The organism is Thermus tenuipuniceus (assembly GCF_002964845.1).
In the GTDB taxonomy this organism is placed as follows: domain Bacteria; phylum Deinococcota; class Deinococci; order Deinococcales; family Thermaceae; genus Thermus; species Thermus tenuipuniceus.
Genome location: NZ_PRDA01000010.1, coordinates 1 through 55,022, shown reverse-complemented (window position 1 = coordinate 55,022; position 55,022 = coordinate 1). Strand labels below are relative to the sequence as shown.

The 55,022-nt window shown below is 65.4% G+C and carries 51 protein-coding genes, 3 tRNA genes and 1 pseudogene (1 of these 55 running past the window's edge); 30 read left to right on the top strand and 25 right to left on the bottom strand.

Annotation, left to right across the window (positions count from 1 at the left end):
* The 7 genes in view from C2847_RS07460 to C2847_RS07430 are tightly spaced (at most 29 nt apart) and all read left to right on the top strand, a layout consistent with a single transcriptional unit that may run on beyond the window.
* A protein-coding gene (locus C2847_RS07460) for a nitrous oxide reductase accessory protein NosL (RefSeq protein ID WP_105317805.1) crosses the window boundary here: on the top strand, positions 1–301 show its end. Its footprint begins 389 nt before the window's first position; 301 of the gene's 690 nt are visible here — the last part of the coding sequence; its start codon lies off the left edge, out of view; the stop codon is at positions 299–301.
* Positions 302–311: 10 nt separating this feature from the next.
* Positions 312–827, top strand: a complete 516-nt coding sequence (locus tag C2847_RS07455) for a nitrous oxide reductase accessory protein NosL (protein WP_105317804.1) — start codon at positions 312–314, stop codon at positions 825–827.
* On the top strand, positions 824–1,573 hold the full coding sequence (locus C2847_RS07450) for a hypothetical protein (RefSeq protein ID WP_105317803.1): 750 nt from the start codon (positions 824–826) through the stop codon (positions 1,571–1,573). The genes C2847_RS07455 and C2847_RS07450 overlap by 4 nt, the downstream gene beginning before the upstream one ends.
* Positions 1,574–1,581: 8 nt before the next feature.
* Positions 1,582–2,031: a hypothetical protein gene (locus tag C2847_RS07445; protein ID WP_105317802.1), complete on the top strand. Its 450-nt coding sequence runs from the start codon at positions 1,582–1,584 to the stop codon at positions 2,029–2,031.
* On the top strand, positions 2,006–2,602 hold the full coding sequence (locus C2847_RS07440) for a MazG family protein (RefSeq protein ID WP_105317801.1): 597 nt from the start codon (positions 2,006–2,008) through the stop codon (positions 2,600–2,602). The genes C2847_RS07445 and C2847_RS07440 overlap by 26 nt, the downstream gene beginning before the upstream one ends.
* Positions 2,603–2,631: 29 nt before the next feature.
* On the top strand, positions 2,632–3,102 hold the full coding sequence (locus C2847_RS07435) for an NUDIX hydrolase (RefSeq protein WP_105317800.1): 471 nt from the start codon (positions 2,632–2,634) through the stop codon (positions 3,100–3,102).
* Positions 3,065–3,568, top strand: coding sequence for a type 1 glutamine amidotransferase domain-containing protein (locus C2847_RS07430; RefSeq protein ID WP_105317799.1), 504 nt, complete (start codon positions 3,065–3,067; stop codon positions 3,566–3,568). Before C2847_RS07435 ends, C2847_RS07430 begins: the two co-directional genes overlap by 38 nt.
* Here C2847_RS07430 and argB read toward each other — a convergent pair.
* Together argB and C2847_RS07420 are read right to left on the bottom strand one after the other, a co-directional pair.
* On the bottom strand, positions 3,558–4,304 hold the full coding sequence (gene argB, locus C2847_RS07425; RefSeq protein WP_105317798.1) for an acetylglutamate kinase: 747 nt from the start codon (positions 4,302–4,304) through the stop codon (positions 3,558–3,560). The two genes, C2847_RS07430 and argB, sit on opposite strands and share 11 nt — an antisense overlap.
* Positions 4,297–4,788, bottom strand: coding sequence for a hypothetical protein (locus tag C2847_RS07420; RefSeq protein WP_105317797.1), 492 nt, complete (start codon positions 4,786–4,788; stop codon positions 4,297–4,299). The genes argB and C2847_RS07420 overlap by 8 nt, the downstream gene beginning before the upstream one ends.
* 17 nt (positions 4,789–4,805) lie before the next feature.
* Here C2847_RS07420 and dnaX point away from each other — a divergent pair, with 17 nt between their 5' ends.
* The 5 genes from dnaX (at position 4,806) to C2847_RS07395 (ending at position 10,317) form a co-directional block, all read left to right on the top strand.
* Positions 4,806–6,671, top strand: a complete 1,866-nt coding sequence (dnaX, locus tag C2847_RS07415; RefSeq protein WP_105317796.1) for a DNA polymerase III subunit gamma/tau — start codon at positions 4,806–4,808, stop codon at positions 6,669–6,671.
* A 7-nt stretch (positions 6,672–6,678) separates the two neighbouring features.
* Positions 6,679–6,960, top strand: coding sequence for a metal-sensitive transcriptional regulator (locus C2847_RS07410; RefSeq protein ID WP_105317795.1), 282 nt, complete (start codon positions 6,679–6,681; stop codon positions 6,958–6,960).
* A gap of 49 nt (positions 6,961–7,009) precedes the next feature.
* Positions 7,010–7,471 carry an HD domain-containing protein gene (locus C2847_RS07405; protein ID WP_105317794.1) on the top strand — a complete coding sequence of 154 codons (462 nt, stop codon included), beginning with the start codon at positions 7,010–7,012 and terminating at the stop codon, positions 7,469–7,471.
* Between the two features lie 76 nt (positions 7,472–7,547).
* On the top strand, positions 7,548–9,401 hold the full coding sequence (locus C2847_RS07400) for a 2-oxoacid:acceptor oxidoreductase subunit alpha (protein ID WP_105317793.1): 1,854 nt from the start codon (positions 7,548–7,550) through the stop codon (positions 9,399–9,401).
* Between the two features lies 1 nt (position 9,402).
* A complete protein-coding gene (locus C2847_RS07395; RefSeq protein WP_105317792.1) occupies positions 9,403–10,317 on the top strand; it encodes a 2-oxoacid:ferredoxin oxidoreductase subunit beta in 915 nt (304 codons plus the stop codon).
* Here the strand turns inward: C2847_RS07395 and C2847_RS07390 are convergent.
* On the bottom strand, positions 10,314–10,874 hold the full coding sequence (locus C2847_RS07390; protein WP_105317791.1) for a 5-formyltetrahydrofolate cyclo-ligase: 561 nt from the start codon (positions 10,872–10,874) through the stop codon (positions 10,314–10,316). The genes C2847_RS07395 and C2847_RS07390 overlap by 4 nt on opposite strands.
* Positions 10,875–10,998: 124 nt before the next feature.
* Here C2847_RS07390 and dnaE point away from each other — a divergent pair, with 124 nt between their 5' ends.
* The gene (gene dnaE / locus C2847_RS07385; protein WP_105317790.1) at positions 10,999–14,664 is read left to right on the top strand and encodes a DNA polymerase III subunit alpha; all 3,666 of its coding nucleotides are present in this window, start codon (positions 10,999–11,001) and stop codon (positions 14,662–14,664) included.
* Positions 14,665–14,743: 79 nt separating this feature from the next.
* Here the strand turns inward: dnaE and groL are convergent, their stop codons facing one another.
* The 7 genes and pseudogenes from groL to C2847_RS07350 all read right to left on the bottom strand — a co-directional run bounded on the left by groL (position 14,744) and on the right by C2847_RS07350 (position 23,311).
* Positions 14,744–16,375 (bottom strand): chaperonin GroEL, encoded by a 1,632-nt coding sequence (gene groL, locus C2847_RS07380; protein WP_105317789.1) that lies wholly within the window; start codon positions 16,373–16,375, stop codon positions 14,744–14,746.
* A gap of 12 nt (positions 16,376–16,387) precedes the next feature.
* Positions 16,388–16,693 carry a co-chaperone GroES gene (gene groES, locus C2847_RS07375; protein ID WP_105317788.1) on the bottom strand — a complete coding sequence of 102 codons (306 nt, stop codon included), beginning with the start codon at positions 16,691–16,693 and terminating at the stop codon, positions 16,388–16,390.
* Positions 16,694–16,790: 97 nt separating this feature from the next.
* Positions 16,791–17,888 (bottom strand): DUF58 domain-containing protein, encoded by a 1,098-nt coding sequence (locus tag C2847_RS07370; protein WP_208619941.1) that lies wholly within the window; start codon positions 17,886–17,888, stop codon positions 16,791–16,793.
* Between the two features lie 2 nt (positions 17,889–17,890).
* Entirely contained in the window at positions 17,891–18,805 is a 915-nt protein-coding gene (locus C2847_RS07365) for an AAA family ATPase (protein WP_105317787.1), read from the bottom strand.
* Positions 18,757–20,019 carry a DUF4129 domain-containing protein gene (locus C2847_RS07360; protein WP_105317830.1) on the bottom strand — a complete coding sequence of 421 codons (1,263 nt, stop codon included), beginning with the start codon at positions 20,017–20,019 and terminating at the stop codon, positions 18,757–18,759. Before C2847_RS07360 ends, C2847_RS07365 begins: the two co-directional genes overlap by 49 nt.
* A 244-nt stretch (positions 20,020–20,263) precedes the next feature.
* Positions 20,264–21,037 (bottom strand): TrmH family RNA methyltransferase, encoded by a 774-nt coding sequence (locus C2847_RS07355; protein ID WP_105317786.1) that lies wholly within the window; start codon positions 21,035–21,037, stop codon positions 20,264–20,266.
* Positions 21,015–23,311: pseudogene (locus C2847_RS07350) on the bottom strand (GNAT family N-acetyltransferase). The gene C2847_RS07355 and the pseudogene C2847_RS07350 overlap by 23 nt, the downstream one beginning before the upstream one ends.
* Positions 23,312–23,343: 32 nt before the next feature.
* Here C2847_RS07350 and pgi point away from each other — a divergent pair.
* The 9 genes from pgi (at position 23,344) to C2847_RS07305 (ending at position 32,703) form a co-directional block, all read left to right on the top strand.
* A complete protein-coding gene (gene pgi / locus C2847_RS07345; protein ID WP_105317785.1) occupies positions 23,344–24,609 on the top strand; it encodes a glucose-6-phosphate isomerase in 1,266 nt (421 codons plus the stop codon).
* Positions 24,610–24,661: 52 nt separating this feature from the next.
* Positions 24,662–26,251, top strand: coding sequence for a phosphoenolpyruvate carboxykinase (ATP) (pckA, locus tag C2847_RS07340; RefSeq protein WP_105317784.1), 1,590 nt, complete (start codon positions 24,662–24,664; stop codon positions 26,249–26,251).
* Between the two features lie 168 nt (positions 26,252–26,419).
* The gene (locus C2847_RS07335) at positions 26,420–28,243 is read left to right on the top strand and encodes a heme o synthase (protein WP_105317783.1); all 1,824 of its coding nucleotides are present in this window, start codon (positions 26,420–26,422) and stop codon (positions 28,241–28,243) included.
* 12 nt (positions 28,244–28,255) lie between these two features.
* Positions 28,256–29,269 (top strand): cytochrome c oxidase subunit II, encoded by a 1,014-nt coding sequence (gene coxB / locus C2847_RS07330; RefSeq protein WP_105317782.1) that lies wholly within the window; start codon positions 28,256–28,258, stop codon positions 29,267–29,269.
* A 13-nt stretch (positions 29,270–29,282) separates the two neighbouring features.
* Positions 29,283–31,658 carry a cytochrome c oxidase subunit I gene (gene ctaD / locus C2847_RS07325; protein ID WP_105317781.1) on the top strand — a complete coding sequence of 792 codons (2,376 nt, stop codon included), beginning with the start codon at positions 29,283–29,285 and terminating at the stop codon, positions 31,656–31,658.
* Between the two features lie 59 nt (positions 31,659–31,717).
* Complete coding sequence (locus C2847_RS07320; RefSeq protein ID WP_208619940.1) at positions 31,718–32,419, top strand: hypothetical protein; 702 nt, start codon at positions 31,718–31,720, stop codon at positions 32,417–32,419.
* A gap of 51 nt (positions 32,420–32,470) precedes the next feature.
* Positions 32,471–32,546, top strand: a tRNA-Lys gene (locus C2847_RS07315).
* Positions 32,547–32,550: 4 nt separating this feature from the next.
* A tRNA-Glu gene (locus C2847_RS07310) sits at positions 32,551–32,625 on the top strand.
* Position 32,626: 1 nt separating this feature from the next.
* Positions 32,627–32,703 (top strand) — tRNA-Val (locus C2847_RS07305).
* Between the two features lie 72 nt (positions 32,704–32,775).
* On the opposite strand, the gene C2847_RS07300 is transcribed toward C2847_RS07305, so the two are convergent.
* From C2847_RS07300 to C2847_RS07250, 10 genes are all read right to left on the bottom strand, one after another.
* On the bottom strand, positions 32,776–33,537 hold the full coding sequence (locus C2847_RS07300) for a DciA family protein (RefSeq protein ID WP_105317828.1): 762 nt from the start codon (positions 33,535–33,537) through the stop codon (positions 32,776–32,778).
* A gap of 19 nt (positions 33,538–33,556) precedes the next feature.
* Positions 33,557–34,579 (bottom strand): DNA replication/repair protein RecF, encoded by a 1,023-nt coding sequence (recF, locus tag C2847_RS07295; protein WP_105317780.1) that lies wholly within the window; start codon positions 34,577–34,579, stop codon positions 33,557–33,559.
* Positions 34,580–35,752: an MFS transporter gene (locus C2847_RS07290; protein ID WP_105317779.1), complete on the bottom strand. Its 1,173-nt coding sequence runs from the start codon at positions 35,750–35,752 to the stop codon at positions 34,580–34,582.
* Positions 35,753–35,762: 10 nt separating this feature from the next.
* Positions 35,763–36,578: a phosphate ABC transporter ATP-binding protein PstB gene (pstB, locus tag C2847_RS07285; protein ID WP_105317778.1), complete on the bottom strand. Its 816-nt coding sequence runs from the start codon at positions 36,576–36,578 to the stop codon at positions 35,763–35,765.
* The gene (gene pstA, locus C2847_RS07280; RefSeq protein ID WP_105317777.1) at positions 36,572–37,783 is read right to left on the bottom strand and encodes a phosphate ABC transporter permease PstA; all 1,212 of its coding nucleotides are present in this window, start codon (positions 37,781–37,783) and stop codon (positions 36,572–36,574) included. Before pstA ends, pstB begins: the two co-directional genes overlap by 7 nt.
* A complete protein-coding gene (gene pstC / locus C2847_RS07275) occupies positions 37,776–38,678 on the bottom strand; it encodes a phosphate ABC transporter permease subunit PstC (RefSeq protein WP_105317776.1) in 903 nt (300 codons plus the stop codon). Before pstC ends, pstA begins: the two co-directional genes overlap by 8 nt.
* Before the next feature lie 57 nt (positions 38,679–38,735).
* Positions 38,736–39,701: a PstS family phosphate ABC transporter substrate-binding protein gene (locus C2847_RS07270; RefSeq protein WP_105317775.1), complete on the bottom strand. Its 966-nt coding sequence runs from the start codon at positions 39,699–39,701 to the stop codon at positions 38,736–38,738.
* A 36-nt stretch (positions 39,702–39,737) separates the two neighbouring features.
* The gene (gene mnmA / locus C2847_RS07265; RefSeq protein WP_105317774.1) at positions 39,738–40,862 is read right to left on the bottom strand and encodes a tRNA 2-thiouridine(34) synthase MnmA; all 1,125 of its coding nucleotides are present in this window, start codon (positions 40,860–40,862) and stop codon (positions 39,738–39,740) included.
* Complete coding sequence (locus tag C2847_RS07260) at positions 40,838–41,014, bottom strand: HepT-like ribonuclease domain-containing protein (protein ID WP_105317773.1); 177 nt, start codon at positions 41,012–41,014, stop codon at positions 40,838–40,840. Before C2847_RS07260 ends, mnmA begins: the two co-directional genes overlap by 25 nt.
* 118 nt (positions 41,015–41,132) lie before the next feature.
* Positions 41,133–42,017 (bottom strand): DUF1385 domain-containing protein, encoded by an 885-nt coding sequence (locus C2847_RS07250; RefSeq protein ID WP_164835670.1) that lies wholly within the window; start codon positions 42,015–42,017, stop codon positions 41,133–41,135.
* A 39-nt stretch (positions 42,018–42,056) separates the two neighbouring features.
* On the opposite strand from C2847_RS07250, the gene C2847_RS07245 reads away from it, so the two are divergent.
* The gene (locus C2847_RS07245) at positions 42,057–43,454 is read left to right on the top strand and encodes a leucyl aminopeptidase (protein WP_105317772.1); all 1,398 of its coding nucleotides are present in this window, start codon (positions 42,057–42,059) and stop codon (positions 43,452–43,454) included.
* 44 nt (positions 43,455–43,498) lie between these two features.
* Here the strand turns inward: C2847_RS07245 and C2847_RS07240 are convergent, their stop codons facing one another.
* Entirely contained in the window at positions 43,499–43,942 is a 444-nt protein-coding gene (locus C2847_RS07240; RefSeq protein ID WP_015716054.1) for a Fur family transcriptional regulator, read from the bottom strand.
* Between the two features lie 210 nt (positions 43,943–44,152).
* Between C2847_RS07240 and C2847_RS07235 the strand changes: the two genes are divergently transcribed.
* Complete coding sequence (locus tag C2847_RS07235; protein WP_208619939.1) at positions 44,153–44,416, top strand: septum formation initiator family protein; 264 nt, start codon at positions 44,153–44,155, stop codon at positions 44,414–44,416.
* Positions 44,413–44,670: a hypothetical protein gene (locus C2847_RS07230; RefSeq protein WP_105317770.1), complete on the top strand. Its 258-nt coding sequence runs from the start codon at positions 44,413–44,415 to the stop codon at positions 44,668–44,670. Before C2847_RS07235 ends, C2847_RS07230 begins: the two co-directional genes overlap by 4 nt.
* On the opposite strand, the gene C2847_RS07225 is transcribed toward C2847_RS07230, so the two are convergent.
* Complete coding sequence (locus tag C2847_RS07225) at positions 44,667–45,548, bottom strand: LysR family transcriptional regulator (RefSeq protein WP_105317769.1); 882 nt, start codon at positions 45,546–45,548, stop codon at positions 44,667–44,669. The two genes, C2847_RS07230 and C2847_RS07225, sit on opposite strands and share 4 nt — an antisense overlap.
* Before the next feature lie 171 nt (positions 45,549–45,719).
* Here C2847_RS07225 and aceE point away from each other — a divergent pair, with 171 nt between their 5' ends.
* Genes aceE through C2847_RS07200 form a run of 5 tightly spaced genes read left to right on the top strand, consistent with a single transcriptional unit; the run spans position 45,720 to position 52,342 of the window.
* Positions 45,720–48,386: a pyruvate dehydrogenase (acetyl-transferring), homodimeric type gene (gene aceE, locus C2847_RS07220; RefSeq protein WP_105317826.1), complete on the top strand. Its 2,667-nt coding sequence runs from the start codon at positions 45,720–45,722 to the stop codon at positions 48,384–48,386.
* 21 nt (positions 48,387–48,407) lie between these two features.
* Positions 48,408–49,694 carry a 2-oxo acid dehydrogenase subunit E2 gene (locus C2847_RS07215; protein WP_105317768.1) on the top strand — a complete coding sequence of 429 codons (1,287 nt, stop codon included), beginning with the start codon at positions 48,408–48,410 and terminating at the stop codon, positions 49,692–49,694.
* A 40-nt stretch (positions 49,695–49,734) separates the two neighbouring features.
* The gene (gene hemC / locus C2847_RS07210; RefSeq protein ID WP_105317767.1) at positions 49,735–50,640 is read left to right on the top strand and encodes a hydroxymethylbilane synthase; all 906 of its coding nucleotides are present in this window, start codon (positions 49,735–49,737) and stop codon (positions 50,638–50,640) included.
* Positions 50,641–50,682: 42 nt separating this feature from the next.
* A complete protein-coding gene (perR, locus tag C2847_RS07205; RefSeq protein WP_105317766.1) occupies positions 50,683–51,078 on the top strand; it encodes a manganese-dependent transcriptional regulator PerR in 396 nt (131 codons plus the stop codon).
* Positions 51,079–51,100: 22 nt separating this feature from the next.
* The gene (locus C2847_RS07200) at positions 51,101–52,342 is read left to right on the top strand and encodes a bifunctional folylpolyglutamate synthase/dihydrofolate synthase (protein WP_105317765.1); all 1,242 of its coding nucleotides are present in this window, start codon (positions 51,101–51,103) and stop codon (positions 52,340–52,342) included.
* A 90-nt stretch (positions 52,343–52,432) separates the two neighbouring features.
* Here C2847_RS07200 and C2847_RS07195 read toward each other — a convergent pair whose 3' ends face one another.
* The 3 genes from C2847_RS07195 to C2847_RS07185 form a co-directional block, all read right to left on the bottom strand.
* Positions 52,433–53,563 carry an aminotransferase class I/II-fold pyridoxal phosphate-dependent enzyme gene (locus C2847_RS07195; protein ID WP_105317764.1) on the bottom strand — a complete coding sequence of 377 codons (1,131 nt, stop codon included), beginning with the start codon at positions 53,561–53,563 and terminating at the stop codon, positions 52,433–52,435.
* Complete coding sequence (locus C2847_RS07190) at positions 53,556–54,050, bottom strand: MogA/MoaB family molybdenum cofactor biosynthesis protein (RefSeq protein ID WP_105317763.1); 495 nt, start codon at positions 54,048–54,050, stop codon at positions 53,556–53,558. The genes C2847_RS07195 and C2847_RS07190 overlap by 8 nt, the downstream gene beginning before the upstream one ends.
* A gap of 11 nt (positions 54,051–54,061) precedes the next feature.
* On the bottom strand, positions 54,062–55,022 hold a 961-nt coding region (locus C2847_RS07185), incomplete at its 5' end, for a M28 family peptidase (RefSeq protein ID WP_105317825.1).

The following is a 55,022-nucleotide window of genomic DNA, read 5'->3' as shown; positions in this document are numbered from 1 at the left end:
CGACCGGGGGGCCTACGACCCTGGGAGGCCCCAGGAGAGCGTGCGCCTCATCCCCGCCCGCCAGGCTACCTACTACTGGGGGGAGAGGATGATGGTGGTGATGAACGCCAAGCTCTTGGCCTTTTCCAGCCCGAAGGCGGCCCAAGAGTTTGCCGAGAGGAACAAGGCCCAGCACGGCCGCCAGAACTTCTATAGCTTCCAGACCCTTTGGGATCTGGCCCCCTTGCCGGAGATGAACCTGGTGGCCCTGCTGGCCCAGCACGCGGGGCTCTTGGGGGGCGGGGACCACGGGGGCCATTAGACTTTCCCCTATGGACCGTAGACGCTTCCTAGCGGGGTTGGCGTCCGGGGTGTTCCTTGCCCGGGCCCTGGCCGCCCCCCGCCCGTTGCGGGTGGGGGTGGAGGCCTGCCCCTACTGCTTCATGACCATCCTGGACGCCCGCCACGCGGCCCAGGCGGTGAACCCGCAGGGCAAGGCCTTCTTCTACGACGACCCCGCCTGCCTCCTGGACCAGTTGAACGGCTGGGGTGGGCCAAGCCTCGTCGCCAAGGAGGTTTACCTGGCGGACTACGCCGAAAGCTCCCGCACCGCGCCCAAGTGGGTGGCGGCGGAAAAGGCCCTCCTCTATCACAACCCCCGGATCCGCACCCCCATGGGCTCGGGGCTTTTGGCCTTCGGGAGCCAGGAGGCCTTGGAACGCCACCTCAAGGAGCGGCCCGAGCGGGCGGGGGGACGGGTGCTCACCTGGGCGGAGGCCCTGAAGGAGGGGAAGAAGCGTACCTGGGTGCCCACTGACTTTTTCCCTCCCCCTCCCAAGGCCCCATGAGCCCCTTCTTTTTCAAGGAGATATCCCGGAACCCCTGGTCCTTTGGCCTTTTCCTTCTCCCTTCCCTTTTGGCCCTCGGCTTCCTAGGCCGGGGGGAAGGGGTGGGCTTGGTGGGGCTCTACTCGGGGCTGCTCCTCCTCCTTCCCCCCTTGGTCCTGGCCCTGGCCCTTCCCCTTTTGGCCTCGAGGGAGGAGTGGGCCTTCCTCCTTGGGCTTCCCGTGAGGGCCTTCTCGGGTTTTGGCCAAGGGGTCTTGGGGGTTTTTCTGGGGTTAGGATTCCCCCTTATGCCTGGCCTTCTTTTGGGGGCAGGGCTCTTGGGCCTTTCCGGAAAGGCCCTCTTATGGCTTTTGCTTTCCGGCCTTGGCCTCCTGGCCTTCTGGGTGGGCCTTGCCGCCCTGCTTTCCGCCTTGACCCTGGAGGAAAAGCGGGCCCTGGGCCTGGGATTTGGCCTTTTCGGCCTCTTGAACATCCTTTATGGACCCCTGGTGGTGGCCCTGGCGGTGCGCCTTAAGGACTATCCCCTGGAGGGCCTCCTCACCCTGGCCCTGCTTCTCAACCCCCAGGAGATCCACCGGGTGGGGCTCCTGGCCAGCTTGAAGGCCCCGGTGCTCACCGGGCCCATAGGGTACCTGGTGGCGGAGCGGCTTGGGGAGGTGGGGCCTTGGCTGGGCCTCCTTTACCTGGCCTTCTCGGGGTTTGCCCTGGCCCTGCTGGGCGCCCTGGTCTTTGCCCGCAGGGACCGGTAGCATAGGGCATGCGCCTCCGTCTGGCGGCCTTTTTGCTCATCCTTCCCTTTTTCCTCCAGCTTCTGGGCTTCGGGAAGACCCCCCTGGGCGGGGGGCTATGCGGGGAGCTTTTTCTGGTGCAAAACCCCGCCCTGGCCTTCCAGACCCCGGGGTTCTGGTACGCCCTTCTCTTCATGGGCCTGTTGGCCTTCGAGCTGGGCTACGGCCTCTCCTTGCTCCTCCTGCCCCTTCTGGAGGTGCCCATAGGCCCGGGCTGGCGGCGCCTGGGGCGGTACCTGGTGGGGGTGATGGGGGGGCTTTTCCTCCTCACCCGCACCACGGGTCTACCCGCCCCGGGGCCCGGGGGGTGGGTGCTGGAGCAGGCTCCGGTAGACCCCCTTTCCCTGCTCTTGGTGGGCCTTTCCCTGGCGGGAGGCTTCCTCCTGAGGGAGAATGGGGGGCATGGAGCGGCTTCTTGAGGTGATGCGCTGCCTCAGGGGCCCTGGGGGCTGCCCCTGGGACCGGGCCCAGACCCATGAAAGCCTCATCCCGTACCTTTTGGAGGAGGCCAGCGAGGCGGCGGATGCCCTTTTGAAGGGGGATTCCCAGGAGATGGCGGAGGAGCTTGGGGATGTGCTTTTGCAGGTGGCCTTTCACAGCGTCATCGCCGAGGAGGAGGGGCGGTTCTCCTACGAGGACGTGGAAAGAAGCATCGTGGAAAAGCTCATCCGCCGCCACCCCCATGTGTTTGGGGAGGGCACGGCCAAGACCCCGGAGGAGGTGAAGGCCCGCTGGGAGGAACTGAAGGCGGAGGAGGGGAAGGAGGAGGAGCCCTGTGGGCTACCCAAGCACCTTCCCACCCTGCTTCGGGCCTATGAACTCCAGCGAAAGGGCGTGGATCCGGGAAGCGAGGAGGGCCTGAGGGCGGCCCTGGAGAAAGGGGACCTCGAGGAGGCGCTTTGGAACCTGGTGGGGCTTTTCGCGAAGAGGGGCCTGGACCCCGAGACCGCCTTAAGAAGGCGCTCCCTCAGGGCCTGCCGGGAGAGCTAGCCCTCCCGGAGGGCTTCCGCCTGGCGGCGGTGGCCGTGCCCCTTCTTGGGGAAAGCCTCCTCTTTACCCTAAGGAGCCCCCACCTGCCCACCCACGCGGGCCAGGTGAGCTTTCCCGGGGGGGCGGTGGAGCCGGGGGAGACGCCGGTGGAGGCGGCGCTGCGGGAGGCGGCGGAGGAGGTGGGCCTTTTGGGGGTGGAGCCCTTGGGCTTCCTTTCCCCCGCCCTTTCCCCCCAGGGTTTCCTGGTCCAGCCGGTGGTGGTCTTCCGGGAGGATCTTCCTCTCCTAAGGCCCAATCCCCTCGAGGTGGCCGAGGTTTTCTTGGCTCCGGTAAGGGAGCTTCTCCAAATCACCCCCTGGAGCGAGGTGCGCCATGGCCGCACCGTCTGGCACTTTCCCTGGCGAGGGGTGGACATCTGGGGGGTGACGGGGAATATCCTTAAGGAGTTCCTGGAGGTGTGGCGTGAAGCGAGTGGGGATTCTTCTGGCGGACCTTTTTGACGAGCGGGAGTTCCTGTACCCGTACTACCGGGTGCAGGAGGCCGGGTATACTCCGATGGTCATCGGTCCTGAGGCCCGGGAGTACAGGGCCAAGTCGGGTTTTTCCTGGAAGTCGGAGGTAAGCGCCCGGGAGGCGCCGGAGCTGGCGGGCCTCCTCATCCCCGGAGGCTTCGCCCCCGATTACCTGAGAAGAAGCCCTGAGGTGCTGGCCCTGGTGCGCCGGGTGGCGGAAGGGGGAAGGCCCCTCGGGGCCATCTGCCATGCGGGCTGGGTTCTCATCAGCGCCGGGCTGGTGCGGGGCAGGCGGGTCACGGGGTTTTCCTCCATCCGGGACGACCTGGAGAACGCCGGGGGGCTTTACCAGGAAACGGGGGTGGTGGTGGATGGCAACCTGGTCACCGCCCAGGGGCCCAAGGACCTGCCCGGGTTCGTCCTAGCCTTTTTGGAGCTTCTGGCTAAAGGGTGAACCGGGTTCCCCTCTCCCCCTGCAAAACCCCGGCCACCACCCCCCTTTCCCCTCGAGCGATGGCAGCCCAGGGGGCGCCTGTCCTAAGGGCGCTTAAAGCAGCTTCCACCTTGGGGATCATGCCCCCCTGGAGGATCCCCTGGGCCTTCAGGTCGTCCACTTCCTTCGGCGTGAGGTGGGGGAAGCGGGTGGTGGGGTCCTTGGGATCCCTTAAGACACCGGGCACATCCGTGAGGAAGAGGGCGGGCCACCCCAAGGCCCCGGCCACCGCCCCGGCGGCGGTGTCGGCGTTCACGTTCAAGGGGCCTTCCTCGTCCAGGGCGATAGGGGCGAGGAGGGGCGTGTAGCCCTTTTCCAGGAGGTCCAGGAGCAAGCCCACTTCCACCCCCACCACCTCCCCCACCCGGCCCAGGTGGGGGAGGGCCTTCCCCCTTAGGCAGAGGGCATCCCGCCCGGAAAGGGAAAGGGCCCTTTTCCCCTTTCGGGAAAGTCCCTCCGCCAGGCGCTTTCCCGTGAGGCACAGGCTCATCTCCACCACCTCCATGTGTTCGGGAGGCGTTACCCGCAGGCCTCCCTCAAAGCGGCTTTCCCAGCCCAGGCGGGTAAGCCAGGCCCCGATCTCCGGCCCACCCCCGTGCACCAGGACCAGGGGGCCAGGGTAGCTGGCGAGTTCGTCCAGCAGGGCTTCGGCACCCCTTAGGCTTCCCCCCACCTTCACCAGCAAGGGTTCACTCAAGGTAGATCACCTCCTCGGGCAGGTCCCCCTCCTCCTCGGCCTCCAGGAGGTCCAAAAAGCCCAAGGCGGCGTGGTCGGGGTGGAGGCCGAAATGGGCCGCCAGGGCCTGGACTGCGTTTACGGGGGGCATGCGGCTGGCCTTCTCGAGCAGGGGTCTCAGCTCCGAAGGGGCCATGAGCCTTTCCCCTAGCTCCGCTCCCTGGGCCAGCTCCGCCTGGACCTTTCCCCCCTCGGCCAGAAGGAAGAGAAGCTCTTCCTCGGCCAGGACCAGGAAGGCCAGGACCCTTCCCAGTTGGGAAAGCTCCTCCAGGAAGGCCCGGATGGCCTGGGGGTCCTCCTGGGCCTCGAGGGCCTCATGGTACAGGCTCACCCAGGGGGGGTCTGGGACCAGGTAGACCCCAGCCCCCAGGGTTCTTTCCCGGGTCCAGGCCACCACCCTTGCCAACGGGGCCTCTACGTGGAGGGAGAGAAAGCTCCGCACCAAGCCCTATACTAGCCCTTGTGAGCGCCCTTTACCGCCGGGTCCGCCCCCTCACCTTTGAGGAGCTGGTGGGCCAGGAGCACGTGAAGGAGCCCCTCATGCGGGCTGTCCGGGAAGGACGCCTCGCCCAGGCCTACCTCTTTTCCGGCCCCCGGGGGGTGGGGAAGACCACCACCGCCCGGCTCCTGGCCATGGCCGTGGGGTGCCAGGGGGTGGAGCGCCCTTGCGGGGTTTGCGCCCACTGCCAGGCGGTGCAGAAGGGGGCCCACCCCGATGTGGTGGAGATCGACGCCGCCAGCAACAACTCGGTGGAGGACGTGCGGGAACTTAGGGAGAGGATCCTCCTCGCCCCCCTTTCCGCCCCCAGGAAGGTCTTCATCCTGGATGAGGCCCATATGCTCTCCAAAAGCGCCTTCAATGCCCTCCTCAAGACCTTGGAGGAGCCCCCGCCCCACGTGCTCTTCATCTTCGCCACCACCGAGCCCGAGAGGATGCCCCCCACCATCCTTTCCCGCACCCAACACTACCGCTTCCGCCGCCTCACGGAGGAGGAGATCGCCTTTAAGCTCCAGCGCATCCTCAGGGAGATGGGGAGGGAAGCGGAGGAAGACGCCCTTCTCCTGGTGGCAAGGCTTTCGGACGGGGCGCTTAGGGATGCGGAAAGCCTCCTGGACCGCCTGCTTCTCCTGGAAGGTCCCTTGACCCGAAAGCAGGTGGAGGAGGCCTTGGGCCTTCCGCCAAGGGAGGCCCTTTCCCGCTTGGCCCGGGGCTTGGCCCGGGGAGACCTCAAGGGGGTGCTTTCGGAGGCCAGGGGGCTTTACGCCAAGGGCTTCGCCCCAAGGAGCCTGGTGGGAGGGCTCATGGAGGTGCTCCGGGAGGCCCTCTACGCCGCCCACGGCCTGCCGGGGGAGGGCCTCGAGGCTCCTCCCGAAGCCTTACTGGGAGCCCTCACCGCCTTGGACGAGGCCATGGAGCGCCTTGCCAAGCGCTCAGACCTTCTGGCCCTGGAGGCAGCCTTGTTGCAGGCGGCCAGGGTTTTCCCGGCGGCCTCCTCGTTCCAGCCGGGCAACGGGGAGGTTCAGCCCGCGGCCAGCCCCTCCTTCGGGGAAGGGGTGCGGGCCGGGACGGCTTTGCCTGGAAAGCCAGCCCATTTGCGTAGGCAAGGGGCTTCCCAGGAAGACCTGCCCGAGTTCCATCCCACCAAGCCCTTGGTGCCGCCAGGTGTTAGGGAAGCAGACCTTTCGGGGGAGATGCCAAGGGACCTGGCCGGGAGGTGGCGGGCGTTCCTCGAGGCCCTGAAGCCCACCCTGAGGGCTTTCCTCAGGGAGGCCCGGCCGGACCTGGAAGGAGGGCGCTTGGTGCTGCGCTTCCCCGAGAGCAAGGCCTTCCACCACAAGCGGGCTGAGGAGCAAAGGGCCACCCTTCTCCCCCTGGTGCGGGCCCACTTCGGGGTGGAGGAGGTGGCCTTTCTCCTGGAAAAAAAAAGCCTAGACCCTAGACCCCCTTCCCGGAACCTTCCTTTGCCCGGGGAAAAACGTGGGCGTTCGGAAGAGCCCAGGGCCTCCGAGCCCGCTTCCCCGGCCCTGCCCGAAGGGGGTGTCCAGGAGGCCAGGGGTTTTCCTGGAGGAGAGGAGGAGCCGTGGGATGCCTTGCCCGAGCCAGCCGAAAGGCCACCTTCCGCAGAGGCTCCCTGGCGAGGGGGGGTGGACCCCGCCGGTCAAGACACCCCGGCGGAGGAACCCCTTAGGCCCCCTGAGGATCCCAACCGGCGCCTAGCGGAGATCACCCGGCTCTTGGGGGCGCGGCTTCTCTGGGTGCGCAGGCCCAGGCTTCCTGAGGCCGAGGAACCGGTGAGCGAAGACGACATAGGGGGTACTGGTATATAATGCCCTCATGACCAAGACCACCGAGCTGGGGCAAGAGACCGTGGGGAACATCCTCAAGCGGCTACGGCGTATCGAAGGCCAGGTGAGAGGGTTGCAGAAGATGGTGGCGGAGGGGCGCCCCTGCGATGAGGTCCTCACCCAGATGACCGCCACCAAAAAGGCCATGGAGGCGGCGGCCAGCTTGATCCTGGAGGAGTTCCTCAACATCTGCGCCGCCGAGGTTTCCGAGGGCAAGGTGGACCCTAAAAAGCCCGAGGAGATCGCCACCATGCTGAAGAAGTTCATCTAGCTCCTTGCTGGGCCGCAGGAGCCAGGGCTTAGGACGAGGGTTCGGGAGGGTGCCAAAGAGGCTTAGGCGCCTCTTCCAGGCCTTCTTTCCTCGAGGGGAGGAGCCGGACGATGCCTTCGCCCTGGCCTTTTTGCGGGGGGAGGAGCGCACCCTTTACCTTTCCATGGATCCCAGGGACCGGGCCCATGCGGTGCGGGTGGCCCGCCGGCTCCTGAAGCACTACCCTGACGTCCCTGCCTTCGTCATCCGGGCTGCCCTTCTTCACGATGCGGGAAAGGCCCTGAGGCCCTACCGTCCCTTGGAACGCATCCTTACCGGGCTTTACGCCCTCCCCGTACCCCCTTATCCCTTGCGCAAGGGGATCTTTGGGGCCTTCCAGGTGCGCCGCCACCACCCCCTGTATGCGGCGGAGCGCATTCAGGACCCGGAGGTGCGGACCTTAGTACTGGAGCACCATCGCCCCCAGAGCCTTTGGGGCAAAAGGCTTCATCAGGCGGACCAGGAGGAATAAACCCCCCTTTTGGGCAAATGCCCCTAGCCAAGCCGGACCCTTAAGGAGTAGGGTATCAAAGAGCGAAGGAGGGCTTATGGAAGACTTCACCTGGCGTGTGGGCGGCCCCCAAGGGGGCGGGATAGAGACGGCGGCCACCCTTTTCGCCCGGGCGGTGGCCAAGGGGGGTTGGTGGGTGGCCACCAAGCGGGAGTACCATTCCAACATCATGGGGCGGCATTCCTACTTGGATGTGCGCCTCGCGCGAAAACCCGTGGCGGCCTTCCGAGAAAAGGTGGACATGCTGGTGGCCCTGGACGGGGAGACCCTGGCCCGGCACCTGGACGAGGTTCGGTCTGGGGGGGTGATCCTTTACGATCCCCGGGTTTTGGAGCTCACGGTGCACAAGCTGCCCATGCTGGACCACCGGGTGGCGGAGGTTCTTTCGGAGCGCTTCGGCAAGCTGGACCCCAGCCTGAAGGATCTCCTTGCCGCCTACGTGGAGTCGGGGGTTCAGCCCCTGCCCTACCCCTTTGAGGAAGTGGCGGACCGGATCGGGGCGGAGCTGGGTGTCCCTTCCCTTCAAGCCCGGCGCACCCTGAACACCATCGCCGTGGCGGCGAGCCTCCACTTCCTGGGCTTCCCCCTGGAGCCCTTACTGGAGGCCCTGGCCCTGCAGTTTAGGGGTAAGGTATTGGAGCTAAACCAGAAGGTGGCCGAGGCGGTATACCGGGAGGAGGTGCCTAGGCTTTCCTTCCAGCTTCACCTAAACGGGTACGAGCCGGGCCGGGTCTACCTCACCGGGGCCCAGGCGGCGGCCTTGGGCAAGCTGGCTGGCGGGCTTCGCTTCCAGACCTACTACCCCATAAGCCCGGCCACGGACGAGTCCACCTACCTCGAGGCTCACACGGCTTTTACTGGGGCCGACGTGGCCGTGGTCCAGACGGAAGACGAGATCGCCGCGGTGACCATGGCGGTGGGGGCGGCCCTCACCGGGGCTAAATCGGCCACCGCCACCAGCGGCCCCGGCTTCAGCCTCATGGCCGAGGGTATGGGCTTTGCCGGCATGATCGAGGCGCCCTTGGTGGTGACCCTCTACCAGCGGGGCGGGCCCAGTACTGGCCTGCCCACCCGCACGGAGCAGGGGGACCTCCAGTTTGCCCTCAGGGGCGGGCATGGGGAGTACCCCCGGCTGGTGCTGGCCTCCGGGGACATCGAAGACGCCTTCCTGGACGCCCAGAAGGCCCTGGCCTGGGCCTGGCGCTACCAGACGGTGGTGGTGCACCTCCTGGACAAGTTCCTGGCCTCCATGGCCCAAAGCCTTCCCAAGGAGGCCCTTAGGGTGCTCCAGCTAGACGGGGAAAAGCGCCTTCTGCCCAAGCGGGAGGGGCTTGCCCCTTACGAGCGCTACGCTCCCTCGGAGGACGGCATCTCCCCCTTCATCCCCATCGGTACCCCTGGGGGCTTTTACTGGATGACCTCTGACGAGCACGACCTCGAGGGGCACATCACCGAGGATGTCGTTCTCCGGGAGTACCAGATGGAAAAGCGCATGCAGAAGCTCAAGACCGCCCAGGAGGAGATCCCCCTGGAGGACCAGTACACCCTCTTCCGGGACGGAGAGGTCCTGGTCCTGGGCTGGGGCACGGTGAAGGGCACCCTTCTCGAGGCCCTGGACCACCTCCCTGGGGTGGGGTATTTGCACCTCAGGCTTCTTTGGCCCTTCCCCAAGATCGCCGACCTCCTGGAGGGGAAGCGGATCGTCACCGTGGAACACAACTACTCGGGGCAGCTTGCCGACTTGGTGCAGCAGGAGACGCTAAAACGGGTTCACCACCGCGTGGTCAAGTATAGCGGCCGCCCCATCACCTTGGACGAGGCGGTGGAGGTGCTGCGGGCGGTGCTGGCAAAAGAGGCGCCGGAGCGCCTGGTGCTCAGGAAAGGAGTTTAGGATGCTGGAGCTCAAGCTCGCCGATTACAAAGCGGAGAAACAACCCGACTGGTGCCCGGGCTGTGGGGACTACGGGATCCTCTCGGCTTTGCAGATGGCCCTCTTTGAGTTGCGGAAAGACCCCAGCCAAACCGCAGTCTTCTCCGGGATCGGCTGCTCGGCCAAGACCCCCCACTACCTCAACGTCTACGGGGTCCACACCCTCCACGGCCGCGTTCTCCCCGTGGCCCAGGGGGCCAAGCTGGCCAACCCTCACCTCACGGTGGTGGCGGTGGGCGGGGACGGAGACGGCCTGGGTATTGGGGCGGGGCACTTCGTGGCCGCAGGGCGCAGGAACGTGGACATGCTCTACATCCTCTACGACAACGAGGTCTACGGCCTCACCAAGGGGCAGGCGGGGCCCACCTTGGGCTTCGGGGAGAAGACCAAAAGCCTACCCAAGCCCAACCCCCAAGGGCGCATCAACCCCCTGCTCCTGGCTTTCGCCGCTGGCTACACCTGGATCGGGCGGGGCTACGCCTACGACGTGAAGGGCCTCAAGGAGCTCATCAAGGAGGGCCTTAGCCACAAGGGCCTGGCTTTTCTGCACGTTCTCCAGCCCTGCCCCACCTACAACGACTTGCACACCAAGGAGTGGTTCGCCCCCAGGCTCTATAAGCTCAAGGACGAGGGATACGACCCCCATGTTCCCGAAGGCCTGCCCCCGGAGGAGCTGGATCGTAAGATGGCCCAGTTCCAGGAGAAGGCGGCGGAGTGGGGGGAACGGATCCCCATAGGGGTCTTCTGGAAGGCGGAGGTGCCCACCTTTGAGGAGCGCCTCAGGGCCTACCTCCCCCGCTACCCCGAGGTCTACCCCGCCCTGGGGCAACGGGAACCTTTGGACCTGGAAGGGCTCCTCAAGGAGTTCGCCCTCTAGGGCCGGATGAGCCGCTGGGGTGTGGCGATCAGGTCCACCCGCCTTTCCGGCTCCACGGGGAGTTTGGGGTAGACCATGAGGGCGTGGGCCAGGGTGGCGAAGGGCGCCTCCACGGCAAGCCAGGCCTGGGGAAAGCCGTAGCCCTTCCCCACCCACCCCCCTTCCTCGTCCACGGCCACAGCCCCGATGAGGACCAGGTCTATGGGCTGGCCCTTTAGGTCCACCTTCACCCCGTAGCGGTAGGCCTCCCGCACCCGCTTGAGCTTCCTGGGGTCCAGGTCCTTGAGGAGCACGAACTCCCCTGGCCGATCGGGGTGGGGGAGGATCAGGGCCTTTCCCACCTTCAGGGCCTCCTCCCGCAAGGGTTTCAGCACCGCATCCATGCCTGCCAGGATGAGCCTGGCCCTTTGAAACTCCGGGGTGCGGAGGAGAAGCCCCGCTGCCTTCCTGGCTCCCAGGAAGTTGGGGTGGTGGCCGTGGGGAGGTGTGGGGTGGAGGGCCAGGTCGTAGCGGGCCAGGGTGTTCCAGACTTCTTCCCTAAGCTGACCCAGGGTCATGGGCTTCTAAATAGGGCACGGTAACGCCTTCCGGTGAGCCTTGAACGGGTGCCGATACCCTCAGTCATGGCACTCCTCATTATGCCTGGCCGGGGGGTGCAGGGCGCTTGCTAGACTGGACCCCATGGGCCGCCTTAAGTTCGCCCACCTGCACCAGCACACCCAGTTCTCCCTCCTGGACGGGGCGGCGAAGCTTTCCGACCTTCTTGAGTGGGTGAAGAGGGTTTCCCCCGAGGACCCTGCCCTGGCCATGACCGACCACGGCAACCTCTTCGGGGCGGTGGAGTTCTACAAGAAGGCCACCGCCATGGGGGTGAAGCCCATCCTCGGCTACGAGGCCTATGTGGCCGCGGAAAGCCGCTTTGACCGCAAAAGGGGCAAGGGCCTGGACGGGGGGTACTTCCACCTCACCCTTCTCGCCAAGGACTTCCGGGGCTACCAGAACCTGGTGCGCCTGGCGAGCCGGGCCTACCTGGAGGGTTTTTATGAAAAACCCCGCATTGACCGAGAGATCCTGCGGGAGCATTCGGAGGGGCTCATCGCCCTTTCCGGTTGCCTGGGGGCGGAGATCCCCCAGTTCATCCTGCAGGATCGCCTGGACCTGGCGGAGGCCCGGCTGAACGAGTACCTCTCCATCTTCGGCGACCGCTTTTTCATAGAAATCCAGAACCACGGCTTGCCCGAGCAAAGGAAGGTTAACCAGGTCCTGAGGGAGTTCGCCCGAAAGTACGGCCTGGGAATGGTGGCCACCAACGACGGCCACTACGTGAGAAGGGAGGATGCCCGGGCCCACGAGGTGCTTCTCGCCATCCAGTCCAAGAGCACCTTGGATGACCCCGAGCGCTGGCGCTTCCCCTGCGACGAGTTTTACGTGAAGACCCCAGAGGAGATGCGGGCCATGCTCCCCGAGGAGGAGTGGGGTGACGAACCCTTTGACAACACGGTGGAGATCGCCCGCATGTGCAACGTGGACCTGCCCATCGGGGACAAGATGACCTACCGCATCCCCCGCTTCCCCCTCCCCGAGGGGCGCACCGAGGCCCAGTACCTGCGGGAACTCACCTTCCTGGGGCTTCTTGCCCGCTACGCCGACCGCATCACCGAAGGGTTCTACCGGGAGGTCTTCCGCAGGCTGGGGAAGCTCCCCCCCCACGGGGACGGGGCCGCCCTGGCCCAGGCTCTGGCCCAGGTGGAGGGCGAGGCTTGGGAGGTCTTGGCCTTGGAGCTTCCCCCCTTGGAGGGGGTGCGGGAGTGGACGGCGGAGGCCATCTTGTACCGGGCCCTCTACGAGCTTTCCGTGATCGAGCGGATGGGCTTTCCCGGCTACTTCCTTATCGTGCAGGACTACATCAACTGGGCCAGGAAAAATGGGGTATCCGTGGGGCCAGGCCGGGGAAGCGCCGCCGGGAGCCTGGTGGCCTATGCGGTGGGCATCACCAACATCGACCCCTTGCGCTTCGGCCTCCTCTTTGAGCGCTTTTTGAACCCCGAGCGGGTTTCCATGCCGGACATCGACACCGACTTTTCCGACCGGGAAAGGGACCGGGTGATCGAGTACGTGCGGAGGCGCTACGGGGAGGACAAGGTGGCCCAGATCGGCACCTTTGGGAGCCTGGCCTCCAAGGCGGCCCTCAAGGATGTGGCCCGGGTCTACGGCATCCCCCACAAGAAGGCGGAGGAGCTGGCCAAGCTGATCCCCGTGCAGTTCGGCAAGCCCAAGCCCCTGGCCGAGGCCATAGAGTTGGTGCCGGAGCTAAAGGCGGAGATGGAAAAGGACCCCCGGGTGCGGGAGGTGATCGAGGTGGCCATGCGCCTCGAGGGCCTGAACCGCCATGCCTCCGTGCACGCCGCCGGGGTGGTGATCGCCCAAGAGCCCCTCACGGACTTGGTGCCCCTGATGCGGGACCAGGAGGGGCGGCCCGTGACCCAGTACGACATGGGAGCGGTGGAGGCCCTGGGGCTTCTGAAGATGGACTTCCTGGGCCTGCGCACCCTCACCTTCCTGGACGAGGCCAAGAAGATCGTGAAGGAGTCCAAGGGGGTGGAGCTGGACTACGATCGCTTGCCGTTGGACGACCCCAAGACCTTCGCCCTCTTGGCGCGGGGGGAGACCAAGGGAGTTTTCCAGCTGGAATCAGGGGGGATGACGGCCACGGTGCGGGGGCTAAAGCCCAGGCGCCTCGAGGACATCATCGCCCTGGTCTCCCTCTACCGCCCGGGGCCCATGGAGCACATCCCCACCTACATCCGCCGCCACCACGGCCAGGAGCCGGTAAGCTACGTGGAATTCCCCCATGCGGAGAAGTACCTGAGGCCCATCCTGGAGGAAACCTACGGCATCCCCGTCTACCAGGAGCAGATCATGCAGATCGCCTCCCAGGTGGCGGGCTACTCCCTGGGGGAGGCGGACCTCCTCCGCCGGGCCATGGGCAAGAAGAAGGTGGAGGAGATGCAAAAACACCGGGAGCGCTTCGTGCGGGGGGCCAGGGAACGGGGCGTGCCCGAGGAGGAGGCCAACCGGCTTTTTGACATGCTGGAGGCCTTCGCCAACTATGGCTTCAACAAGTCCCATGCGGCCGCCTACAGCCTTCTCTCCTACCAGACCGCCTACGTGAAGGCCCACTACCCGGTGGAGTTCATGGCCGCCCTCCTCACCGTGGAGCGGCACGATTCCGACAAGGTGGCGGAGTACATCCGCGACGCCCGGGCCATGGGCATAGAGGTCCTTCCCCCCGACATCAACCGCTCGGGTTTTGACTTCAAGGTGGTGGGGGAGGAGATCCTCTTTGGCCTCTCCGCGGTGAAGAACGTGGGGGAAGGGGCAGCCCAGGCCATCCTGGCGGAAAGGGAGCGGCGCGGGCCCTTTAAGAGCCTGGGGGACTTCCTCAAGCGCCTGGACGAGAGGGTGGTGAACAAGCGCACCCTGGAGTCCCTCATCAAGGCGGGTGCCTTTGACGCCTTTGGGGACAGGGCCCGGCTTTTGGCCTCCTTGGACCCTCTCCTCCGGTGGGCGGCGGAAAGCCGCGAGCGGGAGAGATCCGGCATGATAGGCCTGTTTGCCGAGGTGGAGGAGCCTTCCCTGGCGGAGGTTCCACCCTTGGACGGGATCACCCGGCTCCGCTACGAGAAGGAGGCCTTGGGCATCTACGTTTCCGGCCACCCGGTGCTGCGCTACCCAGGCCTGAGGGAGGTGGCCAGCTGTACCCTGGAGGAACTTCCCGATTTCATCCGGGGCCTTCCCCCAAGGCCCAGGGTGCTCCTTGCGGGCATGGTGGAGGAGGTGGCGCGCAAGCCCACCCGCAGCGGGGGCATGATGGCCCGTTTTACCCTCTCCGACGAGACCGGGGCCCTCGAGGTGGTGGTTTTCGGCCGGGCCTACGAGGGGGTTTCCCCCAAGCTCAAGGAGGACACCCCCCTCCTGGTCCTGGCGGAGGTGGAGCGGGAGGAAGGGGGGCTTAGGATCATGGCCCAGGCTGCCTGGACCTACGAGGAGGTGGCCGAGGCCCCCAAGGCCCTGGAGGTGGAGGTGGACCACGCCCTATTGGACGAGAAGGGGATCGCCCTCCTCAAAAGCCTCTTGGACGAACACCCGGGCACCCTTCCCCTCTACCTGCGGGTGCAAGGGCCCTTTGGAGAGGCCATCTTCGCCATGCGGGAGGTGCGGGTGGCGGAGGGGGTTCTGGAAGCCCTCGAGGCCGAGGGCTTCCGCGCCTACCTGGTGCCGGACCGGGAGGCCTTCTTGCAGGGGAATGGTGGGGGTGGGCCCAAGGAGGAGGTGGTGCCCTTTTAGAAAGGGGAGCTGGGCCTAGGCCCAGCTCCCTTGCCCCTTTGCCGGGGCCCCAACCTGGCGAAGCCAGGTTGGGGTGGCTTTAGAAGTCCATGTCCCCGCCGCCCGCAGGCGCAGGAGTGGACTCCTTCTTCTCGGGCTTCTCCGCCACCACCGCCTCGGTGGTGAGGATGAGGGAGCCGATGGAGGCGGCGTTCTGGAGGGCGGAGCGGGTCACCTTGGCGGGGTCCACGATGCCCGCCTCCACCATGTCCACGTACTCCCCGGTGGCGGCGTTGAAGCCCAGGCGGAGGTTCTTGGTCTCGGAGAGGATCCGCTGCACCACCACGGAGCCCTCGTAGCCGGCGTTCTCCGCGATCTGGCGGGCGGGCTCCTCCAGGGCGCGGCGCACGATCCTGGCCCCGGTGGTCTCGTCCCCTTCCAGCTTCTTAAGGAGCTCGTCCACGGCGCTGATGGCCCGAAGAAGCGCCACGCCACCGCCCGGGACGATGCCCTCCTCCACCGCGGCCCGGGTGGCGTTCAGGGCGTCCTCAAAGCGGTGCTTCTTCTCCTTGAGCTCGGTCTCGGTGGCGGCCCCCACCCGGATCACCGCCACGCCCCCCGCCAGCTTGGCCAGGCGCTCCTGGAGCTTCTCCTTGGCGTACTCGCTGTCCGTGGTCTCCAGCTCCTTCTTGATGCCGTTGATGCGGGTCTCGATGTCCTCCTTCTTGCCCTTGCCGCCCACGATGGTGGTCTCGTCCTTGGTGATCTTCACCCGCTCGGCCCGGCCCAGCATGGAGAGGGTGGCGTTCTCCAGCTTGAAGCCCAGCTCCTCGGAGATGACGGTGCCACCGGTGACGGCGGCGATGTCCTTGAGCATCTCCTTGCGGCGGTCACCGAAGCCGGGAGCCTTCACCGCAGCCACGTTCAGGGTGCCCCGGAGCTTGTTGACCACCAGAGTGGCCAGGGCCTCGCCCTCCACGTCCTCGGCGATCAGGAGGAGGGGCTTGCCCGTCTGGGCCACCTGCTCCAGGATGGGCAGGAGTTCGCGCACGTTGGAGACCTTCTTCTCCACGATGAGGATGAAGGCGTCCTCGAGGACCGCCTCCATGGCGTCGGGGTTGGTGATGAAGTAGGGGGAGATGTACCCCTTGTCAAACTGGTACCCTTCCACGAACTTCAGCTCGGTCTCCAGGCTCTTGGACTCCTCGACGGTGATGATCCCCTCCTTCCCCACCTTCTCCATGGCGTCGGCGATGAGCTTGCCCACGTCGGGGTCGTTGGCGGAGATGGTGGCCACCTCCTCGATGGCCTTGCGGTCCTCCACGGGGATGGCCAGGGAGCGGATCTTCTCCACCGCCGCCTCCACCGCCTTCTCGATGCCCCGCTTGAGGGCCAGGGGGTTGGCGCCGGCGGCCACGTTCTTCAGGCCCTCCCGCACGATGGCCTGGGCCAAGACGGTGGCGGTGGTGGTTCCGTCACCGGCCACGTCGTTGGTCTTGGAGGCCACCTCCTTGAGGAGCTGGGCCCCGATGTTCTCCAGGTGGTTCTCCAGCTCGATCTCCTTGGCCACCGTCACTCCGTCCTTGGTGATGGTGGGGGAGCCAAACTTCTTCTCCAGGACCACGTTCCGGCCCCGGGGGCCCAGGGTTACCTTCACCGCATCGGCCACCGCGTTCACGCCGCGCTCCAAGGCCCGGCGGGCTGCTTCGTCAAACACCAGGATCTTCGCCATACCTCACCTCCCTTACTGCAGAACCGCCAAAAGGTCGCGCTCGGAGAGGATCACGTACTCCTCGCCGTCGATCTCGATCTCGGTGCCGCCGTACTTGGCGAAGACCACGATGTCCCCCTCCTTGACCTCGAGGGGCACCTTCTGCCCGTTGTCCAGGATGCGGCCCGAGCCCACCGCGATCACCTTGCCCTTCTGGGGCTTCTCCTTGGCGGTGTCGGGGAGCACGATGCCGCCCTTGGTCTTGGGCTCCTCCTCAATCCGCTTCACCACAACCCTTTCGCCTAGGGGCTTGATCACCGTCTTCACCTCCGCAGCCATATTCACTCCCTCCTTTGACGCTCAAAGGGCGAGAGTGTCAAACCAAGGGTTATTATTTTGCCCCCGCGTGTTCCTGTCAAGGGGGTTGAGGGGGGTTTTATAAGGTGAGGGGCTGGTGGCCCCGCACCACCTTCAGCTCGAGGCCATGGGCCAGGAGAAGGCCCCGCATAGCCAGGGCCCGTTCCAGGCCCGGGGTCTTACCCAAGGCCAGCCTTCCCTTTTCCCCCGGGTAGAGGAAGTACCCTTCGGGGAGCAGAAGGAGTACCCCCTGCCGGGCCCGGGCAGCCCCCCTTAGGGCCGCCCTTAGGAAGGCTTCCTCCGCCGCCTGGGTGATGAGGAAGTAGGTGCTTCCAGGAGGGGCTTTGGGGGGGAGGGAGGGGGCTTGGGTAGGTTCTAAGCGGGCTAGAAGGGAAAGGGCCTTGGTCAGGTGGCTCCTTCCCCGTCCCAAAGGCAGGACCTCTCCTGCGGAAAGACCATAGGGAACCCCGCTTTTCTCCGCCAGGAGGAGGAGCCAGGCGGCGAGGCTCGCCCCATGGTCCAGGTAGGCGGGATGGAGGCTTTGGGTGTCCAGGTGAAGGAAGAGGCTTCCCAGGAGGCTTTTTTCCACTTCCCGCACAAAGGGGCGGCCCAGGCGTTGGCTGGCCTTCTTGGCCAGGAGGCGTAAGGGGTCCCCGGGCTGGTAGGGGCGGAGGCCCTTGGCCTCTAAGGGATCGGGAAGGCCAAAGGCCTCGGTCCTCCCCTCCAGGAAGAAGCTGGGGGCAGGCTCGAAAGGCGGTAGGGGCCGCAGGGAAGGATAGACCAGGGCCTTACCCGCCTCGAGGCGTACAAGCCTTTCCCCCAGGCCCAAGGGGCTTCTCAGAAGGAGGGTGAGGTTCAAAGGGTATTCCCCCCGCCGGCGGTAGCGGTAAGGGAGGGAAAGCGGTAGCCGCATCCTTCCCCAGACCACCCCAGAGAGGCTCTGGGGTTTGAGGCCCAGGGGAGCCGAGGGCAGGGTTTCCAGATGCACGTAGAGGGGCAGGGGGGCCCAGACCTCCACCTCCACCTGCCCCTCTCCCTCCTGGCCGGGGAAACCTGGGGCCAGGCCGTGGGCTTTGACCCGGAGCTGGGCGAACCAGGGCGCCCGCCAAAGGGCTAGGAGGAGGGCCAAGGAGAGGAGAGCCAAGGCCGCTTCCACAAAGCCCCCTAACCCCTCCATCCCTAGGCCCTTTCCACCGGGGTGGGTACCACCTTAAGGGCTTCCGCCACCAGCCCTTCCGAGCTGGCTCCGGCTAGCTCCGCCTCCAGCTTTAGAAGGAGGCGGTGGGGGATGGCGGCCCGGAAGGCCTCCTTGATGTCCTCGGGCACGGTGAAGGTCCGTCCCTGCAAGAGGGCCAGGGCTTGGGCCAGGCGCTCCACCTGTAAGAGGGCCCTAGGGGAGGGGCCAAGCCGCACCTCCTCCCGGGTTCTAAGCCAGGTGGATAGGGCCAGAAGGTAGTCCAGCAGTTCCTCCGCCACCTTTACCCGGCGCACCTCCTGACGCAGGGCCAAGAGTTCCTCCCCTTGGGTAACGGCTTCCAGGCCCTCCAGGGGATCCTTCTCTTTCATGGCCTGGAGAAGGGCTTTTTCGTCGGGATAGCCCAGGGAAAGCCGGGCGGTGAACCGGTCCCGCTGGGCTACGGGGAGAGGGTAGGTGCCCTCCTCCTCCACGGGATTTTGCGTGGCCAGGACGAAAAAGGGCTCGGGCAAAGGGTGGGTTTTCCCTTCCAGGGTCACCTGGCCTTCCCCCATGGCCTCGAGGAGGGCGGACTGGGTCCTGGGAGTGGCCCGGTTGAGCTCGTCCACTAGAAGGACCTGGGCGAAGATGGGCCCCTTTTGCCATACCAGGTTTCCTTCCCGGTAGAGGTAGAGGCCGGTGAGGTCCTGGGGAAGGAGGTCGGGGGTCATCTGGATGCGGCTAAAGGAAAGGCCTAGGACCCGGGCTAAGGCCTTGGCGAAAGTGGTCTTGCCCGTGCCGGGCACGTCTTCCAGAAGAAGATGCCCCCCAGAGAGGAGGGTTGCCAGGGAAAGCCTTAGGGTTTCCTCCCTCAGGAGGACCCGGCCCGAAAGGGCCCTTTGGATGCGTCTGAGGAACATAGCCTAAGGATATCCTTCAAAAAGGCTTCCGCCCTTTCCGCTTCCTCCTCCCCGGTCCTTCCCCCGTAGCGCACGGGCAGGTAAAGCCGGGTGAGCCCCTCCAAGGGTTCTCTCAACCTGGGAAGGGGGAGGGAAACCCTCTCCAGGTACTCCAGGGGCCCCTCGGAGGCCATGCGGGGAAGGCCTAGGGCCTTTAGGGCCTTCAGGGCCTGGAAATAGGCCCGCCGCACCCGGTCTTGGGGAAGGGCTTCTTGGAAGCGCTTGGAGCTCTTGGCCGGAATACCCTGGGCAGCCCCTTGCTCTTCCCAGCCCCGGTGGCGCCAAACCAGGAAGGCCAGAAGGGAGAGAAGCCCCAGGGTGAAAAGGGCGGAAAGCCCCGCCAGGGCTATGCCCACCTCGCCTAACCGCCCGGGTCCCGGTACGGCCTCTTTGGGGCCGCCCTCTTGGGGAGGGGTGAGCATGGGGGCTGAGGGGCTGGTTCCCCATGCGCTTTCCCCACCCCCCAGGGTGCCCAGGTAGAGGAGGAAGAGGCCTAGGGCCAAAAGGGCCAGCCCCAGGGGTAAAAGGTGAACCCCCCGGTAGGGAAGCTTTTCCCCCCGGCCCAGGAGGGGCAGGAGGGCCAAAAGGAGGAGGAGGAGGGCCAGGGGTCCGGCGTAGGCCAAGGCCCGGTTTAGGAAGGCTACCCAAGGGGGAAACCCTTCCTTGGGGGCTTGGTAGGCTACCTCCTCCCCGGGATTGGGCTTGGCCTTTGGGGAGGCCTGGAGGCTAAGGGAGGGCAGGGTGGGTAGGGGGAGGGAGGGAAGGGGTAAGGGGAGAAAGGCCAGACCCAAAAGCAAGAGGCCCAGGATCCCCGGGACCCAAAGGGTGGAAGCGGAGGTCCGAAACGGCTCCCCCCGTTCCTGGGCGCGCCGATGGGCCTCCTCGAGGAGGCTAAACCCGTGCAAGAGCCCAAGAAGGAAAAGGCCTAGGGGACCTAGCCAAAGGGCTGGGGGAAGGAGAAAGAGGCTGGAAAGGGGCCGAGCCTTGGTGGCCAGGAAAAGTCCGTAGAGGAGGAGGAGCCCAGACGTCAGGGCCCATCCCTGGAGCCAGGAGGGGAACGGGGAGGCAAGGGCGTGGAGAAGGCCGGGGAGGAAGGCCAACCATAGGAAGCCCTGGGGGTAAAGGGCCTTGGCCCCGTGAAGGAGCCCTACCCCCAAGGCCAGGGGGAACCCCATCCCCGGCGCAAAGCTTATGAGGAGGGAAGCGCCCACCAGGGGTACAATGAGGGCAGGAGCCGATCCCACATCTTATAGGGTCAGGTAAGGACAGTCCTTCACGTCCAGCCCACAACCCGAGGGGGAAGGGCTGTAGGCTATTCCTCCTGTGGGTGGAAGGCGCAAACCCAAGGCTACAAGGCCTACCAGGAGAACCTTTTGCATAAGGAGAACTTACCCTAGTCCTTAGGCTCCCGAATGTGACCTACGCCCGGCCCCTTTGACGCAGGGCCTCGTAGAGGAGGAGGGCGGCGCTCACGGAAACGTTGAGGCTATCCGCCACTCCCCGCATGGGGATGCGCACCCTCACCCCCGCCCGGGCCAGCCAGGCCTCGGGAAGGCCTTCGTCCTCGGTGCCCAGGAGGAAGGCCACGCCTTTCTTGTAGTCCTCTTCCCAGTAAACCTTTTCCCCCCTGGGGGTGGCGGCCACCAGGAAAAGCCCTTGGGCCTCCAGGAAACGGGCCGCTTTCTCCTCGGCCACGGGAAAGACGGGCAAGGAGAAGACCACCCCCGTGGAGTTCCGGATCACCTGGGGGCTATAGAGGTCCACCCCTTCCGCCACCATGACCAGATCCACCCCCGCCCCATCCGCCGAGCGCAGGATGGCCCCCAGGTTGCCGGGTTTTTCCAGGCCCAGAAGGACCAGGACCAAGGGGTTTTGCGGGAGCCGGACTGCCTCTAGGGTTTTGTGGGGGATGCGGAAGACCCCGATGACGGGAGGCGGGTTTTCCCTTACGGAAACCCGCCCCATGGCCTCCTGGGAAAGCTCCAGGGTGGGGGCCTGGCCCCCTAGGGCCCGGTCTTCCGGGGTGGCCTTGGGGCCGAGGAGGAGGGTTTCTAAGTGGAGGCCAGCCCCTAGGGCCCTTTCCACCTCCCGCCGGCCCTCCACCAGGAAAAGGCCAGCCCGCTCCCGCTCCTTTCGTTCCTTCAGGGCGGCTAAGGCCTTCACCTTGGGGTTAGCGGGGCTTTGGATGCGCATGGCGGTTCCTCGATTCGGGGTTTCCCAGGAGGCGCACCTCAAAGCGGGCGATCCGGGGTCCGGAAAGCTCCAGGGAAACCTCTTCCACCTGGGGCAGTTCCTCTAGAAGCCGGGAAAGCCTGAGGACAATCTCCTGGTAGGGGGCAGGGTCGAGGGGACCCGAAAGATCCGGGCTTTGCCCGTGGCTTAGGGACCCCACCAGCTCCTGGGCGTCCTTCTGGGTGAGGGGGAAAGCCGCTGGCCCAGCACCTGGTCCCCCAGGGGGGTGGGCAGGAAGAGGGTGAGGACGGGGCCGAAGAGGAGGTGGGGTTTGGCGGTGAGCTTGAGGGAAAGCCCTTCCCCCTTCCCCAAGGGCAGGCCGAAGCACTCCAAAAGGGCGGCCCCCTCTGCCTGGCTCAGGGTCTTTTTCCCTTCCAGAAGCCTCCTCGCCTCCTCCAGGCGCAGGTCGGGGAAGTCGGGGAAGTGGAGGGGTTCTTTCCGCCAGGCCTGGTAGGCCCAGGCCCGGCTCAGGGCGATGGCCGCGGATTCGGGGAAGCGGTAGAGGGCCACCTGGCCCATAACCCGGGCCCGCACCCCAGGGGAGCCCATCACACAGGCCAAAAGGAGCTTGTTCCCTTCGGCCTTCTCCAAAAGAGCCAGGAACTCCTCCTCGCTGGCAAAGCCCATGGGCACGAAGAGGAGAAACACGCTTCCCGCCTCGCCTTCCAGGGCTTCTTCCAGGGCGCGGGCGAACGCCTCCGCCCTGGCCGTGGAGCCCAGGTCCACGTGTTCCACGGCAAGCCCTCCTTCCCGTAAGGCCTCGAGGGCCAGGTTGGAGGGACCGGAGGCATTGGAGATAAGGCGGACCCGGTTGTTTTCCGGAAGATGTCCTAGGGCGAGGAGGGCGGCCACGTCAAAGGCCTCCTCCAGGCTGTTGGCCCGGATCACCCCGGCCTGGGCGAAGAGGGTGCGCACCAAGGGATCCCGGGAGGGGTGCACCGCCAGGATGGGTTTTTTCTTGCCGATCCTCCGGGCTAAGCGGGAGAAGCGCCGGGGGTTGCCAAAGCTTTCCAGGTAAAGGAGGATCACCCGGGTTCGCTCGTCCTCCTCCCAGAACTGCAAAAGGTCGTTGGAGGAGAGGTCCGCCTTGGCCCCCAAGGAGACGAAGGAGGAGATGCCAAGTCCCATGCCCTCCGCGTAGGCCATCACCGCCCGGCCCAGGGTGCCGGACTGGCTGGAGATGGCCAGGGGTCCGGGTTTGGGGAGGGGGGCGAGACCCGCCGCCAGCCGGACTTCAGGGTGGGTGTGGACCATGCCCAAGGAGCCTGGCCCCAGGAGGCGCATCCCGTGGCGCCGGGCCTTGTCAGCCAGTTCCCTGGTTTCCCCTTCCGTAAAGCCGGTGGTGAGGACGATGGCCGCCCGCACCCCCCGTCTTCCCGAGGCCTCCAGGGCCTCCCAAACCCGGTCCTTGGGCACGGCGATCACCGCCAGGTCCACGGGGCCGGGGATGCTCTCCACCCTGGGGTAGGCGAGAAGGGGCCCCACCGTGCCCCCTTCCTTGCCGATGGCCTCGTTCACCGGGTAGACGGGGCCTTGGAAGCGGCCAAAGATGAGGTTTTCCAGGGTGCGGTAGCCGATGCTTTCCGGGTCGCGGCTTGCCCCCACCACCGCCACACCCCGGGGAAAGAAGAAGGGGTGAAGGCTCGCAAGGGTGGAAACCTTTTCCCGCCACTCAAACCGCTCCGCCGCCTTCTCCTCCAGGAGGATCTCAAACTCCACCTCCACCTCCCCGCTATCCCTGTGGGCCCGCACCTGGAAGCCGCTTTCCATGAAGACGTTGAGCATTTTCTGGTTCTCCGCCAGGACGAAGGCCTGAAACCGCCTTACCCCCCGCTTGGCGGCGATCAAGGCCAGGCGCTCCAGAAGGAGGGTGCCCAGGCCCTTGCCCTGGAAGGCGTCGTCCACCAGAAAGGCCACCTCGGCGGTGTCCTCCCCCTTCAGGCGCACGTACTCCCCCGTGGCCACCATCCTGGGGGGGTCTCCCGCCAGGACCATGAGGGTTACCTTCTCCTCCTCAGGCTTGGCGGAAAGGAGAAGCTCCGCCGCCTTTTCCGGGGAGATGGGGGAGAAGAAGCGCATGCGCAAGGACTCCGGGGATAGCCGCCTCAGGAACTCCACGAAAAGAGGAAGGTCCTTGGGACCTGCCCGCCTTAGGAAGGCGGTGCGCCCGTCCTTGAGGAGGATGGGACCCTCCTCGAGGCCGTGCTGGGGCGTGGGTGGGGGCACGTAACCCATGCCTTTAGCCTACATCCGGGTAGCATGGGGGTATGCTGCGCCTGGATACCCGCTTCCTCCCGGATTTCCCCCAGGCTTTTAAGGAGCATGGGCCCCTCCTTCTTCAGGCCCGGGAGGCTCTTTTGGCCAAGCGGAAGGATCCCCAAAGCATGCTGGGCTGGATGGACCTCCCCGAGGACACGGAAACCCTGAGGCGGATCCGCCGCTATCGGGAGACTAACCCCTGGGTGGAGGACTTCGTCCTCCTGGGCATCGGGGGAAGCGCCTTGGGGCCTAAGGCCCTGGAGAGTGCCTTTAACGAAAGCGGCGTGCGCTTCCACTACGTGGACCACGTGGAGCCGGAGCCCGTGTTTCGGCTCCTTCGGGGCCTAGACCCCCGGAAGACCCTGGTGAATGCGGTTTCCAAGTCGGGGGCCACCGCGGAAACCCTGGCTGCTCTTCTGGTTTTTCTGAAATGGCTTCGGGAGAACCTGGGGGAGGACTGGCGGCAGCACCTGGCTCTCACCACGGATCCCCAGCGGGGGGCGCTAAGGGCTTTGGCGGAAAAGGAGGGCCTCGAGGCCTTTTCCATTCCCGAAAATGTGGGAGGGCGCTTCTCCGTGCTTTCCCCGGTGGGGCTCCTTCCCTTGGCCTTTGCCGGGATGGACCTGGAGGCCCTCCTTATGGGGGCCAGGAAGGCCAATGAGGTAGCCCTGGCTCCCCTGGAGGAGAGCCTTCCCCTGCAGACCGCCCTCCTGCAGCACCTCTACCGCCACCTGCCCATCACGGTCTTCATGGTGTACTCGGAGAGACTCAAATACCTCCCCGCCTGGTTTGTCCAGCTCCACGACGAGTCCTTGGGCAAGCGGGATGGGGAGGGCAACCGGGTGGGCACCACCGCCGTGCCCGCCCTGGGCCCTCAGGACCAGCACGCCCAGGTGCAGCTCTTCCGGGAAGGCCCCTTGGACAAGCTCATCGTTCTGGTGGTGCCGGAAAGGGCCACGGAGGACCTCCTCCTGCCCCAGGTGGAAGGCCTCGAGGAGGAGGCGGGCTACCTCTTCGGCAAGGGCCTGTTCCAACTCTTGAAGGCCGAGGCCGAGGCCACCTACCAGGCCTTGGCGGAAGCGGGACAGAGGGTCTATACTCTCTACCTCTCGGAGGTTTCCCCCTACGCCGTGGGCTGGCTCTTGCAGCACCTCATGTGGCAAACCGCTTTCCTGGGGGAGCTCTGGAGGGTGAACGCCTTTGACCAGCCCGGGGTGGAGCTGGGCAAGCGGTTAACCTTTGCCCTTCTTGGGCGTCCCGGGTATAGCTCCTAACCTTGGAAGCGTGGAAATAAGTGTATGATGCCCTAGGCATAAGGGGGTCTCTATGGACCGACTGGAGCCTTTGGGCATCAAACCGAGGAAACAGGTTTTCTGGAACACGGTTTCTCCCATCCTGGTGGAGCATACCCTGGCCCGGGGGGAGGGGATTCTTGCTCACAAAGGGTCCTTGGTGGTGGACACCACCCCCTACACCGGGAGAAGCCCCCGCGACAAGTTCGTGGTGCGGGAGCCGGGGGTAGAGGAGGAGATCTGGTGGGGTGAGGTGAACCAGCCCTTCGCCCCGGAGGCCTTCCAGGCCCTTTTGGAAAGGGTGGCCGCCTACCTTTCCGACCGCGACCTCTACGTTCAGGACCTGTATGCGGGAGCGGACAAACGCCATCGCCTGGCAGTGCGGGTGGTGACGGAAAGCCCCTGGCATGCCCTTTTTGCCCGCAACATGTTCATCCTCCCGCGCCGGTTCCCCGAGGACGACGAGGTGGAGCCTTTCGCTCCCGGCTTCACCGTGATCCACGCCCCTTACTTCCTGGCCGACCCCGAGCGGGATGGAACCCGGAGCGAGGTGTTCGTGGGCATCAGCTTCCAGAGAAAGCTTGTCCTCATCGTGGGCACCAAGTACGCCGGGGAGATCAAGAAGAGCATCTTCACCGTGATGAACTACCTCATGCCTAAACAAGGGGTTTTCCCCATGCACGCCTCAGCCAACGTGGGGAAGGAGGGGGATGTGGCCATCTTCTTCGGTCTTTCCGGGACGGGCAAGACCACCCTTTCCACCGACCCGGAGAGGCCTTTGATCGGCGATGACGAGCACGGCTGGAGCGAGGAGGGGGTTTTCAACTTTGAGGGAGGGTGCTACGCCAAGGTTATCCGTCTCTCCCCGGAGCACGAGCCCCTTATCTATAAGGCCTCCAACCGGTTTGAGGCCATTCTGGAGAACGTGGTGGTGAACCCGGAAAGCCGCTGGGTGGAGTGGGATGACGACACCAAGACCGAGAACACCCGGGCCTCCTATCCTCTGGCCCATTTGGAAAACGTGGTGGAGTCCGGCATGGCCGGGCACCCCAGGGCCATCTTCTTCCTCTCCGCCGATGCCTACGGGGTCCTGCCCCCCATCGCCCGCCTCAGCTCAGAACAGGCCATGTACTACTTCCTCTCCGGCTACACCGCCCGGGTGGCGGGCACCGAGCGGGGTGTCACCGAGCCTAAGGCCACCTTCTCCGCCTGTTTCGGGGCGCCTTTTTTGCCCCTCCACCCCGGGGTCTATGCCCGGATGCTGGGGGAGAAGATCGAGAAACATGGCCCCAGGGTGTACCTGGTGAATACCGGCTGGACCGGGGGGCCTTACGGGGTGGGCCGGCGTTTCCCCCTTCCCCTTACCCGTGCCCTCTTGCAGGCGGCCCTAAACGGGGCCCTCGAGGGGGTCCCTTACCGCCAGGATCCCGTCTTTGGCTTTGAGGTCCCCCTGGAGGTGCCGGGGGTGCCCAAGGAGTTTTTAGACCCGCGGGAAACCTGGGAGGACAAGGAGGCCTACGATCGGCAGGCCAGGAAGTTAGCCGCCCTGTTCCAGGAAAACTTCCAGAGATATGCGGACGGGGTGGGGGAAACCATACGCCGGGCAGGACCAAAGGTAGGGTAGCCCTTATCCTCATGTGGGGCTGGGCTTTCTGCCCAGCTCCTTGCCAAGTAGGGCCAGGGGGTATTAGTCTCCTAGGTGGCAGGTAATGGAAGGGACAAATGTACTTCACCCCTGGAGGAGGTCTTCTGGCAGAATGGTAAGCACTACCGTCTGGGGGACGGGTGTCCTATGAGCCAAGCTTGGTTTAGCCGTTACGCCTGGGGAGTCTTGGGGTGGAACATCCTGGTGGCCCTCTGGGGGGCTTACGTGCGGGCCACGGGGTCGGGGGCGGGGTGCGGCTCCCACTGGCCCACCTGCAATGGGGAGATCATTCCCCGGAGCCCGCAGGTGGAGACCCTCATCGAGTTCACCCACCGGGTGACCTCCGGGCTCGCCTTCCTCTCTGTTCTCCTTCTCCTCCTCTTGGCCTTGCGCCTCCTTCCCAAGGGGCACCCCGCTCGCCTGGGGGCCGGCCTTTCCTTCCTGTTCATGGTGACGGAGAGCCTGGTAGGGGCTTCCCTGGTCCTCTTCGGCTGGACGGCGCACAACGTCAGTGCGGAGCGGGCCGTGGTGCAGATGGTCCACCTGGCCAACACCTATTTCCTCCTGGCCTCCCTGGCCCTCACCGCCTGGTGGGCCTCTGGAGGGGCTCCCTTGCGCCTTAGGGGGCAGGGTGCGGTGGGGGCGGCCCTGCTCCTGGGACTTCTGGCCTTGCTCTTCCTGGGGATGAGCGGGGCGGTGACCGCTTTGGGCGACCTTCTTTTCCCCGTCCGGAACACCCTCGAGGCCCTGGAGCGCTCCCTGACCCCGGGCGAGCACTTCCTGGTGCGCCTTAGGGTCCTCCACCCCCTCATCGCGGTGAGCGTGGGGCTTTACGTGGTTTTCGCCGGGTACCTGGTGGCCCACCTTCGCCCCTCCTCTCATACCCAGCGCTTTGCCAACGGTCTCGCCTACCTCTACGGGGTCCAGCTTTTGGCCGGGTTGGTGAACGTGTGGCTCAAAGCCCCGGTCTGGATGCAGATCGTCCACCTCTTTTTGGCCTATGCCGTCTGGCTCATCTTCGTTCTCCTGGCGGGGGCGGCCCTGGCCCGCGGGGCCCGGCAGGTGGAGCTGGGGGAGGGTACCGGGACCCAGGAGGTACACCGGGGCACGGGCGGCGCCACCTGGAAGGACTACCTGGCCCTCACTAAGCCGCGGGTCATCAGCCTGCTTCTCTTCACCACCCTCTTCGCCATGCTCATCGCCGCCAAGGGCTGGCCTGGCACGGGCCTCTTCCTGGTGGTGGCCCTGGGAGGCTACATGATGGCGGGAGCGGCCAACGCCATCAACATGGTGGTGGACCGGGATATCGACGCCCGCATGCGCCGCACCGCCAGAAGGCCCACGGTCACGCAGCGCATCTCCAGCCGGGACGCCCTCCTTTTTGCCTTTGCCCTGGCCCTCTTTTCCTTCCTGCTCCTCTGGTGGGGGGCGAACCTCCTCACGGCCACCCTGGCCCTTATGGGCCTTATCTGGTATGTGTTGGTCTACACCCTTTATCTCAAGCGGCGCACCTGGCAGAACATCGTCATCGGTGGGGCGGCGGGGGCCTTTCCCCCCCTGGTGGGCTGGGCGGCGGTGACGGGCGAGCTCAGCCTCTTCGCCTGGTATCTCTTCGCCCTCATCTTCTTCTGGACCCCGGTGCACTTCTGGGCCTTGGCCCTCATGATCCAGGAGGATTACCGGGCCGTGGGGGTACCCATGCTGCCCGTGGTTTTGGGGGAGAGGGTGACGGTGATGCAGATCGCTCTCTATGCGGTGCTTACCGCCCTAATCTCCCTCATGCCCCTCCTTTTGGGGGAGCTTGGCCTCGTTTACTTCTTCTTTAGTCTCACCCTTAATGCTTTGCTTATCCTTAAGAGCCTTGCCCTCTACCGCCAGCCCGAGCGGAGGACGGCGGTTTCGCTGTATAAATACTCCATGCTCTACCTGGCCCTCTTGTTCGTGGCCATGGCGGTGGACCGGGTACTTTAGGGAGGGAAGCGGATGAAAAGAGTTGTGGCGGCGCTTGGTACCTTAGGATTGGCCCTAGCCCAGGAGGCCCACCGGGTGGCCATCACCCATCCGGTGTCCGCCTTTAACCGGGAGACCAACTTCCTCCTGATCTGGGTCTTGGTCTTTTCCGTGCTCGTCTTCGGGGTAGTGGCTGGGGCTCTGGCCTACGTTACCTGGAAGTTCCGCGCCAAACCTGGCCGGGAAGGGGAGCCACCCCAGTTCCACGGCAATGACCGGTTGGAAGTAGTCTGGACGGTGATCCCCATCCTCATTATCTTCGTCCTCTTCGGCCTCACCGCCCGAAGCCTGATCCTGGTGAACAAGCCCATCCCCGGGGCCATGAAGGTGGAGGTGACGGGCTACCAGTTCTGGTGGGACTTCAACTACCCCGAGCTGGGCTTCCGCAACTCCAACGAGCTCATCCTGCCCGCTGGGGTTCCCGTGGAGCTGGAAATTACCTCAAAGGACGTGATCCACTCCTTCTGGGTGCCGGGGCTTGCGGGCAAGCGGGATGCCATTCCGGGACAAAAGACCCTTCTTCACTTCACACCGGAAAAGCCCGGCGTGTACTACGGCTTTTGCGCGGAGCTCTGTGGGCCTAGCCACGCCCGCATGCTCTTCCGGGTAATCGTCCTGTCCCAGGAGGACTTTGAGCGCTTCGCCCAAGCGGCTCAGGCGTACACCCCTCCCGTGGCCGATGCCCAGGGGCAGCAGGTGTTCCAGCAGAACTGCATGGCCTGCCACTCGGTCCAGGGCAAGATGCCCCCTGCGGTTATCGGCCCCGAGCTGGCCTTTATGGGCAACCGCACCAGCCTGGCGGCAGGCATCGTGGACTATACCCCGGGTACCCTAAAGGCCTGGATCCGGGATCCCCTTTCCATGAAGCCAGGAAGCAAAATGCCTGGTTTCCCCCAGCTCTCCGAACAGGAGCTGGACGCCCTGGTCCGTTACTTGGACGGCTTGAAGGTGGAGGGCTTGGACTTCAAGGCCCTGCCCAAGTTCTAGGGAGGTTTAGAGGATGGCCATTGCAACCAAGCCAAAAGCGGGTTTTTGGGCGGTCCTTTGGGACCTTCTCACCACAGTAGACCACAAGAAGATCGGTCTCTTGTACACGGCCACCGCCTTCTTCGCCTTTGCCCTGGCGGGGGTTTTCTCCCTCCTCATCCGGGCGCAGCTGGCGGTGCCCAACAACACCTTGCTTACGGGGGAGCAGTACAACCAGGTCCTGACCCTTCATGGGGCCACCATGCTCTTCTTCTTCATCATCCAGGCTGGGCTCACCGGCTTTGGCAACTTCGTGGTGCCCCTGATGCTGGGGGCTAGGGACGTGGCCCTGCCCCGGGTAAACGCTTTCAGCTACTGGGCCTTTTTGGGGGCCATCATCCTGGCCCTTATGAGCTACCTCTTCCCTGGAGGGGCTCCCAGTGTGGGCTGGACCTTCTACTACCCCTTCTCGGTGCAGTCGGGTAGCGGGGTGGACTTCTACATGGCGTCCATCCTCCTCCTGGGCTTCTCCAGCCTCTTGGGCAACGCCAACTTCATCGCCACCATCTACAACCTCCGGGCCCAGGGGATGAGCATGTGGAAGATGCCCATGTACGTGTGGAGCGTCTTCGCCGCCAGCGTCCTTAACCTCTTCAGCCTGGCGGGGCTCACCTCGGCTACCCTTCTCGTACTTTTGGACCGGAAGATTGGGCTTTCCTGGTTTAACCCTGATATTGGGGGTGACCCGGTTCTCTTCCAGCAGTTCTTCTGGTTCTACTCCCACCCCACGGTCTACGTGATGCTCCTGCCCTACCTGGGCATCCTGGCGGAGGTGGCCTCCACCTTTGCCCGCAAACCCCTTTTCGGCTACAAGCAGATGGTCTGGGCCCAGATGGGCATCGTGGTGTTGGGCACCATGGTGTGGGCCCACCACATGTTCACCGTAGGCGAGTCCACCATCTTCCAGATCGCCTTCGCCTTCTTCACCGCCCTCATCGCCGTGCCCACGGGGGTGAAGCTCTTCAACCTCATCGGCACCCTTTGGGGTGGGCATCTGCAGATGAAGACCCCCCTCTACTGGGTGCTGGGCTTCATCTTTAACTTCCTCCTAGGGGGCATCACCGGGGTTATGCTCTCCATGACGCCCCTGGACTACCACTTCCAGGACTCCTACTTCGTGGTGGCCCACTTCCATAACGTTTTGATGGCGGGGTCGGGCTTTGGGGCCTTCGCCGGGCTTTACTACTGGTGGCCCAAGATGACGGGCCGCATGTACGACGAGCGTTTGGGGAGGCTCCACTTCTGGCTCTTCCTGGTGGGCTACCTGCTGGTCTTCCTACCCCAGTACGCCTTGGGCTTCTTGGGCATGCCCCGGCGCTACTACACCTACAACGCGGATATCGCCGGTTGGCCCGAGCTGAACCTCATCTCCACCATCGGGGCCTTCATCCTGGGCTTGGGCGGCCTGGTCTGGATCTACGCCATGTGGAAGAGCCTCCGCTCCGGCCCCAAGGCCCCCGACAACCCCTGGGGTGGGTACACCCTGGAGTGGCTCACCAGCTCTCCCCCCAAGGCCCATAACTTTGACGTGGCCCTGCCCAAGGACTTCCCCTCGGAAAGGCCCCTTTACGACTGGCCCAAGAAGGGGGTGGAGCTGAAGCCCGAAGACCCCAGCCACATCCACCTGCCCAATAGCTCCTTCTGGCCCTTCTACTCCGCCGCCACCCTCTTCGCCTTCTTCGTTTCCGTGGCGGCCTTGCCCGTGCCCAACGCCTGGATGGGGGTCTTCCTGGCCCTCTTCGCCTATGGCCTCATCCGCTGGGCCCTCGAGGACGAGTACAGCCACCCGGTGGAGCACCACACCCTTTCCGGCAAGTCCAACGCCTGGATGGGGATGGCCTGGTTCATCGTCTCGGAAGTGGGCCTCTTCGCCATCCTCATCGCGGGCTACCTCTACCTCCGGCTCACAGGGGCGGCGGTGCCTCCCGAGGAGCGGCCTGCCCTCTGGTTGGCCCTCCTCAACACCTTCTTCCTGGTGAGCTCCTCCTTCACCGTGCACTTTGCCCACCACGACCTGAGGCGTGGCCGCTTCAGCCCCTTCCGCTTTGGCCTTTTGGTCACCATCATCCTGGGCGTGCTCTTCTTCCTGGTCCAGTCCTACGAGTTCTACGAGTTCCACCACGCCTCCAGCTGGCAGGAGAACCTCTGGACCGCCACCTTCTTCACCATCGTGGGCCTGCACGGCCTGCATGTGGTGATCGGGGGCTTTGGCCTGATCCTGGCCTACCTCCAGGCCCTCCGGGGCAAGATCACCCAGCACCACCACGGCACCCTCGAGGCGGCCAGCATGTACTGGCACCTGGTGGATGCGGTCTGGCTGGTGATCGTGACCATCTTCTACGTCTGGTGATCCCCTTGGTCTTGGCCCCCGCCTTTTGGGCGGGGGCTTTGCTATCTATGTGGGAAGGGATGCGCCTTTTGGTGGTGGATTTTGATTACTTTTTCCCCGTACCCCAAGACCCTAAGGATCCTTTGGCCCCCCTTCACGCCTGGGCCCACTTTGAAACCCCCTATTACCTGGGCGAAGTGTGGGAGCGCAGGGCTCTGGCCTTTCTCCTGCGGGGCCTTCCCTTGCCCAAGGCACGGGGCTGGGAAGGGTTTTGGGAGCGGTTTGCCTTCGCCCCGGGAGCGGTGCTTTACTACGCGGACTCCAACGCGCTGGCCTTTCACCCGGAGGTGAGGGAGGGGGTGGAGGAGGTGGTCCTTTTCGACGCCCATCACGACGCAGGCTACCGCCCTTTGGGGGAGGAGCCTGCCTGCGACGACTGGATGGTCTATTACGCCCGCCAAGGGGCCAGGCTTAGGGTTTTCTACCCTTCCTGGCGCGATCCTTCTCTGGAACCCGAGCCCTCGGTTCCTGTGGAGAGGGTCAAGGATCCTGGGGGGCCAGTGGAAGGGATCTTCCAGCGGGTGTTCCTCTGCCGCAGCGGGGCCTGGGTCCCCCCTTGGGCCGACGAGGCCTTTTTCGCCTTCTTGGAGGCAGCTCTCCTGCCCAAGGTGGCCCTGGAGGCGGTGGCGAGGAGGCCATTGGACCTCGAGGGCCTAAAGCGAAGGGCCCGGGAGGAAACCCTTGGCCTGAGGTTTATGGAACGCCTAAGGGGGCTTGGCTAGGCCTTGCCCTGGACATGCTTCCCTTCTTCGCCTATAATCACTAAGGCTGTTGGGCCGTTAGCTCAGCTGGCAGAGCAACCGACTTTTAATCGGTAGGTCGCAGGTTCGAATCCTGCACGGCCCACCACCGAGGCCCCATCGTCTAGCGGTCAGGACGCGGCCCTCTCAAGGCCGAAACGGGGGTTCGATTCCCCCTGGGGTCACCACGGGCGGCTAGCTCAGCCGGTCAGAGCGCTCGCCTTACAAGCGAGAGGTCAGAGGTTCAAATCCTCTGCCGCCCACCACGATGGGAACACAAAACTTCCCCCCTCGGTAGCGAGGGGGGGAAGATGATTTGAGGGCTTATTTGATGGGCTTTAGGCTTCCTTGGCGAGGAGGCTCCGCACCGCCTCGGGGAGGGTTTCCCCGGGAAAGAGGGTCTGGAAGCGCTGGGCCAGGTCCCGGAGAAGGGGACGAAGGGATTCGTCCCGTAAGGCCTGGGGGTAAAGGGCTTCCATCTCGCTTAGAAGAGATTGTCTGGCCAGGTGCCGGGCCACTAGGAGGGCTTCCCCCTCGAGGCTCGTGGGCCGGCCCCGCTTGAGGCGCTCCGCCTCCTTGCGCACCCAGGGGCTTTCCAGAAGGCGGCGGCAGGTGGGGCAGGGATGCTTGGGGCTAGGGCTTCCGCAGATGGGGCAGGGCTCGCCCCGATCCTTTTGCAAAAGGGCCAGGGCGGCCCGGGCTACCTTTTCCCGTAGCTCCAGGGGGGCTTTTTCCGCCAGCTCCAAGGCTCGGCGGCTTGCCCATAGGAGGCGCTCGGGGTTTCCCGGGGTTTTGGGGGCCTCTGGTTCCTTCTCCAGGGGCCCCACCACGAAGCGGATCTCCTTCACCACCCCTGGAAACCGCTCCTCGTAGCGTCGCAAAAGGGCCAGGCGGCTATAGGTGAGCTGGTGGGCGGTGACGGGGTCCGCCACACGCACGGTGAGGGCACCCTCCTCGAGGGTCAGGGGCTGGCTGAGCCGGGCAAGCTCCTTGCCCACCACCTCCCGCCAGGCGGCCAGCACCAGACCCCGCTTCAGCTTTTCCTTCCCCCCGGCCCTCTTGAGGGCCTCGGGGATCACCTCCTTAAGCCGCCAGGGCATGCCCATCCTCCCGGAAGGGTCAGCATAGGACCACCCCTCCTTCCACCCAGCATACCGGGACCCCCTCGGGGGCCCAAAGCCCCGCCAGGATGGCCTGAGGTAGGGTGCGGGTGTAGGCCAGAACCGCCTGCCGTTTGCCCTCGTCCAGCTCCTCGCTCCACTCGTCCACCAGGAGAAGGGGGGCTTCCCCATGGTGCTCGGAAAGCAGGCGATGCTCGGCCAGGCGCAGGGCCAGGGCCACCCCTTTGGCTTCCCCCCGGCTTCCAAAGCGTTGGACCGGCCGGCCTGAAAGCAGGAAGACCAGGTCGTCGCGGTGGGGGCCCACCAGGGTCTGCCCCCGGGCCAGCTCCTCTTCCCTCCGGGCCCTTAGGGCCTCGAGGAGATCCCCCGGGGCGGTTTCCTCCAGAAGAAGCCCCACCTCCCCCGGGGCCAGGCTCCGGTGGACGGATTGGAATATGGGCAAGAACCGCTTTAAGAAGCGCCTTCGGAAGGCCATGATCTCTGTGCCGTAGCGGGCCAGCTCCTGATCCCATACGGAAAGCCCGTTCCCCCCGGCCTTCAAAAGGGCGTTTCGCTGGCGTAGAGCCTTTTCGTAAGCGGAAAGGAGGGCGGCGTACCGGCGGGAGAAGCGCCCGATCAGGCGATCCAGAAAGGCCCGCCTCTCCTCCCGGCTCCCCAGCACCACCTCCACGTCCTCAGGCAGGACCAGGACCGAGCCCGGAAGCTCGTGAAGGACCCTTAGGCTCACCGCCTTCTCGTTCAGCACGATCTCCCTTCCCTCCGGCCTCAGCCGTTGCTCGATCCGGTATAGACCCAGCTCGGTTTCCACCTCCGCCTGCAGCCAGGCTTCCTCCTCCCCGAAACGGATCAGGTCGGCCAAGGAGGCCCGGACCTCGCCTCCAAGGGCCAGGTGGATGCCGAGGAGCAAGCTGGTCTTCCCCTGGGCGTTCCCTCCCACCAGGGCGAAAAGGCCCTGAGGGGGTTGGAAGGCCGAGAAGGCCAGGTTGCGGAAGTTCCTCTGGCGGAGGACGAGGAGTTGCATCTAGATCCTTGCCCGGCGAAAGAGGAAGGGAAGGGCGAGGAGGGCCATGAGGAGGAGGGCAGCCCCCAGGAGGTAGGGGGCCTCAGGGGAAAGCCGGTAGAGGCCAGTACCCAGAACAGGCCCGAGCATCCTACCCAGGGCCTGGGCGGAGGCGCTCAAGCCCGCCACCAGGCCTTGTTCCCCTTCCCCCACGGCCAGGGAAAGGGCGGCGGTAACCCCCGGCCCCGCCAGGGCCGCCCCCGCCCCCTGCAGGGCTAGGCCCAGGGCCAAAAGGGGAAAGCCTTGGGCTACCACCAAAAGGAGAAAGCCCAGGATGCCCACGGGTACCCCAAGGAGGAGGAGGGTTCGGGGCGGCCAGGAGAAGCGCCGAACCAGGAAACCCTGGATGAAGACCGCCACCAGCCCGTAAAGCACCAGGGCAAGCCCCACGCTCCTGGCGGTTTCCACCCCCGAAAGCCCGAGGCGATCTTGGAAGTAGAAGGCGATGGTCTGCTCGAGGGCCACCCCGGAAAGGTTCAGGGAAAACCCCAGGAGGAGAAGGGGAAAAACCCGTCCATCCCAGGGGGAAAGGTGCCCTGCCTCCTGCAATCCCTGGGGCCTGGACTCCGGCAGGACCAGGGCCACGAAAAGGGCGTTGAGGAAAGCGATGCCGGAGGAAAAGAACACCGGGGCCAGGAGGCCAAACCATGCGGCAAGCCCCGCCCCCAAGGCGGGCCCCAGGATGACCGCCAGGCCGAAGGCGGCCCCCAAGAGGGCCATGCCCGCGGTGCGGTTCTCCCGCCCGGTGATATCGGCCACGTAGGCTTGGGCGGTGGGTAGGGTGGCAGAGCTGAAGGCCCCGCCAAGAAGCCGGGCCAGGAGGAGGAGGGGGAAGAGGAGGCCCGCGGAGACCAGCCCCCTTTGGCCCAAGAGGGCAAAGAGGCCAAAGAGGAGGAAACTCACGGCAAAGCCCAGGATGCCCAGGAGGAGGATGGGCTTCCTGCCCTTCTCGCTCAGCCTCCCCCAGAGGGGCGAAAGGAGGAACTGCATGAGGGCGTAGCCAGTGGAGAAAAAACCCACCTGGACCTCGGTGAGCCCAAGCTCCCGGCCCAAAGGCCCCAGGATGGGGAAGAGGATGGAAAGCCCCAGGATGCTGTTGAAAAGGGTCAGGAAGAGGAGGCCTACAGGGGACATGCCCTAGAGTTTATCCGAAGCGGCCGGTGATGTAGGCCTCGGTGTACGGGTGTTTGGGCTTGGTGAAGATCAGTTCGGTGGGTCCCTCTTCCACCAAAACCCCGAGGTGCATGAAGAGGGTGCGGTCGGACACCCGGGCGGCCTGTTGCATGTTGTGGGTCACGATGACCACGGTATAGTGCTGCTTCAGCCCGGTGATGAGGTCCTCGATGGCCTGGGTGGCGATGGGGTCCAGGGCGCTGGTGGGCTCGTCCATGAGGAGCAGGGGCGGTTCCACCGCGATAGCCCGGGCGATGCAGAGCCGCTGCTGCTGGCCACCGGAGAGCCGTAGCCCGCTTTCCTTCCGGAAGCGGTCCTGCACCTCGTTCCAAAGGGCTGCCCGCTTCAAGGCTTCCACCACCCGGTCCTCCAGCTCACTCCCCTTGAAGCCCATAAGCCGCAGGCCGAAAGCCACGTTCTCGAAGATGGTTTTGGGAAAGGGATTGGGCTTTTGGAAGACCATGCCGATCTGCCGCCTCACGGCCACCGGGTCCACCCGGGGATCGTAGATGTTCACCCCCTCGTAGAGCACCTCGCCTTCCACCCGCACCCCAGGGACGAGGTCGTTCATGCGGTTGAGAGAGCGAAGGAGGGTGCTCTTGCCGCATCCCGAGGGGCCGATGATGGCCGTGATCTGGTTGCGGGGAAAGCGGACGGAGATATCGTAAAGGGCCTGCTTCTTCCCGTACCAGAGGTTCAGCCGGCGGACGTCCACCAAGGCCTCGGCTTCGGTGACGGGGGCCGAGCGTACGGTTTCGTGATCCTTCAGGAGTTCCAGACTCACCATTCCCTCCTAAACCGGTTCCTGAGGTACAGGGCCATCAAGTAGAGCCCCGAGAGCATGGCCAGCATGACGAGGATGCCCGCAGCGGCCACCCGGCTGAACTCCGGGATGTTCATGGACACCCAGAGGTAAATCTGCACCGGCACCACCGTGTACTCCGACATGGGGCCGTTGGGGAAGAAAGGGACGTAAGCGGCGGCGCCCACCAGGAGGGGGGGGGCCGCCTCGCCGATGAGGCGGGCGGCGGAAAGGATAACCCCGGTCACCATGCCCGGCAAGGCCGCGGGCACCACCACTCGGAACACTACCTGTCGGCGCGTGGCTCCCAGGGCGAAGGCCGCTTGGCGCAGGGACTCCGGTACCGCGCGCAGGGCCTCGCGGGAGGTGACCACGATGACCGGGATGCCCAAGAGGCCCAAAGTGAGGGCGGCCGCCAGGATGCTGGGCCCAAGGCCGAACTCCCGCACGAAGAGGGCGAGGCCGAGGAGGCCGTAGACGATGGAGGGCACCCCGGCCAGGTTGCGGAGGTTGACCTCCAGGATGCGGTTGAGGGTCCCTTCCCGCAGGTACTCCTCCAGGAGGATGGCGGTCCCCACCCCCACGGGTATGGCGATGAGGAGGGCCAGAGAGAGGACCCAGGCCGTTCCCCAGATGGCCACGCCGATCCCCGCGGTGAGGGGGGAGCGGGAAGGTGGGCGGGTCAGGAAGCTCTGGTCGAGCCAGGGGTTTAGGACCAGCCGTTCTCCCTCGCCTAGGTTGGCCTTGAGCTCGTTCCAGCGGCGCAGGCCCTCGGCCAGGGAAAAGTCCTCCACCCGCTCGTCCCGGAGGCCGGTGACCACGTAGCGGAAGGGGCCGTCTTGGGTGTTCCACATGAGCTCCACCCGGTTCTGAAGAAGGAGTACCCGACGCTCCGTGGGGTCTTGGAGGGAGGAGCTGATCTCCTCTTCGGTATAACCCCGGGCCAGGAGCTCTTGTCGCAGGATCTCATTGGCGGAAAGCCCAAAGGGATAAGTCTTTCCCGGGCCTTCATCGGCCCGCACCACCTGCACGGAGAAGCTCCGGTAGACCGTGTCCCCCAGGAGTAGCGCCAAAAGGCCAATGGACACGGCCAGGGGAATCAGGAGGGCACGGGCAAAGGCCCGGTCGATCCGCGTTTTCCACGGGTCCGTGGAGAAGGCCTGAGGGGGGGACTCGAGGGACCTATTCATACCGCTCCCGGTAGCGCTCCACCACCCACTGGGCCAGGATGTTGAGGAGAAGGGTGAGGAGGAAGAGGGTGAAGCCCACGGCGAAGAGGGCGTAGAAAGCGGTGGAGCCTGTGGGTTGGTCTCCTGTGGCGGCCTGGACGATGTAGCTGGTCATGGTGGCGATGGTTTCTCGAGGGTCCAGGGTGAGGGTCGGCCTTTGGCCGGCGGCGATGGCCACAATCATGGTCTCGCCGATGGCCCGGCTGGTGGCCAGGATGATGGCAGCGATGATGCCGGAGATGGCTGCGGGGAAGACCACCCGCAGGGCCACCTCGTAAGGGCGGGCCCCCAAGGCATAGGCTGCCTCCCGGATGGAGCGAGGGACGGACTCCATGGCGTCCGCGGCCACGTTGGAAACGTAGGGGATGATGGCGAAGCCCATGACCAGCCCCGCGGAGAGCGGGTTGAAGATGTTGAGGTCGGGGATGGCCCACTGCAACAGGGGGGTTACGAAGAGGAGGGCGAAGTAGCCGAAGACCACGGTGGGGATGCCCTCAAAGAGTTCCAAGGTGCCTTTGATGCGGGGCCGGGTGCTCCCGCTGGCGTACTCTGCAAGGTAGATGGCCAGGGAAAGGCCCAAGGGGATGGCCACCAGGAGGGCGATGGCCGTCACCAAGAAGGTGCCGGCGATGAGAGGAGCGATGCCATAGCGGGGTTCGGCGAACAGGGGGGTCCACTCGGGGGCCAGGAGGAACTCCAGGAGGGGAACCCGCCGGAAGAACTGAACCACATCCCCCACCAGGCTAAGGATGACCCCCAAGGTGGTGAGGAGCGTGACGGAGGAGAGCGAAACCAGGAGGACAAAGGTAAGGACCTCCTTGGGGTTTCTTGAGGGCCGTTGCTTCAGGATCTCCATGCCTCTCCCATTCTATAGGGGTGGGGGGAGCCCCCCCACCCCTAGGGCCGCTTGCGGTTACTGGACTTCCTTCCTCAGTTCCTCGATGAACTTGGCCAAGGGGGTGCCGGGGGGCAAGTCGGAGAAGAAGGAACCCAGCTTCTTGCGGGTCACCAGGGCCTGCCCGATGCGGTAGGCCTCATCGGGGAGCTCCACGTAGCCCGTAGCCCGGATGGCCCGGCGGGCGGCGGGGGAGAGGTAGAAGTCGATGAAGTCCCGCACTTCCTTGCGCTCCAGGCTCTTTGCGTTCACGTAAATGAAGAGCGGACGGGAGAGGGGAAGGTAGGTACCGTTCAGAACGGTTTCCCGGCTGGGGGTCACGCAGCCCCGACCCCCGTCGATAGCCAGGGCCCGCACCTTGTCCTTGTTCTCCTCGTAGTAGGCGTAACCCACATAGGCCATGGCGTAGGGATTACCCGTGACCCCGCGCAGGATCACGTTGTCGTCTTCAGAGGGGAAGTAGTCCTTGCGGCTGGAACCGGCCCGGCCCATGATGGCCTCCGTGAAGTAGTCAAAGGTGCCGGAGTCCGTACCGGGGCCAAAGAGAACGATGCGGCGGTTGGGCCAGGCGGGGTTCAGATCCTTCCAGAAGTTCACCTTGGCGTTGGGCTCCCAGATGGACCTGAGCTGGGCGGTGGTCAGGCACTGGGCCCAAGTGTTCTGCCGGTTGACCATCACCGTGAGGGCGTCGTAGGCGATGGGGATCTCGATGAACTGGATGCCCCCCTTCTGGCAGGCCTCGATCTCCGACTTGCGGATGGGGCGGCTAGCGTTAGAGATGTCCGTTTCCCCGCGGCAGAACTTCGAGAAGCCTGCGCCCGTGCCCGAGAAGGCCACGGAGATGCGCACCTGGGGGTTGCGGGTCACGAACTCTTCCGCCACGGCCTGGGTGATGGGGTAGACCGTGGAGGACCCATCCGCCCGGATCTGGGCCATGGCCGCACCGGCGAGCGCTAACAGCAGGAGACCGTACAGCTTCTTCATCCCTAAACCTCCCACTCGTACTCTGACAACCCTTTGTCAGGAGAAGGTCAAGACCTTCCCCCTCAGCCCCTGGTCAAGGCCCGCCAGGTTGTAGAGCCCCTTGCGGATAACCGCTCCGCCAAGGAGCTTCTCTCCCTGGTAAAGGACGGCGCTCTGTCCGGGGGCCACGGCGAAGACAGGGCTTTGGAAGCGAAGGCGCAGGGGGTTCAGAGACTCCACCTTGGTCCGCACAGGAGGAGTGCGGTAGCGCACCTGCACCTCCACCTCTTCGGGAAGGTCGGCCAGGAGGTTGGCCTCCTCCCCCTCGAGCCCAAGCCAAAGGGTAGCCTCCCTTGGTCCCACGTAGACCACGTTGGCCAGAGGGTCCACGCCCACCACGTACCGTTCCAGGTGGGGCTTGAAAAGCCCAAGCCCCTTCCGCTGGCCGATGGTGTAGAGGCTTGCCCCTTGGTGCTCCCCCACCACCTCCCCCGTGAGGGCGTCCACCAGGGGGCCAGGGCGAGCTTTTAGCCTTTCCTTCAGGAACTCCTTCAGGTCCCCGGCCACGAAGCAGAGGTTCTGGCTCTCGGGCTTTTTGGCGGTGGGCAGCCCGGCCCTTTCCGCCAGGGCCCGCACCTCCGCCTTGGTCATCCCCCCCACCGGGAAGAGGAGGTGGGGCAGGGCCTCCTTTGGGGTTCCCCAGAGGAAGTAGCTCTGGTCCTTCAGGGGATCTATTCCCCGAAGAAGGCTTTCCCCCTCCCGGCGCACGTAGTGCCCCGTGGCCACATAGTCCAGGCCTAGGCGCCGGGCCTGCTTGAGGAGGGCGCCAAACTTCACGAAGGTGTTGCAGCGGGCGCAGGGGTTGGGGGTGCGGCCTTGGGCGTAGTCCTTCAGGAAGGGCTGGATGATCTCCTCCTCAAAGGTCTCCCGGTAGTCCAAGAGATAGAAGGGGATATCCAGGATCTCCGCCACCCTGCGGGCCTCGTAGGCGGCCTCGGGGGTGCAGCAGCTTTCCCAGGCCCGCCCCTTGTGGGGCACGTCCAGGGTGGGCCTTGGGGGCTCCTCGGGCCAGAAGCGCATCATGGCCCCCACCACCTCGTACCCCGCCTCCTTCAGGAGGTAGGCGGTGACCGAGGAGTCCACCCCTCCGGACATGGCTACCAGAACCCTGGGCTTAGGCATCGCTCCTCCCCCTCCTCCTCCAGGATACGCTGCAGGATGCCCTTTAGCATGGGCGCTTGCTCCTTGGCCACCACCCAAACCACCTCGGGGTCCACGGCAAAGTACGGGTGGGCCACCACGTTGCGCAGACCCATTACCCGGCGCCAAGGGATCTCTGGATAACCTTCGCGAAGTCCTTCGGGAAGGTGGCGGGCTGCTTCCCCTTAACCCCAAAGCGCCTTTGGAGCTCTTTGCGGAGAGCCTCGAGGAGGGTGGGGATTTCTGAAAGGCTCATGCCACCACCCGTTCGCCCAGGGCGGCCTCCGTGCTCCTTATGGCCACCTCCGCCATCTCCGGGGTGGGCTCGGCCACGGTGAGGGCCTGGAAGCGGAAGCCAAGCTCCCTCAAGAACAGGGAAACGGGATCGTTGTGCCGGGCGGAGAAGTAGAGGAGCTCAAAGGCCAAGGCCGCCACCACCGGCAGGAAGAGGACCCGGGCCAGCAGCCGCCACCAAAGCACCTCCGGGGCGGGAATAAAGCTGTAGACCAAGATGGAAACTACGATGACGAAGGCGATGAAGGTGGTGCCGCACCGGGGGTGGAAGCGGGGTTGGGCCATGACGTTTTCCACGGTGAGGGGAAGCCCCTTCTCAAAGGCGTGGATGGCCTTGTGCTCCGCCCCGTGGTACATGAAGAAACGCTTGATCTCTGGCAGGCGTCCGATGAAGAGGAGATAGCCCATCAGAATCCCCACCTTGATGAGGCCCGCCAGGAGGTTGTAGAGGAGGGGAAGGCGGGCGGGGTCCAGGATCAGACCGGCCAAGAACCCGGGCAGGACGATGAAAAGGGCGATGCCCAGAAGGAGGCTCACCGCCACCGTTCCCCAGAGGGCCCCCTTGGGCATATCCTCCTCGCCCCCCACCAGCTCGGCGCTGCGGGCCAGGGCCCGGTAGCTCACCGAGAGGGCGTCAAAAAGGGCTACCACCCCCCGTATTAGGGGGAGCTTGGCCCAGGGGTAGCGCTGGCTTAGGGCGGGCTCCTCGTGGTGTTCCACGTGGATTTGGCCGTCGGGAAGGCGCACTGCCAGGGCCCAGGCCCAGGGGGCCTTCATCATCACCCCCTCGAGGGCCGCCGAACCCCCCAGGGCCACCTGCTTGGCGAGCAAAAGAAGCCGCATCCCTCCTATTCTGCCACGGGGGTGTGGTATCTTCCAAGCGTGATCACTTTGCATGCCGTAGAGGCCACGTTGGCGGAGGGGAAGGCTCCTTTGAAGGTGGTGTGGGTTAAGCAGGGGGAGCTTACCCCCCAAGGGGAGGCCCTGGACGCCCGGCTAGGAGGGCTTCTAAGGCGGGCCATGGCCGGGGCGGGGTTCAAGGGGGAGGCGGGGGAGAACCTCCTGCTTTCCTCCCTCGAGGGGCATTTCCTCCTCTTCGGCCTAGACGAGGATCCCCGGGCCACGGGGGGAAGGTTGGCCCAGGCTCTTGGGAAGCTAGCCTTTCCCGAGGTCCTGGTGGAGGCCCTAAAGGCCTACCCCCTGGCGGAAGGGATTCTCTTGGGGGCTTACCGCTTTGACCGCTACAGGAGCTCCAGGGAGGAAAAGCCCTTGGCCATCCAGCTTTCCGGGGCTAGACCGGAGGAGGTGGAGAGGGCCAGGAAGGTGGCGGAAGGGGTCTTTTGGGCCCGCGACCTGGTGAACGAGCCTCCCAACGTCCTCACCCCGGAGGCCCTGGCGGAGGCGGCCCTTTCCCTTAAGGCCTTCGGGATAGAGGTGGAGGTTCTGGACGAGGAGGCCATCCAGGCCTTGAGCATGGGGGCTTTCCTGGCGGTGGCCCAGGGCTCGGAGAACCCACCCCGTTTCATCGCCCTGCGCTACGCTCCCGAGGGCGCCCGGGAGAGGCTGGACCTGGTGGGCAAGGGGCTCACCTTTGACTCCGGGGGTTACTCCCTCAAGCCCACGGAGGGCATGGCCACCATGAAGGGGGACATGGCGGGAGGGGCGGCGGTCCTCGGGGCCATGAAGAGCGCCGCCCTCCTGGGCCTTCCCGTGGAGATCCGGGGCTACATCGCCGCCTGCGAGAACATGGTTTCGGGCCGGGCCTACCGGCTTGGGGATGTGCTCAAGACCCTTTCCGGGAAGACGGTGGAGGTGATGAACACCGACGCCGAAGGAAGGCTCACCCTGGCGGATGCCCTGGCCTATGCGGAACGCCAGGGGGCCAAGCGGATCCTGGAGCTCTCCACCCTCACGGGCTCGGCGGTGGTGGCCCTGGGGGAGGAGGTGGCTGCCCTGTTCGCCACGGAGGAAACCTGGGGGAAGTGGGTGGAGGAGGCAGCGAGGAAGGCGGGGGAGAAGGTCTGGCCCCTGCCCCTGGAGAAGGCCTACCGGGAGAAGCTGAAAAGCCCCGTGGCCGATCTTAAGAACGTGGGGGACCGGAACGGCGGGGCCATCACCGCGGCCCTTTTCCTGGCGGAGTTCGTAACCGTGCCCCTGGTGCACCTGGATATCGCCGGTCCGGCCTTTGCCAAAAAGGCCCATGCCCTGGGTCCTGAGGGGGGCACGGGGTTTGGGGTGAGGACGGTCCTCAATGTGGCCCAAGGGCTGAGCGAAGGTTAAAAAGCCCCACCCTGCCTCCGGGCAGGGGGGAAGCCTATCGAACCTTACTCCTGGCAGTTGGGGCAAAGCCCCCGGAACTCCAGCCGGAAGTTTTCCAGAGCCCAGCCAGACTTCTCGGCGGCGGCCTTCTGTGCCTGGGAAAGGTCCAGCTCCGGCAGGTTCTTCAAGAGAAGGTCCTCCACCTTCCCACAGGAGGTGCAGACCAGGTGCACGTGGGGCTCATTGTAGCCGTCGTAGCGGGTCAGGCCCTTGGGGTCGCGGAACTCGTAGATGAGGCCATGCTCCCGCAGGACGTGGAGGTTCAGGTATACGGTGGAAAGCCCGATGTCGTAGCCCCGCTTCTTAAGGCCGTTGTAGAGCTCCTCGGGGGTGGGGTGGACGTTCTTGCGATCCAGGTAGCTCAGGATCCGCTCGCGGGGCAGGGTGTGCCTGAGCCCAACCGCCTTTAGCCGCGCCCGGTAGTTTTCCTTTTCCCTCATCCTTGGCATGGCTCCTCCTTCCTTTCAATTCCAGTATACACAGACCATGTGCAAATGCAACACCTAAATTGGGTAAAAGGTGGTAGAGACCTCCCCTCCCCTTTTGGAAAGGGTTTTTCTCAGGGGGTCCTCCCCAGGTTTAGGTAAAGTTCCAGGTTCTTCCATTATGCCATACCCTTGTCCGAGGCAACGGGTTGTCCGCGGTATAATGGACCCATCTTGGACCGGCCCATCTACCGCATCCTGCACCTGATCTTCGCCCTGGGGTTGGCCCATGCCCTTTTCCTTTTGGGGCAGGAGGGGGTCAGGGCGTATGAGCTCGCCCGGGAGCGGGCCAGGCTGGAGGAAGCCCTGCGCCAGGCGGGGGCCCGGGTGGCCCGCCTCGAGGCCGAGATGAAGGCGGCCAAGGATCCCGCTTACCTGGAGGCCCTGGTCCGCAGGTTGGGTTTTGTGCGGCAAGAGGAGATACTAAGGAGGCGATGAGGGAAGACCCGGCGGCACTCTTTCTGGAGGATGAGACCCTCACCGACGGCCTCACCGATGAGGAAGCGCAAACCCTTCTTTCCTGGCTTTTGGACCTGGCGCGGGAGGCCAGCCCCTCCCAGCTGGCCCATCTGAGAAGGCTGGGGCACGAGATCACGCGCCTTTCCCGCGACTACGGCCTGCCGGTGGAGGAGCTTATCGGCCTGGTGGAGCTGGCCTGGGGGGAGGCGGAGGCTCCTGGTCTGCAGGCCTAAAAGACCAGGGCTTTGAGGAGTTCCCGCACCTCCAGAAGCCTGGGGGGTGGGGGAGTGAGGCGGTAGATGAGGGAGACCTGTAAGGCGGCCTCCTCTTCCAGGGGCTTGAGCACCACCCCGGGATGGGGAAAGACCCGGTAAGGGGCCAGGGTGAGGTAGACCCCTACCCCGGCGGCCACCAGGCTTACCGCCTGGGAAAACCGGGCCACCTCCCGGGCTACCCGGGGCGTGAAACCCGCCCGGCGGAACACCTCCATGAAGGCCTCGTAAAGGGGGGGCAGGATTTCCTTGGGGAGAAGGAGAAAGGGTTCCCCCTCGAGGGCCTTGAGGGGTACCCGTTCCCTCGAGGCCAGGGGATGCTCCTCGGGCAGGGCCACCACGATGGGTACCCGTAAGAGGGGTTCCTGGCCTATGGCGGGGTCCTCCACCCTAAGCCCCGCCAGGCCATAGTCCAGCTGGCCCTCCTTGAGGGCCTTTACCTGCTCGGGGGTGTGCATTTCCAGGATTTCCACCGGCTGGCCCAAGCCCCGGCGCAGGTGGTCCAAAAGGGGCATGAGGTCGGGAAGGAGGTTTTCCGGCACCCCGAAGCGGAGTTCCTCAAGATAGCCCTTCCCGGGCTGACCCCGATTGGCGCACCGCACCCTGGCCTTCAGGGCCTCCACCTCCTGCAAAAGTTGCCGGCCCTCCCGCACCAGCACCTCCCCCGCCGGGGTGAGGCGGAAGGGCCTGCGTTCCAGGAGCTTCACCCCGAGTTCCTGCTCCAGGGCCTGGATCTGCTGGGAAAGGGCGGGCTGGGAGAGGTAGGCCTTCTCCGCCGCCCGGTGGAAGTTCCTCTCCTCGGCCAGAAGAAGGAAAAGCCGCAGGCGGCGCAGGTTCATGATAAGGTTAGCTTATCACCACGACCCAGGCTTTTCTATTGGACAAAGGGCCTCATCTGCTCCAGACTGGGATGAGGAGTCGGTGTAGTGTAGTTTTGCGTAAAAGGGAGGTTGACGGCAGTGAATGCGGATGCGCTCAAGCAGGCCCTAGAGGCCCTTTCCCCAGGGGAAATGGCCCGGTTCAAGGAGGAGGAAAACCGGGAGTGGCGGGAGTCCTTGGAGTACGTGCTCCGGGTGGAAGGCTTCGCCAGGGTGGAGGAGCTTTTGCGCCTTCTGGACGAGTTCCTTTACCTACAGGGTTTCTCCCCTCAAAACCGCCTCTCCACTCCCTACCTGAACACCATCCCTAAGGAACAGGAACCCCCTTATCCCGGGGACCTCGAGCTGGAGAGGCGCATCGTCAACATTCTCCGCTGGAACGCGGCCATGATGGTCACCCGCGCCAACAAGAAGGCGGAGGGGATCGGGGGACATATCTCCACCTACGCCTCCATCGCCGAGCTTTACGAGGTGGGGTTCAACCACTTCTTCCGCGGGGCGGAGGCGGGGTTGGACCGGGATTTGGTCTTTTTCCAGGGCCACTCCTCCCCCGGCATCTACGCCCGGGCCTTTCTGGAGGGAAGGCTAAGCGAGGCGGACCTGGAGAACTTCCGCCGGGAGGTGCACCCCCCCGTGGCGGGAGGCCGGGGGCTTTCCAGCTACCCCCATCCCTGGTTGATGCCGGATTTCTGGGAGTTCCCCACGGTTTCCATGGGCCTTGGCCCCATCCAGGCCATCTACCAGGCCCGCTTCATGCGCTACCTGGAGGACCGGGGCCTGAAGCCCAGGAGCAGCGCCAAGGTCTGGGCCTTCTTGGGGGACGGGGAGCACGACGAGCCGGAAACCGTGGGGGCCTTGCACCTGGCGGCCCGGGAGAACTTGGATAACCTCATCTTCGTAGTGAACGCCAACCTGCAGCGCCTGGATGGGCCGGTGCGGGGCAACTCCAAGATCATCCAGGAGCTGGAAAGGCTCTATAGGGGTGCGGGCTGGCGGGTGATCAAGATCGTCTGGGGCTCCGCCTGGGACCGACTTTTGGCCAAGGATAAGGAGGGCCACCTTTTGAGGCGCTTTGAGGCCCTGGTGGACGGGGAATCCCAGCGGTACGCCGCCTTCGGGGCCAAGGAGCTCAGGGAGCGCTTCTTCAACACCCCCGAGCTCCAGCGGCTCATCGAGGGCCTGAGCGACGAGGAGCTGGATGAGCTCACCCGAAGCCGGGGTGGGCACGACCTGGTGAAGATCCATGCCGCCTACAAGGCGGCGGTGGAGCACCGGGGAAGCCCCGTGGTCATCCTGGCCCGCACCATCAAGGGCTACGGCATGGGGCCCACGGCCATGGCCAAGAACGTGGCCCACCAGGTGAAGAAGCTCACCGAGGAGGACCTGAAGGAGGCCCGGGCCTTCTTGGGCATCCCGGTTCCGGAGGAGAGGCTTTCCGAGCTTCCCTATTACCACCCGGGGCCGGACTCCCCCGAGGTGCGGTACCTCCTGGAGCGCAGGAAAGCCCTGGGGGGCTTTGTCCCTGAGCGCCGGGTGCGGTTTACCGGGGGCCTGGAGGTGCCGGGGGAGGAATTTTTCCAGGAGTTTTACGAGGGCACGGGGGGCCGGGAGATCTCCACCACCATGGCCTTCGTGCGCATCCTGGCTAAGCTCCTCCGGCATCCCAAGATCGGCAGGCTCATCGTCCCCATCGTCCCCGACGAGGCCCGCACCTTTGGCATGGAGGCCCTGATCGCCCAGGTGGGCATCTACTCCCCCCAGGGACAGCTTTACATCCCCGTGGACGCGGGCACCCTCACCGCCTACAAGGAGAGCAAGGAGGGCCAGATCCTGGAGGAGGGCATCACCGAGGCGGGGGCCATGGCGGACTTCATCGCTGCCGGCACCGCCTACGCCCACTGGGGCATCCCCACCATCCCCTTCCTCATCACCTACTCCATGTTCGGCCTCCAGCGCATCGGGGACCTGGTCTGGGCGGCGGCCGACCAGCGCACCCGGGGCTTCCTCCTTGGGGCCACTGCCGGGCGGACCACCCTGGAGGGGGAGGGTTTGCAGCACCAGGACGGGCAGAGCCAGATCTACGCCCTGGCTGCCCCCAATCTTCTGGCCTACGACCCCGCCTTTGCCTACGAGTTCGCCGTGATCCTCGAGGACGGCCTTAGGCGCATGTACGCCAAGGGGGAGGACGTCTTCTACTACATCACCATCGAGAACGAGAACTACCCCCACCCCCCCATGCCCGAGCCCAGGGAGAAGGTGAAGGAGGGGATTCTCAAGGGCCTTTACCTCTTCCGTCCGGGGGAGGGGGAGGGCCCCAGGGTGCAGCTTTTGGGTTCGGGGCCCATCCTGCCCCAGGCGGCGAAGGCCCAGGAGTTATTGAAGGGCTACGGGGTGGTGGCGGATGTCTGGAGTGCCACCAGCTACAAGGCCCTCTACATGGATGCCATAGAGGCGGAAAGGGAACGGAGGCTTTTGGGGAAGGCCCGCAAGCCCTATGTGGCCGAGGTTTTGGAGGGTCACGAGGGCCCCGTGGTGGCCGCCAGCGACTACCTCAAGGCCCTGCCCAACCTCATAAGGGGGTATCTGGACCGGCCCTTCTGCGCCCTGGGCACGGATGGCTTTGGCCGCTCGGATACCCGGGAGGCCCTAAGGGACTTCTTTGAGGAGGATGCCCGGCACATCGCCTACGCGGCCCTTGCCCTTTTGGCCGAGGAGGGCAAGGTGCCGGCTAAGACCCTGGCCAAGGCCCGCAAGGAGCTTGGGCTCGAGCTTTTGGAAACCCCGCCCCACAGGAGGTAAGGGGGTATTCTGGAGGGCAAGATGGAGCTGAAGCTTCCCGAACTGGGCGATAACGTGAGCGCCGCCACGGTGGTGGGGGTGCTGGTGAAGGAGGGGGACCGGGTGGCCCTGGGGGACCCCCTCCTGGAGCTGGAAACCGACAAGGCGGTGATGGAGGTCCCCGCCGAGGCGGGCGGGGTGGTGAAGCGGGTTTTGGTGAAGGTGGGGGACGAGGTGCGTCCCGGGCAACCCTTCCTGGAGCTGGAGCCTGGGGAGGCGGAGGTGCCTTCGCCCCAGGCGGTGCCTTTGGGGGTAGGGGGCCCCAAGGAGGTGTCTCCCCCACCCAGGGAGGAGAAGGTCCAGGCAGCACCTTCTTCAGGAGCCCCTAGCCCTTCGCCGGCCCCTGCAGGGCAGGAGGAAGGCCGGCTCATCCCCGCCGCTCCCTCGGTGCGGCGGTTAGCCCGGGAGCTCGGGGTGGACATCCGCCAGGTGAGGGGGACAGGCCTTGCGGGGCGCATCACCGCCGAGGATGTGAGACGGGCCGCGGGCCAGGTTCCCCCTTCCCTGCCGGCGGAGGCCATAAGCCCCCTCCCGACTCCCAGGCTCCCCGATTTCAGCCGCTGGGGCCCGGTGCGCACGGAGCCCATGAGCGGGGTGCGGAAGGCCACCCTGCGCTCCATGGCCCAGGCCTGGGCCCAGGTGCCCATGGTCACCCACTTTGACGAGGCGGACATCACCGAGCTGGAGGGCTTAAGGAAACGCTACGCCAAGCGGGCGGAGGAAAGGGGCTTTCGGCTCACCCTCACCGCCTTCCTCCTCAAGGCCCTGGCCTTGACCCTGAAGGCCTTCCCCAAGTTCAACGCCTCCATCGATGCGGAAAAGGGAGAGATCCTTTACAAGGATTACGTGCACATCGGGGTGGCGGTGGACACCCCCCATGGCCTCCTGGTGCCGGTGATCCGGAATGTGGACCAAAAGGGGGTTCTGCGCCTGGCCAAAGAGCTTCAGGAAATTTCCGAACGGGCCCGGGAGCGGAAGCTCACCCCGGAGGAGATGCAGGGAGGCACCTTCAGCCTCTCCAACCTGGGGGGGATTGGCGGCACCGGATTCACCCCCATCGTGAACTGGCCGGAGGTGGCCATTTTGGGGGTTTCCCGTTCCCAGATGAAGCCGGTGTGGGATCCGGAGAAGGAAGCCTTCCAGCCCCGCCTCATCATGCCCTACAGCCTCACCTACGACCACCGCCTTATCGACGGGGCTGAGGCAGCCCGCTTCTGCCGCCATCTGGCCCAGCTTCTGGAGGATCCTTTGGGTCTGGCCTTGGAATAGGGGGTGCCCGGCCCCGGGTTCTCGTGTAGTATGGGAAAGTATGCGCGTCATCGTGGTGGGAACCCGGGGCAGCGCCTTGGCCCTGGCCCAGACCCGCTTTGTGGTGGAGCGTCTTAAGGAAAGCTGGCCCGAGGCGGAGTTCAAGGTGAAGACCATCAAGACCCGGGGGGACCAGGGGGCGAACCCCATGGAGCAGGCCATCTTCGTCAAGGAGCTTCAGGAGGCCCTTCTTTCCCGGGAAATCGACATTGCCGTGCACTCCCTGAAGGACCTCCCCACGGAGGAACCCCCGGGGCTCAAGATCGCCGCCATACCCCGCAGGCAGGACCCCCGGGACGCCTTCTTGGGCAAGGTGTATAAGCGCCTCGAGGACCTCCCTGAAGGCGCTGTGGTGGGAACGAGCTCCATCAGGCGCAAGGCCCAGCTTCTGGCCTACCGCCCGGACCTGGTGGTGAGGGACCTGAGGGGCAACGTGGACACCCGCCTGGCTGCCTTGGGGAATGGGGAGTATGACGGGATCATCCTGGCGGCGGCGGGGCTCATCCGGCTGGATCTGCGCAACCGCATCGACCAGTTCCTGGAGCCCGAGGTGATGCTCCCCGCCCCTGGCCAAGGGGCCTTGGCCCTGGAGGTGCGGGTGGGGGACGATCTGGCGGAGGAGCTCTGCTACGCCCTCCACCACCACCCTTCCGCGGACCGGGTGCGGGCGGAGCGGGCCTTTTTGAAGGGGCTTGGGGCTGGGTGCCTGGCCCCCGTGGGGGCTTTGGCCCAGGTGGGGGAGGACGGGACCCTTCTTCTGGAGGGGATGGTCCTCACCCCCGACGGCAAGAGCTTCATCCGGGCGGAGATCGAGGGCGACGCCTCCGAGGCCGAGGAGCTAGGGTTGGAGCTGGCCCAGGACGTGTTGGAGCAGGGAGGGCGGGAGATTCTTGCCCAAAGCCGATAGGTTTGCTGGAGTTTTCCCCCGGCCTAGGGTATAGTGGGGTAGATGGCGCTTAAGCGCTTGACCCGCCAGCGTAAGGCTGTTTTGGAGGTGGTGAAGAGGGCCCACAACCACCCCGACGCCGCCTGGATCTACCAGGAGGTGCGCAAGGTGGTGCCCAAGGTGAGCCTGGGAACCATTTACCGCACCCTCGAGGCCCTGGTGGAGGAGGGCTACCTCATCCCCATCACCAAGGCGGGGGAGGCCACCCGTTACGACGCCAACCTGCACCCCCACCTGCACCTGGTCTGCCAGGGGTGCGGGGCCCTCGTGGACTTGGAGGTGGATCTTCCCGACCTCCTCACCCCCGTCCAGGAGGCTTACCCCCAGCTGGAGGTAAGGGAAGTGGAGGTCACCTACAAGGGCCTCTGCCCCACCTGCAAGGCAGCCCTTAAGGGCTAGGTCGGCCCGGAGGGCCATCTTGATGGAGCCCTTGGCCTGGCTTTACGCCCGGCAGGGCCGGGTGAAGCCGGGACTAGAGCGCATCCAGGCTCTCCTTGCCCGCCTGGGGAATCCCCTGGAGGCTTACCCTGTGGCCCTCATTGGGGGAACCAACGGTAAGGGGACCGTGGCCCGGGCCCTGGCGGCCATCCTGGAGGAGGCGGGCTTGAGGGTGGGGCTTTACACCAGCCCCCACCTGGTGGACTTCCGGGAGCGCGTGGCCATCCAGGGCCAGCCCATAAGCCAGGAGGTGGTTCTTTCCCTTCTGGAGGAGATCCGTCCCCAGGCTGAATCCCTGGAGGCCACCTTCTTTGAGGTGGCCACCGCCCTCGCCCTCCTCCACTTTGCCCGGGAGGGGGTGGAGTTTGCGGTCCTCGAGGTGGGCCTGGGGGGGCGCTTTGACGCCACCAACGCCGCGGAGCCCCAGCTTTCCGTGGTGACCAACATCGGCCACGACCACCTGGAGATCCTGGGCCCCACCCTAAGGGATGTGGCCCGGGAGAAGGCGGGGATCTTCCGCAAGGGGGTGCCGGCCCTCACCGCCGCCAGGGGGGAGGGGCTAGAGGAGCTTCGGGAGAGGGCCTGGGCTATGGGCACTCCCCTTTGGGTTTTGGGGGAGGAGTTTTCCCTTCTCGGGGTGGAGGCCTTGGGGGAGGGCCTGGCCTTCCGCCTGCGGATCCGGGGGGAGGAGAGAACCTTCCGCACGCGGCTTCTCGGCCCCCACCAGGCGGAAAACCTGGCCCTGGCGGCGGTATCGGGAAGGCTCCTTGGGGCGGGTTGGGGGGCAGTGGAAAAGGGCCTCCTTCGGGCGGAGAACCCGGGGCGGCTGGAACGCCTTCCTTGGCCCGGAGGGAAGGAGCTCCTCCTGGATGGGGCCCACAACCCGGAAGGAGCCTGGGCCTTGCGGCAAGCCCTTCGCTTCCACGGGCTTCTGCCTGCCGCCTTGGTCCTGGGCTTCAGCCGGGAGAAGGACCACGCCGCCATGGCGGAGGCCCTTAGGGGCCTTGGCCCTGTGGTCCTCACCCGCTATGCCTCTCCCAGAAGCCAGGACCCCAGGGCCCTCCTCCCCCTCTTCCCGGGGGCCCTGGTGGAGGAAGAACCCCTAAAGGCCGTGGAAAGGGCCTTCACCCTGGAGAACCGGGTGGTGGTGGCGGGGAGCCTCTACCTGGTGGGGGAGGTGAAGCGGGCCCTTTTGGGGCTTCCCCCGGAGGAAAGGTGGCAGTAGCCCACCCAGGCCTGGCCAGGGTGGAGTTCTCGGCGGATGCGCCCCCAAGTTTAGAGAAGCGTCCAGGGGGCGGGATGGGCCGAAAGAGCCTCAGTCCAGGGCTTCCTTGAGGATGCGGGCGGCTTCCCTCAGTTCCTCCAGGGGCCGGACCAGGGCGATGCGCACCCACCCCTTGCCCTCGGGGCCGAACCCTCGGCCTGGGGCCAGGGCCACGCCCCGCTCCACCAGACTTAAGGCGAACTCCAGATCGTCCACACCTTGGGGAAGCCTTCCCCAGAGGTACATGGTGGCCTTGGGAGGGAGGAGGGCTAAGGCGCCCTCTAGGGCCTCCGCCATCCCCAAGGCCCGCTCCCGGTAGATCTGGGCGAAGCCCCGGGTCACCTCCCGGGGGGTTTTGAGGGCAGCAATCCCCATGCGCAGGATTCCGGCATACTGGTTGAAGTCCATGACCCCCTTCACCCTTTCCAGCCGGGCTATGGCCTCCTCGTTCCCCAGGGCGAAGCCCAAGCGGAAGCCCGCCAGGTTGTAGCTTTTGGAGAGGCTAAAGAGCTCCACCACCCGTTCCTTGGCCCCGGGAAGGGCCAGGGGGGAGGGGGCCTCCCCCTGGTAGACCTGGTCCACGTAGGGGTTATCGTGGACCAGCCAAAGTCCATGCCTTTCCGCCAGGGCCAAGGCCTCCTCGAAGTAGCCCCAGTCCGCCAGAGCCCTCGTGGGGTTGTTGGGGTAGTTGAGGAGGAGGACCTTGGCATCCTTCCAGATGCTTTCCGGCACCCGGGAGAGATCCGCCAGGCCGTCTTCCCGCAAGGGGATGAGGTGGGTTCTTAAGGAGGCCACCCGGGCCGCCCCAAAGTAGCTGGGGTAGGCCACCTCGGGCAGGAGGAGGAGGTCCCCTGGCTCGGTGAGGGCCAGGAGGAGGTGGGCTAGGCCCTCCTGGCTACCGATCAAGGCCAGGGCTTCCCGCCTGGGGTCCAGGCGTACCCCGTAGCGGCCTTGGTACCAGCGGGAGGCTTCCTCCAAAAAGGGAAGGGTGCAGCTTTTCAGGCAATAGCCGTAGGTGCTGGGGTCGGAAAGGGCCTCCCGCAGGGCCTGAAGGGGCTCGGAAGGGGGCAGGAGGTCGGTGGAGCCGATGGAGAGGTCAATGAGGCGGATCCCCTTCTCCCGGGCCTTTCTCTTGGCCTCATCCACCACCAGGAAGACCGAGGCCTCAGGAACCCTACTCATGGTGCCCCTCCCGCCAGGCTTTGCCGGTTACGAGGCTTAGGGCGTGGGGCAAGACGGGAAGCACCGCCTCCAGGGATTCCCGGGCTCCTTTGGGGCTTCCCGGAAGGTTCAGGATGAGGCTTTTCCCCCTTACCCCCGCAAGGCCCCGGGAAAGGGCGGCCATGGGGGTTTTCTTAAGGCCCGCTAGGCGCATGAGCTCGGCAAGGCCCGGTACCTCCTTGTCCAAAAGCTCCCGGGTGGCCTCGGGGGTCTTGTCCCGGGGGGCCAGGCCCGTGCCCCCGTTGGTGAGGATGAGGTCCAGGCCCTCCCGGTCGGCCCAAAGCCGGATGACCTTCTTGATCAGGGGAGGCTCGTCGGGGACGATCTCGTAGGCTGCCACCTCGAAGGGCCCCCCCTTTAGGACTTCGCGGATGGCCAGGTGGGTGGTGTCCTCTCGTTCCCCCCTCGAGCCCTTATCGGATACGGTCAGGATGCCCACGCGGAACATTTGTCAAGAGCTTACCCCGAAGCGAAGGCCCTTGGCAAAAGGGACCGGGCGTAGGCCAGGGTGTCCTGCAGGGCGTCTTCGTCCACCTGGGCGAAGGTATCCGTGGGCCAGTGCCAGTTGGAGGGGAGGCCCCCTTCCAGGCGGATGAGGGTAAGGCAGGGGAAACCCCTCTGCGCCAGGGGAAGGGTGTCAAAGTAGGCCAGGCGGTAGCGGAGGGGCTTGGCTCCCGGGGTCCTGCGGGCCGCCTCGAGGAGCGCCCCCCGGTAGGGGAAGTAGAGGAGCATCCCCTCCCCCTCGGCATAGAAGAGCTCCCCGCGGCCCACGTTGTCCAGGTTCAGGACCAGGGTGCCCGGGGGCAGGTGGGGGAGGAGGGCCTTAGCCCCTAAGGCCCCCACCTCTTCGCACCCCGTGAGGGCCAGGCCGAGGCGCCACCCTTCCGGGGGCTCGGTTTCCAGGAAAAGGGCGGTGGCCACCGCCACCCCGCTTCCGTTGTCGTTGCCCCCTTCCACGTAAGGGGCGAAAAGCTCCCGGTGGAGGAGGAGGGCGGCTTGGGCCAGGAAGTAGAGGCCCACGGGCCACTTCAGGGGGGTGAGGGCAAGCGGGGGCGCCAGAAGGGCCAAGAGGGCGTTTAGGAGGAAGTTGGTGCGGAAGTGGTGGACCCGTTTGGGATGGTAGAGGAAGAAGGTCTTGGCGGTGTCCACGTGGGCCATGAGGAGCAAAGCCTTTCCCCCCCGCCCCTTCCAGGCGAGGAGGTTTTGCGAGGGATGCCGGTCTAGAAGGAAGCCCCAAGGCCTAAACCCGTTGAAGTAAAAGAAAAAGGCCGAGGCCCCAAGAAGGGGTGGCCAAGGGGAAAGGGGGGCGAAGACAAGGAGGAGGCTGATGCCGAGAAGTTCCCACCCGTAGCTTCTGAGAGGCTGTCGTAAAAGTCTTGTATCCTTGAAGGGTGCAGAGGACACGCACATCTTACCCCAG

What these genes read in the sequence shown, in the direction of transcription:
- pstB (WP_105317778.1), bottom strand. Translation starts at nt 36,578, where the DNA reads ATGGTGAGTCTGGAACTCCTGAAGGATCACGAAACCGTACGCTCGGCC.
- mnmA (WP_105317774.1), bottom strand. Translation starts at nt 40,862, where the DNA reads ATGCCTAAGCCCAGGGTTCTGGTAGCCATGTCCGGAGGGGTGGACTCC.
- C2847_RS07270 (WP_105317775.1), bottom strand. Translation starts at nt 39,701, where the DNA reads ATGAAGAAGCTGTACGGTCTCCTGCTGTTAGCGCTCGCCGGTGCGGCC.
- recF (WP_105317780.1), bottom strand. Translation starts at nt 34,579, where the DNA reads ATGCAACTCCTCGTCCTCCGCCAGAGGAACTTCCGCAACCTGGCCTTC.
- C2847_RS07455 (WP_105317804.1), top strand. Translation starts at nt 312, where the DNA reads ATGGACCGTAGACGCTTCCTAGCGGGGTTGGCGTCCGGGGTGTTCCTT.
- C2847_RS07365 (WP_105317787.1), bottom strand. Translation starts at nt 18,805, where the DNA reads ATGTTCCTCAGACGCATCCAAAGGGCCCTTTCGGGCCGGGTCCTCCTG.
- aceE (WP_105317826.1), top strand. Translation starts at nt 45,720, where the DNA reads ATGGCCCGGTTCAAGGAGGAGGAAAACCGGGAGTGGCGGGAGTCCTTG.
- pgi (WP_105317785.1), top strand. Translation starts at nt 23,344, where the DNA reads ATGCTGCGCCTGGATACCCGCTTCCTCCCGGATTTCCCCCAGGCTTTT.
- C2847_RS07190 (WP_105317763.1), bottom strand. Translation starts at nt 54,050, where the DNA reads ATGTTCCGCGTGGGCATCCTGACCGTATCCGATAAGGGCTCGAGGGGG.
- groL (WP_105317789.1), bottom strand. Translation starts at nt 16,375, where the DNA reads ATGGCGAAGATCCTGGTGTTTGACGAAGCAGCCCGCCGGGCCTTGGAG.
- C2847_RS07370 (WP_208619941.1), bottom strand. Translation starts at nt 17,888, where the DNA reads ATGGAGGGGTTAGGGGGCTTTGTGGAAGCGGCCTTGGCTCTCCTCTCC.
- C2847_RS07225 (WP_105317769.1), bottom strand. Translation starts at nt 45,548, where the DNA reads ATGAACCTGCGCCGCCTGCGGCTTTTCCTTCTTCTGGCCGAGGAGAGG.
- C2847_RS07440 (WP_105317801.1), top strand. Translation starts at nt 2,006, where the DNA reads ATGGGGGGCATGGAGCGGCTTCTTGAGGTGATGCGCTGCCTCAGGGGC.
- perR (WP_105317766.1), top strand. Translation starts at nt 50,683, where the DNA reads ATGGCGCTTAAGCGCTTGACCCGCCAGCGTAAGGCTGTTTTGGAGGTG.
- pckA (WP_105317784.1), top strand. Translation starts at nt 24,662, where the DNA reads ATGGACCGACTGGAGCCTTTGGGCATCAAACCGAGGAAACAGGTTTTC.
- C2847_RS07395 (WP_105317792.1), top strand. Translation starts at nt 9,403, where the DNA reads ATGCTGGAGCTCAAGCTCGCCGATTACAAAGCGGAGAAACAACCCGAC.
- C2847_RS07240 (WP_015716054.1), bottom strand. Translation starts at nt 43,942, where the DNA reads ATGCCAAGGATGAGGGAAAAGGAAAACTACCGGGCGCGGCTAAAGGCG.
- pstA (WP_105317777.1), bottom strand. Translation starts at nt 37,783, where the DNA reads ATGAATAGGTCCCTCGAGTCCCCCCCTCAGGCCTTCTCCACGGACCCG.
- C2847_RS07290 (WP_105317779.1), bottom strand. Translation starts at nt 35,752, where the DNA reads ATGTCCCCTGTAGGCCTCCTCTTCCTGACCCTTTTCAACAGCATCCTG.
- coxB (WP_105317782.1), top strand. Translation starts at nt 28,256, where the DNA reads ATGAAAAGAGTTGTGGCGGCGCTTGGTACCTTAGGATTGGCCCTAGCC.
- C2847_RS07410 (WP_105317795.1), top strand. Translation starts at nt 6,679, where the DNA reads ATGACCAAGACCACCGAGCTGGGGCAAGAGACCGTGGGGAACATCCTC.
- hemC (WP_105317767.1), top strand. Translation starts at nt 49,735, where the DNA reads ATGCGCGTCATCGTGGTGGGAACCCGGGGCAGCGCCTTGGCCCTGGCC.
- C2847_RS07195 (WP_105317764.1), bottom strand. Translation starts at nt 53,563, where the DNA reads ATGAGTAGGGTTCCTGAGGCCTCGGTCTTCCTGGTGGTGGATGAGGCC.
- C2847_RS07450 (WP_105317803.1), top strand. Translation starts at nt 824, where the DNA reads ATGAGCCCCTTCTTTTTCAAGGAGATATCCCGGAACCCCTGGTCCTTT.
- C2847_RS07230 (WP_105317770.1), top strand. Translation starts at nt 44,413, where the DNA reads ATGAGGGAAGACCCGGCGGCACTCTTTCTGGAGGATGAGACCCTCACC.
- C2847_RS07335 (WP_105317783.1), top strand. Translation starts at nt 26,420, where the DNA reads ATGAGCCAAGCTTGGTTTAGCCGTTACGCCTGGGGAGTCTTGGGGTGG.
- C2847_RS07390 (WP_105317791.1), bottom strand. Translation starts at nt 10,874, where the DNA reads ATGACCCTGGGTCAGCTTAGGGAAGAAGTCTGGAACACCCTGGCCCGC.
- C2847_RS07360 (WP_105317830.1), bottom strand. Translation starts at nt 20,019, where the DNA reads ATGGGGTTCCCCCTGGCCTTGGGGGTAGGGCTCCTTCACGGGGCCAAG.
- dnaE (WP_105317790.1), top strand. Translation starts at nt 10,999, where the DNA reads ATGGGCCGCCTTAAGTTCGCCCACCTGCACCAGCACACCCAGTTCTCC.
- C2847_RS07215 (WP_105317768.1), top strand. Translation starts at nt 48,408, where the DNA reads ATGGAGCTGAAGCTTCCCGAACTGGGCGATAACGTGAGCGCCGCCACG.
- pstC (WP_105317776.1), bottom strand. Translation starts at nt 38,678, where the DNA reads ATGGAGATCCTGAAGCAACGGCCCTCAAGAAACCCCAAGGAGGTCCTT.
- C2847_RS07400 (WP_105317793.1), top strand. Translation starts at nt 7,548, where the DNA reads ATGGAAGACTTCACCTGGCGTGTGGGCGGCCCCCAAGGGGGCGGGATA.
- C2847_RS07355 (WP_105317786.1), bottom strand. Translation starts at nt 21,037, where the DNA reads ATGCGCATCCAAAGCCCCGCTAACCCCAAGGTGAAGGCCTTAGCCGCC.
- groES (WP_105317788.1), bottom strand. Translation starts at nt 16,693, where the DNA reads ATGGCTGCGGAGGTGAAGACGGTGATCAAGCCCCTAGGCGAAAGGGTT.
- C2847_RS07320 (WP_208619940.1), top strand. Translation starts at nt 31,718, where the DNA reads ATGCGCCTTTTGGTGGTGGATTTTGATTACTTTTTCCCCGTACCCCAA.
- C2847_RS07300 (WP_105317828.1), bottom strand. Translation starts at nt 33,537, where the DNA reads ATGCCCTGGCGGCTTAAGGAGGTGATCCCCGAGGCCCTCAAGAGGGCC.
- C2847_RS07445 (WP_105317802.1), top strand. Translation starts at nt 1,582, where the DNA reads ATGCGCCTCCGTCTGGCGGCCTTTTTGCTCATCCTTCCCTTTTTCCTC.
- C2847_RS07250 (WP_164835670.1), bottom strand. Translation starts at nt 42,017, where the DNA reads ATGCGGCTTCTTTTGCTCGCCAAGCAGGTGGCCCTGGGGGGTTCGGCG.
- C2847_RS07200 (WP_105317765.1), top strand. Translation starts at nt 51,101, where the DNA reads ATGGAGCCCTTGGCCTGGCTTTACGCCCGGCAGGGCCGGGTGAAGCCG.
- ctaD (WP_105317781.1), top strand. Translation starts at nt 29,283, where the DNA reads ATGGCCATTGCAACCAAGCCAAAAGCGGGTTTTTGGGCGGTCCTTTGG.